57 protein-coding genes (2 of these 57 only partly in view) are annotated in these 54,512 nt (G+C 68.4%); 15 read left to right on the top strand and 42 right to left on the bottom strand.

What is annotated here, in order from left to right; translation table 11 throughout:
• Together LC039_RS00800 and LC039_RS00795 are read right to left on the bottom strand one after the other, a co-directional pair.
• Positions 1–166 carry the 5' portion of a hypothetical protein gene (locus LC039_RS00800; RefSeq protein ID WP_226621160.1) on the bottom strand. It extends 476 nt beyond the left edge of the window, so only the first 166 of its 642 coding nucleotides appear in the window; it begins with the start codon at positions 164–166; the stop codon falls past the left edge of the window.
• Positions 167–295: 129 nt separating this feature from the next.
• The gene (locus tag LC039_RS00795) at positions 296–1,009 is read right to left on the bottom strand and encodes a hypothetical protein (RefSeq protein WP_226621159.1); all 714 of its coding nucleotides are present in this window, start codon (positions 1,007–1,009) and stop codon (positions 296–298) included.
• A gap of 219 nt (positions 1,010–1,228) precedes the next feature.
• On the opposite strand from LC039_RS00795, the gene infC reads away from it, so the two are divergent.
• Entirely contained in the window at positions 1,229–1,774 is a 546-nt protein-coding gene (gene infC / locus LC039_RS00790) for a translation initiation factor IF-3 (protein ID WP_226621172.1), read from the top strand.
• Positions 1,775–1,946: 172 nt separating this feature from the next.
• On the opposite strand, the gene LC039_RS00785 is transcribed toward infC, so the two are convergent.
• The 4 genes from LC039_RS00785 to LC039_RS00770 all read right to left on the bottom strand — a co-directional run bounded on the left by LC039_RS00785 (position 1,947) and on the right by LC039_RS00770 (position 6,131).
• The gene (locus tag LC039_RS00785; RefSeq protein ID WP_226621158.1) at positions 1,947–2,939 is read right to left on the bottom strand and encodes a molybdopterin-binding protein; all 993 of its coding nucleotides are present in this window, start codon (positions 2,937–2,939) and stop codon (positions 1,947–1,949) included.
• Complete coding sequence (locus tag LC039_RS00780) at positions 2,936–3,940, bottom strand: XdhC family protein (protein ID WP_226621157.1); 1,005 nt, start codon at positions 3,938–3,940, stop codon at positions 2,936–2,938. The genes LC039_RS00785 and LC039_RS00780 overlap by 4 nt, the downstream gene beginning before the upstream one ends.
• Positions 3,941–4,009: 69 nt before the next feature.
• Entirely contained in the window at positions 4,010–5,221 is a 1,212-nt protein-coding gene (locus tag LC039_RS00775) for a DegT/DnrJ/EryC1/StrS family aminotransferase (protein ID WP_226621156.1), read from the bottom strand.
• 61 nt (positions 5,222–5,282) lie between these two features.
• Entirely contained in the window at positions 5,283–6,131 is an 849-nt protein-coding gene (locus LC039_RS00770; protein ID WP_226621155.1) for a LysR family transcriptional regulator, read from the bottom strand.
• A gap of 104 nt (positions 6,132–6,235) precedes the next feature.
• Between LC039_RS00770 and LC039_RS00765 the strand changes: the two genes are divergently transcribed.
• Positions 6,236–6,439 carry a hypothetical protein gene (locus tag LC039_RS00765; protein WP_226621154.1) on the top strand — a complete coding sequence of 68 codons (204 nt, stop codon included), beginning with the start codon at positions 6,236–6,238 and terminating at the stop codon, positions 6,437–6,439.
• Here the strand turns inward: LC039_RS00765 and LC039_RS00760 are convergent.
• Positions 6,429–7,091 carry an HAD-IA family hydrolase gene (locus tag LC039_RS00760; protein WP_226621153.1) on the bottom strand — a complete coding sequence of 221 codons (663 nt, stop codon included), beginning with the start codon at positions 7,089–7,091 and terminating at the stop codon, positions 6,429–6,431. The genes LC039_RS00765 and LC039_RS00760 overlap by 11 nt on opposite strands.
• Before the next feature lie 120 nt (positions 7,092–7,211).
• Here LC039_RS00760 and glmU point away from each other — a divergent pair, with 120 nt between their 5' ends.
• Positions 7,212–8,573, top strand: coding sequence for a bifunctional UDP-N-acetylglucosamine diphosphorylase/glucosamine-1-phosphate N-acetyltransferase GlmU (glmU, locus tag LC039_RS00755; protein ID WP_226621152.1), 1,362 nt, complete (start codon positions 7,212–7,214; stop codon positions 8,571–8,573).
• Positions 8,574–8,577: 4 nt separating this feature from the next.
• Entirely contained in the window at positions 8,578–10,395 is a 1,818-nt protein-coding gene (gene glmS / locus LC039_RS00750; protein ID WP_226621151.1) for a glutamine--fructose-6-phosphate transaminase (isomerizing), read from the top strand.
• Between the two features lie 177 nt (positions 10,396–10,572).
• Here the strand turns inward: glmS and LC039_RS00745 are convergent, their stop codons facing one another.
• From LC039_RS00745 to LC039_RS00695, 11 genes are all read right to left on the bottom strand, one after another.
• Positions 10,573–11,793, bottom strand: a complete 1,221-nt coding sequence (locus LC039_RS00745; protein ID WP_226621150.1) for a cysteine desulfurase — start codon at positions 11,791–11,793, stop codon at positions 10,573–10,575.
• Positions 11,786–12,370, bottom strand: a complete 585-nt coding sequence (locus LC039_RS00740) for a YIP1 family protein (RefSeq protein WP_226621149.1) — start codon at positions 12,368–12,370, stop codon at positions 11,786–11,788. Before LC039_RS00740 ends, LC039_RS00745 begins: the two co-directional genes overlap by 8 nt.
• Entirely contained in the window at positions 12,367–12,876 is a 510-nt protein-coding gene (locus LC039_RS00735) for a YIP1 family protein (protein WP_226621148.1), read from the bottom strand. Before LC039_RS00735 ends, LC039_RS00740 begins: the two co-directional genes overlap by 4 nt.
• Positions 12,876–14,156, bottom strand: a complete 1,281-nt coding sequence (locus tag LC039_RS00730; protein WP_226621147.1) for a SufB/SufD family protein — start codon at positions 14,154–14,156, stop codon at positions 12,876–12,878. The genes LC039_RS00735 and LC039_RS00730 overlap by 1 nt, the downstream gene beginning before the upstream one ends.
• Positions 14,156–14,911: a Fe-S cluster assembly ATPase SufC gene (gene sufC, locus LC039_RS00725; RefSeq protein ID WP_226621146.1), complete on the bottom strand. Its 756-nt coding sequence runs from the start codon at positions 14,909–14,911 to the stop codon at positions 14,156–14,158. The genes LC039_RS00730 and sufC overlap by 1 nt, the downstream gene beginning before the upstream one ends.
• Before the next feature lie 24 nt (positions 14,912–14,935).
• Complete coding sequence (locus LC039_RS00720) at positions 14,936–15,532, bottom strand: hypothetical protein (RefSeq protein ID WP_226621145.1); 597 nt, start codon at positions 15,530–15,532, stop codon at positions 14,936–14,938.
• Positions 15,529–15,846: a heavy metal-binding domain-containing protein gene (locus LC039_RS00715; RefSeq protein WP_226621144.1), complete on the bottom strand. Its 318-nt coding sequence runs from the start codon at positions 15,844–15,846 to the stop codon at positions 15,529–15,531. Before LC039_RS00715 ends, LC039_RS00720 begins: the two co-directional genes overlap by 4 nt.
• Before the next feature lie 10 nt (positions 15,847–15,856).
• On the bottom strand, positions 15,857–16,051 hold the full coding sequence (locus tag LC039_RS00710; RefSeq protein WP_226621143.1) for a hypothetical protein: 195 nt from the start codon (positions 16,049–16,051) through the stop codon (positions 15,857–15,859).
• A 24-nt stretch (positions 16,052–16,075) separates the two neighbouring features.
• Positions 16,076–17,644: a Fe-S cluster assembly protein SufB gene (sufB, locus tag LC039_RS00705; protein ID WP_226621142.1), complete on the bottom strand. Its 1,569-nt coding sequence runs from the start codon at positions 17,642–17,644 to the stop codon at positions 16,076–16,078.
• A 69-nt stretch (positions 17,645–17,713) separates the two neighbouring features.
• Positions 17,714–18,757 (bottom strand): cysteine desulfurase family protein, encoded by a 1,044-nt coding sequence (locus LC039_RS00700; RefSeq protein ID WP_226621141.1) that lies wholly within the window; start codon positions 18,755–18,757, stop codon positions 17,714–17,716.
• Positions 18,758–18,809: 52 nt separating this feature from the next.
• Positions 18,810–19,313, bottom strand: coding sequence for an Rrf2 family transcriptional regulator (locus LC039_RS00695; RefSeq protein WP_226621140.1), 504 nt, complete (start codon positions 19,311–19,313; stop codon positions 18,810–18,812).
• Between the two features lie 168 nt (positions 19,314–19,481).
• Here LC039_RS00695 and LC039_RS00690 point away from each other — a divergent pair, with 168 nt between their 5' ends.
• The 3 genes from LC039_RS00690 (at position 19,482) to LC039_RS00680 (ending at position 21,116) form a co-directional block, all read left to right on the top strand.
• On the top strand, positions 19,482–20,135 hold the full coding sequence (locus LC039_RS00690) for an alpha/beta hydrolase (protein WP_226621139.1): 654 nt from the start codon (positions 19,482–19,484) through the stop codon (positions 20,133–20,135).
• A gap of 133 nt (positions 20,136–20,268) precedes the next feature.
• A complete protein-coding gene (locus LC039_RS00685) occupies positions 20,269–20,520 on the top strand; it encodes a hypothetical protein (protein WP_226621138.1) in 252 nt (83 codons plus the stop codon).
• The gene (locus tag LC039_RS00680; protein ID WP_226621137.1) at positions 20,517–21,116 is read left to right on the top strand and encodes an HD domain-containing protein; all 600 of its coding nucleotides are present in this window, start codon (positions 20,517–20,519) and stop codon (positions 21,114–21,116) included. The genes LC039_RS00685 and LC039_RS00680 overlap by 4 nt, the downstream gene beginning before the upstream one ends.
• A gap of 238 nt (positions 21,117–21,354) precedes the next feature.
• Here LC039_RS00680 and lpdA read toward each other — a convergent pair whose 3' ends face one another.
• From lpdA to LC039_RS00655, 5 genes are all read right to left on the bottom strand, one after another.
• A complete protein-coding gene (lpdA, locus tag LC039_RS00675) occupies positions 21,355–22,749 on the bottom strand; it encodes a dihydrolipoyl dehydrogenase (protein ID WP_226621136.1) in 1,395 nt (464 codons plus the stop codon).
• Between the two features lie 250 nt (positions 22,750–22,999).
• Positions 23,000–23,584 (bottom strand): DUF924 family protein, encoded by a 585-nt coding sequence (locus LC039_RS00670; RefSeq protein WP_226621135.1) that lies wholly within the window; start codon positions 23,582–23,584, stop codon positions 23,000–23,002.
• A 100-nt stretch (positions 23,585–23,684) separates the two neighbouring features.
• Entirely contained in the window at positions 23,685–25,016 is a 1,332-nt protein-coding gene (locus LC039_RS00665; protein ID WP_226621134.1) for an MFS transporter, read from the bottom strand.
• 204 nt (positions 25,017–25,220) lie between these two features.
• On the bottom strand, positions 25,221–26,270 hold the full coding sequence (queA, locus tag LC039_RS00660) for a tRNA preQ1(34) S-adenosylmethionine ribosyltransferase-isomerase QueA (protein WP_226621133.1): 1,050 nt from the start codon (positions 26,268–26,270) through the stop codon (positions 25,221–25,223).
• 43 nt (positions 26,271–26,313) lie between these two features.
• Positions 26,314–29,538 (bottom strand): DUF3971 domain-containing protein, encoded by a 3,225-nt coding sequence (locus LC039_RS00655; protein WP_226621132.1) that lies wholly within the window; start codon positions 29,536–29,538, stop codon positions 26,314–26,316.
• 138 nt (positions 29,539–29,676) lie between these two features.
• Between LC039_RS00655 and LC039_RS00650 the strand changes: the two genes are divergently transcribed.
• From LC039_RS00650 to LC039_RS00640, 3 genes are all read left to right on the top strand, one after another.
• Positions 29,677–30,129 (top strand): peroxiredoxin, encoded by a 453-nt coding sequence (locus LC039_RS00650; RefSeq protein WP_226621131.1) that lies wholly within the window; start codon positions 29,677–29,679, stop codon positions 30,127–30,129.
• Between the two features lie 326 nt (positions 30,130–30,455).
• Entirely contained in the window at positions 30,456–31,769 is a 1,314-nt protein-coding gene (locus LC039_RS00645; protein WP_226621130.1) for a DUF5930 domain-containing protein, read from the top strand.
• A complete protein-coding gene (locus tag LC039_RS00640; protein ID WP_226621129.1) occupies positions 31,759–32,250 on the top strand; it encodes a bactofilin family protein in 492 nt (163 codons plus the stop codon). The genes LC039_RS00645 and LC039_RS00640 overlap by 11 nt, the downstream gene beginning before the upstream one ends.
• An 81-nt stretch (positions 32,251–32,331) precedes the next feature.
• Here the strand turns inward: LC039_RS00640 and LC039_RS00635 are convergent, their stop codons facing one another.
• Positions 32,332–32,916 (bottom strand): HNH endonuclease, encoded by a 585-nt coding sequence (locus LC039_RS00635; protein ID WP_226621128.1) that lies wholly within the window; start codon positions 32,914–32,916, stop codon positions 32,332–32,334.
• Between the two features lie 190 nt (positions 32,917–33,106).
• Between LC039_RS00635 and LC039_RS00630 the strand changes: the two genes are divergently transcribed.
• Positions 33,107–33,538, top strand: a complete 432-nt coding sequence (locus LC039_RS00630) for a VOC family protein (RefSeq protein WP_226621127.1) — start codon at positions 33,107–33,109, stop codon at positions 33,536–33,538.
• Between the two features lie 116 nt (positions 33,539–33,654).
• Here LC039_RS00630 and LC039_RS00625 read toward each other — a convergent pair whose 3' ends face one another.
• Both LC039_RS00625 and LC039_RS00620 read right to left on the bottom strand, forming a co-directional pair.
• Positions 33,655–34,320: an alpha/beta hydrolase gene (locus tag LC039_RS00625; protein WP_226621126.1), complete on the bottom strand. Its 666-nt coding sequence runs from the start codon at positions 34,318–34,320 to the stop codon at positions 33,655–33,657.
• Entirely contained in the window at positions 34,317–34,964 is a 648-nt protein-coding gene (locus tag LC039_RS00620; RefSeq protein WP_226621125.1) for a DNA-3-methyladenine glycosylase family protein, read from the bottom strand. The genes LC039_RS00625 and LC039_RS00620 overlap by 4 nt, the downstream gene beginning before the upstream one ends.
• A gap of 147 nt (positions 34,965–35,111) precedes the next feature.
• Between LC039_RS00620 and LC039_RS00615 the strand changes: the two genes are divergently transcribed.
• Positions 35,112–36,326: an MFS transporter gene (locus tag LC039_RS00615; RefSeq protein ID WP_226621124.1), complete on the top strand. Its 1,215-nt coding sequence runs from the start codon at positions 35,112–35,114 to the stop codon at positions 36,324–36,326.
• A 48-nt stretch (positions 36,327–36,374) separates the two neighbouring features.
• On the opposite strand, the gene LC039_RS00610 is transcribed toward LC039_RS00615, so the two are convergent.
• From LC039_RS00610 to LC039_RS00560, 11 genes are all read right to left on the bottom strand, one after another.
• Positions 36,375–37,151, bottom strand: a complete 777-nt coding sequence (locus tag LC039_RS00610; RefSeq protein WP_226621123.1) for a squalene/phytoene synthase family protein — start codon at positions 37,149–37,151, stop codon at positions 36,375–36,377.
• The gene (cimA, locus tag LC039_RS00605; RefSeq protein WP_226621122.1) at positions 37,138–38,769 is read right to left on the bottom strand and encodes a citramalate synthase; all 1,632 of its coding nucleotides are present in this window, start codon (positions 38,767–38,769) and stop codon (positions 37,138–37,140) included. Before cimA ends, LC039_RS00610 begins: the two co-directional genes overlap by 14 nt.
• A gap of 103 nt (positions 38,770–38,872) precedes the next feature.
• On the bottom strand, positions 38,873–40,291 hold the full coding sequence (gene cysS, locus LC039_RS00600; protein ID WP_226621121.1) for a cysteine--tRNA ligase: 1,419 nt from the start codon (positions 40,289–40,291) through the stop codon (positions 38,873–38,875).
• A 135-nt stretch (positions 40,292–40,426) separates the two neighbouring features.
• The gene (locus tag LC039_RS00595) at positions 40,427–40,963 is read right to left on the bottom strand and encodes a DUF1697 domain-containing protein (protein WP_226621120.1); all 537 of its coding nucleotides are present in this window, start codon (positions 40,961–40,963) and stop codon (positions 40,427–40,429) included.
• A gap of 105 nt (positions 40,964–41,068) precedes the next feature.
• Positions 41,069–41,839: a DUF4167 domain-containing protein gene (locus LC039_RS00590; protein WP_226621119.1), complete on the bottom strand. Its 771-nt coding sequence runs from the start codon at positions 41,837–41,839 to the stop codon at positions 41,069–41,071.
• Between the two features lie 226 nt (positions 41,840–42,065).
• Positions 42,066–42,911 carry a peptide chain release factor N(5)-glutamine methyltransferase gene (gene prmC, locus LC039_RS00585; protein ID WP_226621171.1) on the bottom strand — a complete coding sequence of 282 codons (846 nt, stop codon included), beginning with the start codon at positions 42,909–42,911 and terminating at the stop codon, positions 42,066–42,068.
• 5 nt (positions 42,912–42,916) lie between these two features.
• Positions 42,917–43,963 (bottom strand): peptide chain release factor 1, encoded by a 1,047-nt coding sequence (gene prfA, locus LC039_RS00580; protein WP_226621118.1) that lies wholly within the window; start codon positions 43,961–43,963, stop codon positions 42,917–42,919.
• Between the two features lie 102 nt (positions 43,964–44,065).
• Positions 44,066–44,473, bottom strand: a complete 408-nt coding sequence (locus LC039_RS00575) for a DUF1499 domain-containing protein (RefSeq protein ID WP_226621170.1) — start codon at positions 44,471–44,473, stop codon at positions 44,066–44,068.
• 128 nt (positions 44,474–44,601) lie between these two features.
• The gene (gene speB / locus LC039_RS00570) at positions 44,602–45,561 is read right to left on the bottom strand and encodes an agmatinase (RefSeq protein WP_226621117.1); all 960 of its coding nucleotides are present in this window, start codon (positions 45,559–45,561) and stop codon (positions 44,602–44,604) included.
• A 4-nt stretch (positions 45,562–45,565) separates the two neighbouring features.
• Positions 45,566–46,732: a M20 aminoacylase family protein gene (locus LC039_RS00565; RefSeq protein ID WP_226621116.1), complete on the bottom strand. Its 1,167-nt coding sequence runs from the start codon at positions 46,730–46,732 to the stop codon at positions 45,566–45,568.
• 78 nt (positions 46,733–46,810) lie between these two features.
• A complete protein-coding gene (locus LC039_RS00560; protein WP_226621115.1) occupies positions 46,811–47,971 on the bottom strand; it encodes a M20 aminoacylase family protein in 1,161 nt (386 codons plus the stop codon).
• 63 nt (positions 47,972–48,034) lie between these two features.
• Between LC039_RS00560 and mazG the strand changes: the two genes are divergently transcribed.
• Positions 48,035–48,907, top strand: a complete 873-nt coding sequence (gene mazG / locus LC039_RS00555; protein ID WP_226621114.1) for a nucleoside triphosphate pyrophosphohydrolase — start codon at positions 48,035–48,037, stop codon at positions 48,905–48,907.
• Positions 48,908–48,999: 92 nt separating this feature from the next.
• Positions 49,000–50,010: a Fe(3+) ABC transporter substrate-binding protein gene (locus tag LC039_RS00550; RefSeq protein ID WP_226621113.1), complete on the top strand. Its 1,011-nt coding sequence runs from the start codon at positions 49,000–49,002 to the stop codon at positions 50,008–50,010.
• Between the two features lie 197 nt (positions 50,011–50,207).
• On the opposite strand, the gene LC039_RS00545 is transcribed toward LC039_RS00550, so the two are convergent.
• Complete coding sequence (locus tag LC039_RS00545; RefSeq protein ID WP_226621112.1) at positions 50,208–51,350, bottom strand: alpha-D-ribose 1-methylphosphonate 5-triphosphate diphosphatase; 1,143 nt, start codon at positions 51,348–51,350, stop codon at positions 50,208–50,210.
• 73 nt (positions 51,351–51,423) lie between these two features.
• Between LC039_RS00545 and LC039_RS00540 the strand changes: the two genes are divergently transcribed.
• On the top strand, positions 51,424–52,107 hold the full coding sequence (locus tag LC039_RS00540; protein WP_226621111.1) for a DUF1045 domain-containing protein: 684 nt from the start codon (positions 51,424–51,426) through the stop codon (positions 52,105–52,107).
• Here the strand turns inward: LC039_RS00540 and phnN are convergent.
• The 4 genes from phnN to LC039_RS00520 all read right to left on the bottom strand — a co-directional run.
• Positions 52,089–52,658, bottom strand: a complete 570-nt coding sequence (gene phnN, locus LC039_RS00535) for a phosphonate metabolism protein/1,5-bisphosphokinase (PRPP-forming) PhnN (protein ID WP_226621110.1) — start codon at positions 52,656–52,658, stop codon at positions 52,089–52,091. The genes LC039_RS00540 and phnN overlap by 19 nt on opposite strands.
• Positions 52,655–53,338: a phosphonate C-P lyase system protein PhnL gene (phnL, locus tag LC039_RS00530; RefSeq protein WP_226621109.1), complete on the bottom strand. Its 684-nt coding sequence runs from the start codon at positions 53,336–53,338 to the stop codon at positions 52,655–52,657. Before phnL ends, phnN begins: the two co-directional genes overlap by 4 nt.
• Positions 53,339–53,402: 64 nt before the next feature.
• Positions 53,403–54,173, bottom strand: a complete 771-nt coding sequence (gene phnK, locus LC039_RS00525; RefSeq protein ID WP_226621108.1) for a phosphonate C-P lyase system protein PhnK — start codon at positions 54,171–54,173, stop codon at positions 53,403–53,405.
• Positions 54,170–54,512, bottom strand: partial view of an alpha-D-ribose 1-methylphosphonate 5-phosphate C-P-lyase PhnJ gene (locus LC039_RS00520; protein WP_226621107.1) — the final stretch only. It continues 527 nt past the right edge of the window; only the last 343 of its 870 coding nucleotides appear in the window; the start codon falls outside the window, past its right edge; the stop codon is at positions 54,170–54,172. The genes phnK and LC039_RS00520 overlap by 4 nt, the downstream gene beginning before the upstream one ends.

Here is a 54,512-nt window from a genome sequence, read left to right as displayed (position 1 = left end):
TGATCGCCGTGCTCGGCACCATGGCGGCGCGATCGGCGGCGCCCCGGACAAGGACTTCAATCTCGAACAGCCAGCCTGTCAGAACCGAGCCGGCAAAGCAGAGCGCCACGATAGAAAGAAGGATGGGAACCCAGCGATGGGCCAGATCGGTCTTAATGCGTGCCATGGTCGTCGATGTCCCGGAATGTCGGCCTCAGCTTGAAAAGATACGCGATCTTAGACCAAGCAGATCATCCCCGCGCCAGAAAAATCCTTGCGCGGGGGCAGATTCTTCCGGTTTCAGCGTGGCCGGCGCTCAGAGCCCGAGCCGCTCGCGGGCCTCCTCGAGCACCGCTGCAAGCTGATCCGGGGCATCCTTCACCGAAGCGAGCGCCGATTTCGTCGCCTCCTTGGCAGCGAACCCGAGGTCGGACTGCTCTATGTAGGCCACGGCCTTGTCGTAGTCGAAGCCCTCGATGGTGAAGAGCTCGCGCAGCTCCTCGTCGGTCATCCGGGCCACCTCGGCCCCGGTGTCGGCGGCACCGCCCATCGCGTCCTGCGCGGCGGTTCCGGCGCTGTCCAGCGCGCCCTCGGTCGAGGCCATGGCATCGTCGGTCGCGCCGCGAACGCTTTCCATCGCGCCAGCGGCGACCTCGGAAGTGGCGTCCATCGCGTCCTGCGCCGCCTCCGACACGGCCTCCGCCGCGCCCGCGACGGTCTCGCCGGCTGCATCCGCGGCATCGGAAATCGCATCCGAGGCGGCTCCCGCGGCCTCGCCCGCCTCGTCCATCGCCTCGCGACCGGCGGCCGCGGCCTCGTCTGCGGCCTGGTCGAGCGCCTGTTCGGCGTCATCCGCCGCCGCTTCCGCCTCGGCCCCCGCCTGGTCCATCGGCTCGTCCGTCGGCTCGAGCACTGGCTCGGATACAGCCGCATCGCTCTCGACCGGAATGCCCTCGTCGGCGCCCCGCATGCCGAATACCAAAAAGCCAATCAGCACGATCGCCCCGACGATCAGAATCGCTTGTCTCATCTCAAATGTCTCCAATCTCGCATGAGTGTCGCGTCGGTGTGAGATAGGTATCCAGAATGCCACGATCATCCATGCGGCGGGCCATCGGCGGCGCAACGCGCGGCCGATGAGCGGGTTGAGGCTCGACTTGCCCCGGTTTCGGCCAATTGTCGCTTGAAACACCCCGCCCGCAGCACTACTTTGCGCGCCTACGAGACACGGCAACAAAGGACGAAAACCATAGCTCGCAGACCTCACAACGCGCCCCCGACGCGCGACACCGGCCCCCGCGTCAACGATCGCATCCGGGCTCCCGAAATCCGCCTGATCGGCGCCGAAGGTGAAAACCTCGGTGTGCAGACCCCTGCGCGCGCGATGGAGATGGCCGAGGAAGCCGGTCTCGACCTCGTCGAGATCTCGCCCAACGCCAAGCCGCCCGTCTGCAAGATCATGGACTTCGGCAAGTTCAAGTACGAACAGCAGAAGCGTGAGAGCGAAGCGCGGAAGAAGCAGAAGACTATCGAGGTTAAGGAAGTCAAATTCCGCCCCGGCACCGACACGCACGACTACGACGTCAAGATGCGCAACGTGCTGAAGTTCCTCGAAGGCGGCGACAAGGTGAAGATCACCCTGCGCTTCCGTGGCCGCGAGATGGCGCACCAGAACCTCGGCCGCGAGCTGCTCGAGCGCGTCTCCGAGGACGTCAAGGAAGTGGGCAAGGTCGAGAACATGCCCAAGATGGAAGGCCGCCAGATGGTCATGATGATCGGTCCGATCGTCAAGTAAGCCATCCGCTTTCCGGCCATCCGCTTTCCGAATGTGTAAACCCGCCGCGCTGCCGCCGGCGGGTTTTGCTTTTTTGGTGGAGGCTAGAGGGGGCGCTGCCCCCGGCCGCCTGCGGCGGCCTCCCCCGGGAAATTTCCGTCTAGACGAAAAGCCGGAGCCCCGCTCGGCCCGTTCAACCCTCGCGCGGGCGCGGGCGCGACGGCGGCTCCTTCAGCAGCCCGCCGACCCCCATGCCGGCGATTTCCGCCGGGCTGACCTGCCGGCCGCAGATCAACCGTTCGAGCACCCAGTCCGCGCCGTTGAGCGCCGGCGAGCGGGCGCAGCCCGGCAGGCCGATCACCGGGCGCGTGCCGAGGCTGCCGTAGAACAGCAGGTTGCCGGGATCGACCGGCATGCCGAAATGGCTGACCTCGCCGCCCGCCGAGCGCAGCGCCTCGGGGGCGACGTCGTGCAGGTCGGAGGTGGCCGAGCCGGTGAGGATCAGGATTATGTCACCCGCCGCCGCGCGGATCGCCTCGGCGAGCGGGCCGGTCCGGTGCGGCACCAGCACCCGCGGGCCCAGCGTGGTGCCGAAGCGCTCCAGCCGGGCACGGGTGGCGCGGCGACCCTTGTCGCCGGGATCGCTGCCCACCTCGGTCTCGATCAGGGTGGCGGTCCTTGCCACCGGCCCGTGCAGATGCAGTGCCCCGCCGCGGGCCGCGGCGCAGGCGGCGTCAAGGGCGGCCTCCGGCACGGCGTAGGAGATGATCTTCACCGTGGCCACCATCGCCCGCGCCGCGCAGCGCTGCCAGGGGCGCAGGGTGGCGACGGTGATCATCGGGTGCACCGCGTTCACCGCGTTGATCCGCGCGGCATCGACCTCCAGCACCCCGGGGCCAAGCGCGTGCAGGTTGACGCGCCCGGTCGTGGCCGGGCCGATGCGCAGCTGCGCGGCAGCGGGATCGGGCAGCAGCGCCTCGGCCAGCCTCTGCGCCGCCGCATCCTCTGCCACGTCGCCCGGCTCCAGCCGCGCGACGATCACCTCGAGAAGGCCCGCCCGCCGCATTTCCGCAAGGTCACCAGAGGCCAGCACGTGGCCCTTCTTCAGCTTCGCGCCCGGCAGCGCGACGGAATGGGCCAGCACCGCGCCCTCGGCCTCGGCCAGCGGAACCGGGCCGAATTTCATGCGCCCTTCCTCAGCACCCGGGTCATCTCGGCGAGAATGGACACGGCGATCTCGGCAGGGCCCGAGGCGCCGATGTCGAGCCCGATGGGGCCGTGGATCAGCGCGATCTCGGCCTCGGTGAACCCCGCCTCGGTCAGCCGCGCCACGCGCTTGGCGTGGGTGCGGCTGGAGCCGAGCGCGCCGATGTAGAAGACCTTGGAGCGCAGCGCCGCCTCGATCGCCGGATCGTCGAGCTTGGGGTCATGGGTCAGCAGCACCAGCGCGGTGCGCGTATCGAGGCCGAGCTTCGTCACCGCCTCGTCGGGCCAGTCATCGAGAATGGTCTCGCCGGGAAAGCGCGCCTCGGATCCGAAGGCGCCGCGGGGGTCGATCAGCACCGGGTCGTAGCCGGCGATGCGGGCCATGGGCAGCAGCGCCTGCGCAATATGCACGGCGCCGACCACCAGCAGCCGCAGCGGCGGGTTGTGGATGGCGACGAAAGTCCGGCTGTCCTCGACAAAGCTGGAGCGGTCCATGCGGAAGGCGGTCTCGTGCCCGTCGTAGGCCAGCGCCCGCGCCTGGCTGTCAAGGTCGACCACATAGGCCACCGGGGTGCGCGCGGCGCGGGCCGCGCAGAGCTCGGCGAGCAGCGCCTCGGGCAGCGCCGAGCCCACCGGCTCGACCAGCACGCGGATCGTACCGCCGCAGGCCAGGCCGACGGCGAAGGCATCATCGTCCGAGACGCCGAATTCCAGCTCGCGGGCCTTGCCCTCCTCGAGCGCCTCCAGCGCCTCGACGATCACCGCCCCCTCGACGCAGCCGCCGGAGACCGAGCCCTCGATCTCGCCGTCACCGGAGATGGCGAGCTGCGCGCCGGTGCGGCGCGGCGCCGAACCCCAGGTCTGGATCACCGTGGCGAGCGCGGCCTTGCGCCCCGCGCGGTGCCAGGCGAGCGCGGTTTCGGGGATGGCGTCGAAGTCGCGGATTGTCGCCGCCTTCGGGTCGGTACTGTCGTGGGTCATGACAAACGCTCCTTCGCGTCTGGGTCGTGTGCCGGGAACGGCCGAAGGCACCGGAAATGCACCGGGCGCTCAGGCCGCCTGCTGGTAGACCGCCGAAACCTCGGCGCGGATGATGCGGGCGATGAGCGCGCAATCCTCGAGGCTGAAGGTCAGCGGCAGCCGCATGTCGAGAATGCCGGTCAGGATGCGGTCGGTGGCGGGAATCGGCTCGGAGGGGGCATAGCGCCAGCTGTCGTAGCGCGAGGTGAAGGCCACCGGCGCGCGCCCGCCGAACCACTTCAGCTCGACCCCGCGCGCGGCACAGCGGGCGAGCACCTCCTGGATCGCCTCGGGCGTCCAGTCCAGCAGCAGCGCCTGGATCGAGGAGCCGACGAAGCGCTCCGCCGCGGGGCGCGCGATCACCGTCAGCCCGGGGGTGCCACGCAGCCCGTCCTCGACCACTCGGTAACGGTCATTCCAGCGCGCGATCTGCGTTGGCAGATCGGCAAGCTGCGGGCGCAGCAGCGCGGCGCGCAGGTTGTCCATCCGGCCCGAGACATTGGGGGTGACGTATTTCACCCGCTCGAAGACCTCCGGGCCCGGCGCAGCGAGGTGGCGCTCGTAGAGCATGTAGCTGCCCGAGAGCATCACCGCGCGGGCGGCCAGATCCTCGTCGTCGGTGACCAGAAAGCCGCCCTCGCCCGAGTTCATGTGCTTGTAGGTCTGCGTCGAATAGCAGCCGATGGCCCCGTGCCGGCCAGAGGGCGTGCCGTTCCAGGACGCCCCCATGGTGTGGGCGCAATCCTCGATCACCTGCACCCCGGCGGCGTCGCAGAGCGCCATCAGCCGATCCATGTCGCACAGGTGTCCGCGCATGTGGCTGAGCATCAGCACCCGCGCCTGCGGCAGCTTGGCGGCGAGATCGTCGAGGTCGATCACCAGGTCCTCGGTCACCCCGACAAAGACCGGCACCGCCCCCACCGCGGCGATCGCACCCGGCACCGGCGCGAGGGTGAAGGCATTGGTCAGCACCTTCTCGCCGGGCTGCACCTCGAGCGCGCGCAGGGCGCAGCCGAGCGCGTAGCCCCCCGAGGCCACGGCGACGCAGTAGCGCGCGCCGGTGAAGGCGGCGAACTCCTGTTCGAGCAGCGCGGTCTCGGCGGTCTCTCCGGCGGCGGTGTTGTAGCGGTGCAACCGGCCGTGGCGCAGCACCTCCAGCGCGGCTTCGATCCCCACCTCGGGGATCGGCTCCTGCTGGGTGAAACTGCCGGTGAAACGTTCGGCGGCGAGGGTGTCTGTCATGCGCGGCTCGGTCATGGGGCATTGATGCGCCTGCGCTGCGCCGCGGTCAATGCGGAAGGGATCACGCGGATGTGCCCGCCCGGTCCGGCGCCGCCAGCAGCGCGTGGACGGCGTCGAGCGCGGCGCGCACCGGCGGGTCGTGGCGCGCCTCGTGATGGGCGACGAGCCATTCGTCGTGAGACAGCGCCTCGATCGGGTCCGAGAGGCGCAGCAGCCCCGGCTCGGCATCGCCGGCGAAGCAAGGCATGACGATCCGCGCCACGCCCGCCAGCGCAAGATCGAGCGCCAGCCGGGCGTCCGAGGCATGGGTGACGATCTCATCCGAATGGGTCGCGCGCAGCCAGCGCTCCGAGGGCGTGGTGGCGGCGCCCGGCGGCAGGGTCACGTAGCCCTGCACCTGCGCGTCGCGGCCATAGGCGGCGTAGCTGAGCCGCCGGGTGCGGCGACCCGCCAGCCAGGGCTGATCGGGCCGGCGGTTGCGCACGCCGATGTCGGCGGCGCGGCGGGCAATGTCGAGATCGGCATTGGAGGCGGTGAACTCGGGCAGCCACGGTGCCTCCGGCGACCACACCCCCACCAGCCCGCGTGCGAGGAAGCGCGAGGTCCAGAGCCCGGCGGTGATCCGCACCCGCACCGGCCCCGTGCCGCCCTGCTGCCAGCGTTCGAGCCGGGCCGTGACCTCGCGCAGCCCGCGCATTTCCTCGGCCAACTGCCGGCCCTCGGCGGTGAGCGCGTAGCGCCGCGCGCCGCGTTGGAAGAGCGGCGCGCCGAGCTGTCGCTCGAGCTCGGTCATCCGGCGGCTGAGGGTGGGCATGCTGGCGCCGCTGCGCTTCGCGGCGCCCGCGAGCGTGCCCGCATCGGCCACGGCGAGGAAGAGAGCGATGTCGTCGAGGCTGGGCAGCATTTTCATTTCTGAAAGTCCCCTTCGCATCTTCGCGGCTGATATCGCGCCGATCAGGCAGGCATGATGGCACCAAGCCAGGCACGTCTTTCAATATCAGAAGGAGAGCCCCTATGCAGGTTCTTTTACAGCCACTGCGCGAAGCGCCACAGGCAAACAGCGAATACGCCCGCGAGCGGGCCGCCGCCGAAGCAGAGGTCGCGGCGCTCAAACGCGCGCGCCGCCGTCATGTGCTGGGAACCCCGCTGCGGGCACTGCGAAAACTGGCGCTGCGTTTCGGAAAGACCCCGATCCGCGCGCTCCGATTCAACCGATGAGCCGCGTCACCGCCCCGGCCAGCTCGTCGAAATGGGCGATCATCGCCTCGGGGTCCAATGCCGAGACCGCCTCGCCATCAGGGCCGAAGCCCACGAGGATGCAGGGCACGCCCGCCGCCTTTGCCGTGTTGCGGTCGGTCGCCGTGTCGCCGACCAGCAGGCTCTGCGCCACCTGCCCGCCCGCGCGCTCCACCGCCGCCACGTAGGGCGCGGGGTCGGGCTTGCGCACGGGCAGCGTGTCCGCGCCGATCAGCGCATCGAAATGTCCCCGCGCGCCCATGCGCCGCATCAGCGTCTCGGCCAGCCCCTCGGGCTTGTTGGTGCAGATGCTGACCTTGTACCCGGCCTCGCGCAGACCCGAGACCGCCTCAAGTGCGCCGGGATAGAAGCGGGTGTAGCGGTCGATGGCCGCGCCGTAGACCGTCAGCAGCTCGGGATACCAGCGGGCAATGAGTTCCTCCGAGAACGCCCCGGCGCGGTCGAGGCCGGCGGTGAGCATCGCCCGCCCGCCCTTCACCGCGATGCCGGCGTCGGCCCGCGGATCGAGCCTGACCTCGAGCCCCATACCCTCGAAACAGGCATTGGCGGCGGCGATCAGGTCGCCGCTGGTGTCGGCAAGCGTGCCGTCGAGATCGAAGACCACCGTGCGCATTCTGCTTGTCCCTTCCGCCCCGCCCTGTCACAGGCTGAAATCCAACGTGACATGGGGCACCTTGCCCCCCTGCCCCAAGCGGATAAAACGGACGCAGGCAGAAGACAAACAGGAAACCGCATGAGCATCGCGCTGATCCTCCTTGCCGCGGGCAAGGGCACCCGGATGGAATCCGACCTCCCCAAGGTCCTGCACCGTCTCGGCCAGGCGCCGCTGCTGTGGCACGCGCTGCGCGCCGGGCAGGCGCTGGAGCCCGCCCGCGAGGTGGTCGTGGCCGGCCATGGCGCCGAAGAGGTCACCGCATCCACCGCCGACTTTGCGCCCGAAGCGCAGGTGGTGATCCAGAAAGAGCAACTCGGCACCGCGCATGCGGTGGCGCAGGCCAAGCCCGTTCTGGACGGTTTCGACGGCGATGCGCTGGTCCTCTACGGTGACACGCCCTTCATCTCCGAGGCGACGCTGCAGGCAATGCGCGAGGCTCGCGCGCAGCACGACGTCGTGGTGCTGGGGTTCGAGGCCGCCGATCCGGGCCGCTACGGCCGACTGGTGACGCAGGGCGACACGCTGGAGCGGATCGTCGAGTTCAAGGATGCCTCCGAGGCCGAGCGCGCCATCACCCTGTGCAACTCGGGCGTGGTCTGCGCGGCCAGCCAGACGCTCTTCGAACTGATCGACGCGGTGGGCAACGACAATGCCGCGGGCGAGTATTACCTCACCGACATCGTCGAGATCGCCCGGTCGCGGGGCCTCTCGGCGGGTGTCGTGCGCTGCGACGAGGCCGAGACGCTGGGCATCAACTCCCGCGCCGAGCTGCGCGCCGCCGAGGCCGCCTTCCAGGCCCGCAAGCGCACGGAACTGCTCGACGAGGGCGTGCTGATGAGCGCGCCCGAGACGGTCTTCCTCGCCTGGGACACCTACGTGGGCCGCGATGCCGAGATAGAGCCCAACGTGGTCTTCGGCCCCGGCGTCACCGTCGAAACCGGCGCCCGCATCCGGGCGTTCAGCCACCTCGAGGGCTGCCACGTCAGCCGCGGCGCCATCGTCGGCCCCTATGCCCGCCTGCGCCCCGGCGCCGAACTGGCCGAGGAGGTGCATGTGGGGAACTTCGTCGAGGTGAAGAACGCCTATCTGGCGGAGGGCGTGAAGGCCAACCACCTCACCTACATCGGCGATGCCGACATCGGCGAACGCACCAACATCGGCGCGGGCACCATCACCTGCAACTACGACGGCTTCTTCAAGCACCGCACCACCATCGGCAAGGACGCCTTCATCGGCTCCGACACCATGCTGGTCGCCCCGGTCACCGTTGGCGACGGCGCGATGACCGGCTCGGGCTCGGTGGTGACCGAGGATGTGCCCGCCGGCGCGCTGGCGCTGGGGCGCACGAAACAGGTGACCAAGCCCGGTTTTGCCACCAGGCTGCGCGACATGCTGAAGGCCAAGAAAGCGGCGCTCAAGACCGCCGCCAAGGGAGACTAACATCATGTGCGGAATCGTCGGCGTCCTGGGCAAGCACGAGGTTGCCCCCATGCTGGTCGAGGCGCTGAAGCGCCTCGAATACCGCGGCTACGACAGCGCTGGCATCGCCACGGTCAACGCCGGTCGGCTCGACCGCCGCCGCGCCGTCGGCAAGCTGGTGAACCTGCAGGACCTGCTGGTGCACGAGCCGCTGGCGGGCAAGGCGGGCATCGGCCACACCCGCTGGGCCACCCATGGCGCACCCACCGAGCGCAACGCGCACCCGCATCGCGCCGGCAAGGTCTCGGTCGTGCACAACGGCATCATCGAGAACTTCCGCGAGCTGCGCGCCGAGCTGGCGGAATGCGGGCTGAGCCCCGAGACAGAGACCGACACCGAGACCGTCGCCATGCTGGTCTCGCACTACCTCGAAAGCGGCCTGCCCCCGATCGAGGCCGCCTCCAAGGCGCTTGGTCGTCTCGAGGGCGCCTTTGCCCTCGCCTTCCTCTTCGACGGCGAGGAGAACCTCATCGTCGCCGCCCGCAAGGGCTCGCCGCTGGCCATCGGCCACGGCACGGGCGAGATGTTCGTGGGCTCCGACGCGATCGCGCTGGCGCCGATGACCGACCGCATCACCTACCTCGAGGAAGGCGACTGGGCCGTGGTCACCCGCGCCGGGGCCGAGATCTTCGACGAGACCGGCGCGCCGGTGACACGCGAGGAAAAGCGCGTGCGGCTCGACCAGGCGCAGGTCGACAAGGCCGGCTACAAGCACTTCATGGCCAAGGAAATCGCCCAGCAGCCCACCGTGCTGGCCGAGGCGCTCGGTGCCTATCTCAAGGGCGACGAGATCGTCCTGCCCGCGCCGGGGCTGGATTTTTCCGAGGTCGACCGGCTGGTGCTGGTCGCCTGCGGCACCGCCTATTACGCCTGCCTGACGGCGAAATACTGGTTCGAGAAGCTCGCCCGCATCCCGGTCGAGGTCGATATCGCCTCGGAGTTCCGCTACCGCGAGCCCCCCGTCACCAAGGGCACCGTGGCGCTCTTCGTCAGCCAGTCGGGCGAGACCGCCGACACGCTCGCCGCGCTGCGCTACTGCGCCGGGCGGGCCGACCGGATCGTCTCGGTGGTCAACGTCGAGACCTCGACCATCGCGCGCGAGAGCGATCTCGCGCTGCCGATCCACGCCGGGGTCGAAGTGGGCGTCGCCTCGACCAAGGCCTTCACCTGCCAGCTCAACGTGCTGCTGCTGCTCGCCATCAAGGCCGCCGAGGCCCGCGAGCGCATGGACGCCGCCGAGAAGGCCGATCTGCTGGCGCAGCTGCGCGCCCTGCCCGGCCTGTTCAATGCCGCGCTCGACCGCGACGGCGCCATCGCCGAGGCCGCGCGCAAGATCTCCGAGGCGCGCGACGTGCTCTTCCTCGGCCGCGGCATGATGTACCCGCTGGCGCTTGAAGGCGCGCTGAAGCTCAAGGAGATCAGCTACATCCACGCCGAGGCCTATGCCTCCGGCGAGCTGAAGCACGGGCCGATCGCGCTGATCGACAAGACGGTGCCGGTGATCGTCATGGCGCCGCGCGACGGGCTCTTCGACAAGACCGTGTCGAACATGCAGGAGGTCATGGCCCGCGGCGGCAAGGTCTGCCTGATCTCCTGCGCGCGCGGCATCGAGGAGGCCGGGGACGGCATCTGGCAGAGCATCACCCTGCCCGAGGTGGACGACCGCCTCGCGCCGCTGCTCTACGCCCTGCCCGCGCAGCTGCTCGCCTATCACGCCGCCATCGCCAAGGGCACCGACGTGGATCAGCCGCGCAACCTCGCGAAATCGGTGACGGTGGAGTAGACCTCTCCTGCGGAGAGAGAGGGGGCTCTGCCCCCGGCCGCTGCGCGGGCTCCCCCGGGATATTTGGATCTAGACGAAGCAAAAGAAGCCCCGGCGATCCGCGCGATCCCCGGGGCTTCTTCTCTTTTCAAATACGCATATCCGGCGGCACCGTCTCGCGCGACACCCGGCAAAGGCTCAGGCGAAGAGCTCGTGCGCCAGTTCCAACGCCTCGACCAGCGTGTCGACCTCGGCCTCGGTGTTGTAGAGCCCGAAGGACGCCCGGCAGGTGGCCGAGACGCCGAGGTGATCCATCAGCGGGCCGGCGCAATGGTGGCCCGCGCGCACCGCGACGCCCTTCTTGTCGAGGATCGTCGAGATGTCATGGGCATGCGCCGCGCCGTCGAGGGTGAAGGAAAAGATCGCCGCCTTGTCCGGCGTGGTGCCCTGCACGTTGAGCCAGTTCAGCCCCTGCAGCTTCGAGGCGGCATAGCTGGCGAGCTTGGCCTCATGCGCGGCGATGTTCTCCATGCCGAGGTCCATCATGTATTCGAGCGCCACGCCGAGGCCGATCTGCTGCACGATGCCGGGGGTGCCGGCCTCGAACTTCATCGGCGGCTCGGCATAGGTGATGCTGTCCTTGTGGACCTCGCGGATCATGTCGCCGCCGCCGAGGAAGGGCTGCATCTCGGCCTGACGGTCCTTTCGGATCCAGATCGCGCCCGAGCCCGAGGGGCCGTAGAGCTTGTGGCCGGTGATGGCGTAGAAGTCGCAGCCGAGATCCTCGACATCCACCGGCATGTGCACGGCGCCCTGCGAGCCGTCGACCAGCACCGGCACGCCCTTCTCGCGCGCGCCCGCGGCGATGGTCTTGATGTCGACCACGGTGCCCAGCACGTTCGACACCTGCGTGACGGCGATCAGCTTGGTCTTCGGCGTGATCGCATCCAGCACCGCCTGCGGGTCGAGCGCGCCGGTGGCGTCCACGTCGACCCATTTGATCACCACGCCCTGCCGCTCGCGCAGGAAGTGCCAGGGCACGATATTGGCGTGGTGCTCCATGACCGAAAGGATGATCTCGTCCCCGGCCTCCATGCGCGGCATGGCCCAGCCGTAGGCGACGAGATTGATGCCCATGGTCGAGCCGTTGGTGAAGACCACCTCCTCCTCGTCCTTCGCGCCGAGGAAGCGCGCGATGGTGCCGCGCACGCCCTCGTATTTCTCGGTGGCGAGGTTCGACAGGTAGTGCAGCCCGCGGTGGACGTTGGAATATTCCTCGGCGTAGCCGCGGGTCACCGCGTCGATCACCACCTGCGGCTTCTGCGCCGAGGCACCGTTGTCGAGATAGGTCAGCGGCTTGCCGTTCACCTCGCGGGCGAGGATCGGAAAGTCTTCGCGGATTTTTTTCACGTCATACATAGCTCGCCATCCCGTTCGGGCCCGCTCCCAGCAGGGAGAGGATCATCATCAGCGCCACGGCCAGCGCCATGGTCGCGAGTATCAGCACCAGCAGCGCCTTTAAAGGGCTGCCGAAGCCATGCGCCACATCGAGGAAATTCACCAGGATCCACAGCCCGGCGAGCAGCGCCGCCAGCACCAGCAGCACCGCCAGCCCGCCCGAGACCAGCCCGACCAGCGCCACGCCGAGCTGCGCCAGCGCGCGCAGGCCCTGCAGCCAGATCAGCAGCACGGCGATCTCCTCGACCCGCGCTGTGCCGCCGAAACTGCGCCCGGCCCAGGTCAGCGCGGCGATGGTGCCCGCCAGCATTCCCGCCAGCAGCAGCCCCATGGGCACCGGCATCATCAGCCCGCCCATGGCGCCAAGCTCGCCGCCGAGCTGCATCAGCCCGACGAGCAGCGCGTTCAGCACCACCACCAGCCCGAAGCCGGTCAGCAGCGCCTCGCGCGACAGGCGCAGGTCCAGCAGCACCCGCGCCACCTCGCGCGGGGCAACCACGGTCTGCCAGGCCAGAGACAGGAAACCCGCCACGGTCATGCGGCGGGCCGTCCGGCAATCTGCGCCCCGGGCCATTCGGCGACCCGCAGGCCGCTGATCCAGAACCAGAGAAACACCAGGAACCACAGCAGGCCCACCAGCGAAAGCTGCACGCCCTCGCCGACAAACCCCGCGACCAGACCGTTGAGCAGCACCAGCGGGCTCGCCGCCAGCAGCGCCCAGAACAGCGCCAGCCGCGCGCCGTAGCCGGTGCCCCGGCCCCGGAAGAGCTTCGCCACCAGGTGGCTCAGCGCCGCCAGCACGTAGAGCGCAAGCGGCAGGATCACCATGCAGGCCAGCAGCGAGGCGCCCATGAGCGGATTGAGCTCGGTGGCCTCGAGATGCGCCTGCCGCGCGAGCGCTGGCATCTGCGCGACGAAGAACATCGCGCAGGCTGCCATGACGAACATCAGCGCCCGGTCCTCGCGGGGGCCCTGCGACAGCAGGCGGCGCAGCACCGCGCCCGGCCCCCGGTAGGTGGCGACGATCTCGCGCGAGAGCGACATCAGTCGCGGCGACGGCCCAGCCAGGCCGCGACCAGCTCGTTGATCTCTTCCTGGATGCTCTCGTCCTCGACCTCCTGCACCGCCTCGGCGATGAAGGCGATGGTCAGCAGGTCCTCGGCGATGCCGCGCGGCACGCCGCGGGCGCGCAGGTAAAAGAGACCCTCCTCGTCGATCGCGCCCGAGGTCGAACCGTGCGAGCAGGCCACGTCGTCGGCGTAGATCTCGAGCTCCGGCTTGGCGAGGAACTGGCTGTCCTCGTCGAGCAGCAGCGACTGGCTGATCTGGTAGCCGTCGGTCTTCTGTGCGTCCGGCTTGACCAGGATCTTGCCCTGGAACACGCCGGTCGCGCCGTTGCGCAGCACCTTCTTGAAGATCTGCCGGCTTTCGCAGTTCACGGCGTCATGGGTGATGAAGACCGTGTCGTCGTGGTGGAAATCGCCGTCCCCCATGCAGGCGCCCGCGACATGCACCGCGGCATCGTCGCCGGTCAGCTCGATCACCGCCTCGTTGCGGGTCAGCACGCCGTTCACCGTGAGAGTGAAGGTCTTCAGCGTGCTCTCGGTGCCGAGACGGCCGAAGATATGCGTCGCGGCGCGGCGCTCGTGGTCGCGGCCCTGGACGCGCACGTGGTGGAAGCCCGCGCCGTCGGCGACGTCGACTTCCATCACCTTGTTGAAGCGCGCGGCGGCGGGACCGGATTCGAGCAGCGTGACGTCGCCGCCCTCCTCGACCTTCACCACGTGATGCAGGATCGCGTCGGAGCTGTCGCTCTCGTGGCGATAGAGCAGGTGCACGGGCTTGGCGACCTTGCCGGTCACGCGGATCAGCAGGCCGTCGGTCGCGAAGGCGGTGTTGAGCGCGGCGAGCGGGCGCTCGACCGGGGTCTGGCCGTTGGCTTCCAGCGTGCCGTAGAGGTCCTTGGCCCAGTGGATGTCCGAGGCCTCGGCGAGACGCTCGATGGTCAGCCCCTCGAGGGCGAGGTCATCGGACTCCTCGGCGCTGAACACGCCGTCGACGAAAACCACCTTGAGGCGGTCGCGCGCGCCGAAGACCGGCGCTTCGTCACCGACCTCGAGCACGGCGGCAGAGGTCGGCTCGACCGCGGTCAGCGTGTCGGGGCGGGTGTATTTCCAGTACTCGTCGCGGGCACCGGGCAGGCCCATGGCCTGCACCCGCGCCAGCGCCGCCTCGCGGGCCGGGCGCGACCAGCCGCCCTCGGGCAGGCTGAGCGCGGCCAGCCGCGCGTCGGTCGCGGTCTGCTTGACTTGGGGAAGTGCCATTACGCCTGCTCCTCGATCAGGTCTGCGTAGCCGTTGTGCTCGACCTCGAGCGCCAGCTCCGGGCCGCCGGTCTTGATGATGCGGCCGTTCGACATGATGTGCACCACGTCCGGTTTGATGTGGTCGAGCAGGCGCTGGTAGTGGGTGATCACCAGGAAGGAGCGGCCCTCGCCGCGCAGCGCGTTCACGCCGTCGGCGACGAGCTTCATGGCGTCGACGTCGAGGCCGGAGTCGGTCTCGTCGAGGATGCACATCTTCGGCTCGAGCATCGCCATCTGCAGGATCTCGTTGCGCTTCTTCTCACCGCCGGAGAAGCCGACGTTGACCGGGCGCTTGAGCATCTCGGCGTCGATCTTCAGCGACTTGGCCTTCTCGCGCACGACCTTGAGGAACTCCGTCGAGGACATCTCTTCCTGGCCGCGCGCCTTGCGCTGTGCGTTCACCGCGGTGCGCAGGAAGGTCATGTTGCCGACGCCGGGGATTTCCACCGGGTACTGGAACGCCAGGAAGAGGCCCGCCGCGGCGCGCTCTTCGGGCTCCATCTCGAGGATGTCCTCGCCTTCGAGGGTGGCTTCGCCGCCGGTCACCTCGTAGCCGTCCTTGCCCGACAGGACATAGGACAGGGTCGACTTGCCCGAACCGTTCGGGCCCATGATCGCGTGCACCTTGCCCGGCTCCACGGTCAGGTCCACACCCTTGAGGATCTGCTTGTCCTCTTCTTCCAGCTTCACCTGAAGGTTCTTGATTTCCAGCATAGGTTTCCCTCCTTGGGGGTGCGGTCAGGGCCGCACGGTCAGTTTCATGATCCGCAGCAGATCCTTCACCGGGAAGGCCTGAGGGACGATCTCGAACCGGGCCATGCGGCCGGTCATTTGCGGTCGGCCGAGCCAGTGCTCGACCTTGTGATAGTGGTGCCGCGGCGCGTAGTCGTCGAAGAGCAGCACCAGTGGTTTCTCGGTCAGGAAGGCGGCGGCAAGCGCGCAGCCCTCGCGAAAACGGCCATCCACCAGCACCACGCCCGGCTGGCGGAACTCGGGCAGCTCCCAGACCTTCAGCGGGTACTCCGGGAAGCTGCGCCACTCGATCTCGTCGACCGGGTGGCCCCATTGCTTGGTCGGCCCGATGTCGGACCAGATGACGTCCACCTCGGTCCCCGCTGCGGGCGGGGTTTCGGCGAACCAGCGGCGCATCATCTGCGCCCAGTCCCTGTCCGACTCGACCGAGAACACGGTCTTGCCGAGCATCTCGCCGGCCAGAACGGTCGAGCCGCCCGAGCCGTACTCGAGGATCACCTCGGCCCGCGCGTATTCGGCGCGCAACAGCGACGCCTCCGCCTCGGGCAGGGTCAGCTCGGGCCGGGTCAGCAGCGCGGTCATGGCGTGATCACCACCGCCGTTCCCGACACCGAGACCATGAGCATCGAGTCCCCCACCACCTCGTAGTCGAGGTCGACACCGACCACCGCGTTCGCCCCGAGCGCGATGGCACGCTCCTTGAGCTCGCGGAACGCCACGTCGCGGGCATCCTGCAGCTTGGCCTCGTAGGCGCCGGAGCGCCCGCCGATGACATCGGTGACCCGGGCGAAGAGATCGCGCACCACGTTGGCCCCCATGATCGCCTCGCCCACGACCACGCCCTTGTAGGACGTGATGCGGTGGCCTTCGACGTTTGGCGTGGTGGTGACGATCATCGGCCGGACCTCAGTACAGGAAGTAGCGGAAGGCCATCATGACAACGAGCGCGAGCCCGGCGGCGGCGCTTGCGGTGAGCAGCACCGAGTCGGCCAGAAGCCCCTCGGTGTTGCCCTTGCGCTTGCGCATGCCGAGCCCGATCAGCACGCCGAGAAAGACGCCGACCGCCGCCCCGGCAGAGTCCATGACCAGCTGTTGCAGCATCGGACGTCTCCTTCGCGGCGGGCCTTAGCCCACCGAGCCTTCGAGCGAGATGGCAACAAGCTGCTGGGCTTCCATGGCGAACTCCATGGGCAGCGCCTGCAGCACTTCCTTGCAGAAGCCGTTGACCACCAGGGCCACCGCCTCTTCCTCGTCCATACCGCGCTGGCGGCAGTAGAAGAGCTGCTCGTCGTCCACCTTCGAGGTGGTCGCCTCGTGCTCGCAGCGCGAGGAATTGTTCTTCACCTCGATGTAGGGAACCGTGTGGGCCCCGCACTTGTCGCCGATCAGAAGCGAGTCGCACTGCGTGTAGTTGCGCGAGTTCTTCGCCTTCGGGTGCATCGACACCAGACCGCGATAGGTGTTCTGCGCCACGCCCGCCGAGATGCCCTTCGAGACGATCCGGCTCTTGGTGTCCTTGCCAAGGTGGATCATCTTGGTGCCGGTGTCGGCCTGCTGGTGGTTGTTGGCGATGGCGATCGAGTAGAACTCGCCCTGGCTTTCGTTGCCGCGCAGGATGCACGACGGGTATTTCCAGGTCACGGCCGAGCCGGTTTCCACCTGCGTCCACATCACCTTGGCACGGTCGCCGCGGCAATCGGCCCGCTTGGTGACGAAGTTGTAGATGCCGCCCTTGCCTTCCTCGTCGCCGGGGAACCAGTTCTGGACCGTCGAGTATTTCACCTCGGCGTCTTCCTCGACGATGATCTCGACCACGGCCGCGTGCAGTTGCGCGGTGTCACGCTTCGGCGCGGTGCAGCCCTCGAGGTAGGACACGTAGGAGCCCTTGTCCGCGATGATCAGCGTCCGCTCGAACTGGCCGGTGTTCTCGGCGTTGATCCGGAAGTAGGTCGACAGTTCCATCGGGCAGCGCACGCCCGGCGGCACGTAGACGAAGGAGCCATCCGAGAAGACCGCCGAGTTCAGCGTGGCGTAGAAGTTGTCCGACACCGGCACGACCGAGCCGAGGTACTTCTTGACCAGTTCGGGGTGCTTCTTGATCGCCTCGGAGATCGAGCAGAAGATCACGCCCGCCTTCTCCAGTTCCTTCTGGAAGGTGGTGCCCACCGAGACCGAGTCGAAGACCGCGTCGACGGCGACCTTGCGGCCCGAGCTGGCGGTCTCGGACAGCTCGGAGACGGCGTCCTTGCCCACGTCGGCGGGGGCGGCGTTCTCGGCGCCCTCGACACCGGCGAGGATCATCTGCTCCTTGAGCGGGATGCCGAGCTTTTCATAGGTGGCGAGCAGCTTCGGATCGACCTCGTCCAGCGACTTGGGCTTGGTCTCCATGCTCTTGGGACGCGCGTAGTAGTACTGCTTCTGGAAGTCGATCTTGGGATAGTCGACCATCGCCCAGGTCGGCTCTTCCTTCTGCAGCCAGCGGCGGAAGGCCTCGAGACGCCAGTCGGTCATCCACTCGGGCTCTTCGTTCTTTTCCGAGATCAGACGCACGATGTCCTCGTTGAGGCCCATCGGCGCGTATTCCATCTCGATGTCGGTGTCCCAGCCGTATTTGTAGGTCGAGACGGCCTCGACCGCATCCACGGTCTCCTTCTCGACACCCTCTTTCACGGTGATGTTGTCAAAAGCTGCCATCAGCCTTTATCTCCTGTCGTCCCGGGGCACGCGCCATGCGCCGCCCTGCGTTTCCGGTTGCCGCCTGGCTCAGAGCCCCGGCGCGTATTTCTTCCGATACTGACGTGCCCAGGCTTCGGCGAAGCGCAGCACGTCCTCTTCCCGTGTCGTCGGGCCAAGGCTCACGCGGATCGCGCTGCCGGCCACATCGTCGTCAAATCCCATTGCCCGCAGCACGCGGGAGGCGCGGACCTTGCCGCTGGAACAGGCCGACCCCGCCGAGATCGCGAAGCCGGCGAGATCCATCTGCATCACCTGCGTCTCGCCCTTCCAGCCCGGCAGAGCGAAGCAAGAGGTGTTCGGCAGGCGCGGCGCACCATTCCCGACAAAAATAGTCTCTGGAGCGGCAGCCGCAATAGCGTTCTCTAGAATAGTTCTAAGTTTTTCGATTCCTGTCCATACGTCATCGGCCAGATCGCGCGCGGCAGCCTCTGCGGCTGCGCCAAAACCCGCTATGCCGATCAGGTTCTCGGTGCCGGCCCGCCGACCCATCTCCTGGCCGCCGCCCTTCATCTGCGGTGGAAGGTCGGTGCCGCGCTTCATCACCAGCGCACCGATTCCCTTTGGCCCGCCCAGCTTGTGCGCCGAGACGATGGCCATCTGCGCGCCGGACCAGTTGAAGGCGAAGGGGAGCTTGCCGAAGACCTGCGTGGCATCGACCACGGCCAGCCCCTGCGGCAGCTCCTGCAAGACGCCGGTCTCGGAGTTCGCCGCCTGCAGCGCGGTCATCGCCGGCTCGGCGACCGTGACGCGCCCCTGCCCGTCCACCGGCAGATCGCAGGTCAGCCAGGCCGCCATGGCGTCGTGCTCGATGTCCGCACCGTGCAGCCCGCGCCCGGCACAGGCCAGCGCCGCCGCCTCGGTGGCGCCGGAGACGAAGACCACGTCGGCCCCGTCCGCCCCCAGCGCCGAGGCCACCTGCGCCCGCGCGGCTTCCATCAGCCCCTTCGCCGCGCGCCCCTCGGCATGGACCGAAGAGGGGTTTCCCACCACGTCCATCGCCGCGATCATCGCGTCCTTCGCCTCGGGGCGGAGCGGCGCCGTGGCATTCCAGTCGAGATAGGCCCGCGTCACGCCGCCCCCTCTTTTATCTTCCAAAAGTTTCGTACCGCGCTGTGCGCCGGGCTCACGCCTCGTCGGAGAAGACGTCCTCGCACTCCTCCTCGGACACCGGCTCGTCGACGATGGCGAAGAGCGAGGGCACCGCCGGACAGGGCGCCAGCGCGTTGCTCACCACGTCCGAGAGCCGCGCCTGGTGCAGGTAGACGTAGACATGCGCCGAGAGCGACTGCCAGAGCCGGTTCGACAGCGACTGCGCGCGGCTGCCCGAGGCGCCGCCCGAGGCGCCCGCGCCCTTATGCATCGCGTCCACCGTCTCGTCGACGGCGCCGAGAATATCGACCACGCGGATCTCGTCGGGGGTGCGCGCCAGCCGGTAACCGCCGCCGGGGCCGCGCACCGAGGCCACCAGGCCCGCGCGCCGCAGCTTGACGAAAAGCTGCTCGAGATAGGGCAGCGAGATGTCCTGGCGCTTGGAGATATCCCCCAGCGTCACCAAGTCCCCCTCGGGCTGCAGGGCGATGTCGACCAGCGCGACCATCGCATATCGTCCCTTCGTGCTCAGCTTCACGCTTGCCTCCCGGGCGCGATCGCGCCCAACCGATTGACCTTGACCGGGCAATTGCATATCTGCAATCAAGCCCTCTCCCGTGCCTGCACGGGATTTAGAAACGTTCTAAAGTGCCGCAGAAATTTCGTCAACAATTTCGCGCACACCGATCAGGAGCACTTCCGCCCGATGCCCGAGGTCATTTTTCCCGGACCCGAAGGCCGCCTCGAAGGCCGCTATCATCCGCAGAAAGACAACGACGCCCCCATTGCCATCATCCTGCACCCGCATCCGCAGTTTGGCGGGACGATGAACAACAAGGTCGTCTATAACCTTCACTACGCCTTCTACAACATGGGATTCACCGTGCTGCGGTTCAACTTCCGTGGCGTGGGGCGCAGCCAGGGGGAATACGACCAGGGCATCGGCGAGCTGAGCGACGCCGCCTCGGCGCTCGACTACCTGCAGTCGATGAACAACAACTCCAAGCATTGCTGGGTCGCGGGCTTCTCCTTCGGCGCCTGGATCGGCATGCAGCTGTTGATGCGCCGCCCCGAGATCACCGGCTTCGTCTCGGTCTCGCCGCCGGCCAACATGTACGACTTCTCCTTCCTCGCGCCCTGCCCCTCCTCGGGGCTGATCATCAACGGCACGAGCGACCGCGTGGCGCCGCCCGCGGACACCACGACGCTGGTGAACAAGCTCAAGGAGCAGAAGGGCATCACCATCACCCACGAGCAGGTGGAAGGGGCCGGGCACTTCTTCGAAGAGCCGCACATGGAGACGATGATCGACAGCGTCACCGGCTACGTGAAGCGCCGCCTCACGGAAACCACCCGCTGACAGACAGCTTCGAGGCCGGCCCCGCGCCGGCCTCTGCATTTCCGCCGCCCCGCCGGGGCAGGCCGTGACCCCGCGAAGACCCCATACGGAACCCCGCGACATCCAGAATCCCGCGACATCGAGAGGAGCGCCCATGAGCCTGACCAATGAGCTTGCCGACAAGCTGGCCGAGGACACGTTCAAGGTGATGAAGCTCACCGGCGACGATCGCTTCTTCATGGAGGTGGCCAAGGTCATCGGCGCCTCCTCCACCACGCTCGAGGAAGCCTATCTCACCTCGATCCGCGTCCGCCTCGCCGAGCGCCGGGCCCGGGCCTTCCTCGTCGAACGCCTGAACGCCGCCAAGGCCGGCGGCACCGGCACACCGGGGGAGCCGCAGGAATGAGCCTCGACGGTCAGACCAGCCGCCTCGATGCGCAAATGGCCTTTCTGCTCGAGGCGGGCCGCCTCTCGGCGGTCACCCGCGCCACCAAGACCTCGGACGGCGCCCGCTTCGAGAACTCCGCCGAGCACAGCTGGCACCTGGCGCTCTTCGCGCTGGTGTTGGGCGAGCATGCCCCCGAGGGGGTGACCATCGAGCGGGTCATCAAGATGCTGCTGCTGCACGACCTCGTGGAGATCGACGCCGGCGACAACCCGTTCTTCGGCGAGGTCGACGAGGCCGCCAAGGAGGCCGAGGAAGCCGCCGCCGCCGACCGGCTCTTCGGCCTGCTGCCCGCCGACCAGTGCGCCACGCTGCGCGCGCTCTGGGACGAGTTCGAGGCCAACGAGACCCCCGATGCGCGCTTCGCCAAGTCGGTCGACCGCTTCCAGCCGCCCAATATGAACCTCGTCACCCAAGGCGGCTCCTGGGTCGACTACAAGGTCACCTGGCCGGTCTTCGAGCGCAAGATGGCCCCCAAGATCAAGAGCGGCGCGCCCAAGCTCTGGGACTGGCTGGCGCCGAAGGTCGAGGCCTTCCTCGCGCGCCTCTCGCACTGACTGCACGACCGGGGGGGGGCGCTGCCCCCTCTTCGCCTGCGGCGAATTCACCCCCGGGATATTTCCGCCTAGAAGAAGCGCGGACCGCCCCCATTCTTCTAGGTCCAAATATCCCGGGGGAGTCCGCGGCAGTGGACGGGGGCAGCGCCCCTGGACGCCCCCCCCCCGACAAACGCCGCCCCATTAAAAAGGGCGCCTCTCGCGGGCGCCCTTTCGAGTTCCGGAGCCTGCGGCGATCTCAGAAGTGGATCGCGCGATCCCAGGCGTCGAGCACGCTTTCGTGCATCATCTCGGACAGGGTCGGGTGCGGGAAGACGGTGTTCATCAGGTCTTCCTCGGTGGTTTCGAGCTGGCGGCCCACCACGTAGCCCTGAATCAGCTCGGTGACTTCCGCGCCGACCATGTGGGCGCCGAGCAGCTCGCCGGTCTTCTCGTCGAAGATCGTCTTGATCATGCCCTCGGGCTCACCGAGCGCGATCGCCTTGCCGTTGCCGATGAAAGGGAAACGGCCGACCTTGATCTTGTAGCCGGCATCCTTGGCCTTGGCCTCGGTCAGGCCGACCGAGGCGACCTGCGGGTGGCAGTAGGTGCAGCCGGCGATCGACGACGGCTCGACCGCATGCGGATGCCCGCCCGCGATGAGCTCGGCCACCATGACGCCCTCGTGGCTCGCCTTGTGCGCCAGCCAGGGCGCGCCGGCGATGTCGCCGATGGCATAGACGCCCTCGATGCCGGTGCGACAATGCTTGTCGACCACCACGTGGGTGCGCTCGACCTTCACGCCGAGCGCCTCGAGGCCCAGCCCCTCGGTGTTGCCGACGATGCCGACCGCCGAGATCACCGTGTCGAACTCTTCCTTGGTGGTCTTGCCGTTCTGCTCGATATGCGCGGTGACCTTGCCCTTGGCGCGGTCGAGCTGCTTGACCATGGTCTTCTCGCGGATGGTCATGCCCTGCTTCTCGAACTGCTTCTTGGCGAACTTCGAGATCTCCTCGTCCTCCACCGGCAGGATGCGATCCATGACCTCGACCACCGTCGTGTCGGCGCCGAGCGTGTTGTAGAAGCTGGCGAACTCGATGCCGATGGCGCCGGAGCCGATGACCAGCAGCTTCTTGGGCATGCGCGCGGGCACCAGCGCGTGCTTGTAGGTCCAGACGCAGTCGCCATCGGCCTCGAGCCCGGGCAGCTCGCGGGCGCGCGCACCGGTCGCGATGACGATGTTCTTCGCGGTCAGCTCCTCGGTGCCCTTGTCGGTCTTGACGGTGACCTTGCCCTTGGCGGGGATCGTCGCCTCGCCCATGATCGCGGTGATCTTGTTCTTCTTCAGCAGGTGGGTGACGCCGGAGTTCAGCTGCTTGGCCACGCCGCGCGAGCGCTTGACCACGGCGTCGAGGTCGTAGCCGATCTTCTCGGCGGTCAGCCCGTACTCCTTGGCGCGTGCCATGTAGTGGTAGATCTCCGAGCTGCGCAGCAGCGCCTTGGTCGGAATGCAGCCCCAGTTGAGGCAGATGCCGCCCATGTGCTCGCGTTCCACCACGGCCACCTTCAGGCCGAGCTGCGCGCCGCGGATGGCGGCGACATAGCCCCCGGGTCCTGCACCGATGACGATCATGTCGAAGCTTTGCGAAGCCATGGCTCTCTCCCGCCGAGTCAAATTAGTTTGATATTAAACCATCTCCCAAGGGGCTTCAACGGCACCCGCGAAAGATCGCCTTCCCTCCGGTCAGCTAGGGCATGGCCGGGCTGAGAGCAAGGTGGCGGGCCGAAGCCGGATGCGCAACCCGTTGCGGGACGCCGGGCGTCGGGCTGCGAAAAGGCCCGCGCGATCGCATCGCGCGGGCCCTGGAAGCAAATCCCGGAGGACTGCTCGGAAGACTGTGGCCTCAGGCCGCCTCGACCGCCTGCAGCTTGCGCAGAACCTCGCCGTAGCCGCCACCCTGCAGGTAGCCGTGCTCGGGCGTGGTGGTGGCACGCGACAGCGCTTCGTTGCGGGTGGGGAACCGGCCATACTCGCGGATCACCTCGCGGTGCGCGCGGGCGTGCAGCAGGTTGCTGGCGCCGCCCTCGGGCAGCCGCTCCTTCATCAGGCGGATGCAGCGTTCCTGGTCGCAGAGGTTCTCGGAGTGCATCAGCGGCAGGTAGAAGAACTGCCGGGCGGGCTCGTCGATCTTGAGATCCCAGCCGCGCCAGATCGCCTGTTTGGCCGCCGCCAGCGCGATCTCGTCGGCGACGAAGGCCTTGGCCGTGCCACGGAACATGTTGCGCGAGAACTGGTCGAGCAGCAGGATGTAGGCTAGGGCGCCGCTGGGATAGGTCAGCCAGAGGCCGAACCGCCCTTCCATCGCGCCCTCCCAGGTCTCCTCGAACCGGGAGCGGATCTCGGCGTCCAGCGCCTCATCCGCCTTGTACCATTGCTCGGGCCCGGTTTCGTCGAGCCAGAATGCCAGAATGTCTTCGGGGGCTTTCATCGTTCCATCCTTACGTGCCGCTCCGTTGTCACTGAAAGGTTACATGCGCCCCTGCCGCAAGAAGAAGTCACAAATTCTGTCAATTGCGACAATCCTTGCTTCATTTGCGCAACGACCAAAATTTAGGCATTCGCCGCGCGATGGGATCGCTATCAACGTCGAGCTTCGCAGCTTCCACGGCTTCGGCCTCGGCGGCCTCCTGCGCCTCGATGGCCACTTCCTGCGCCACTTCGACCGCGACCGGCGAGGACACCGGACCCACGGCGGTGACGCTGGCGGCATCGTCCGACTCCGGCGCCGGGCGCCGCGTCATGCGCCAGCCGGCATAGGCGGTCAGCCCCAGCATCAGCGCCGCGATGAGCACGAAGAAGCCGCCCGGCCCCATGGTCTCCATCGCGTAGCCCGAGATCAGCGGGCCGGCGATGGCGCCGAGGCCGTTGATGAACAGCAGCCCCGCCGAGCCTGCCGCCATCCGGTCGGTGCCGAGGTAGTCGTTGGTGTGCGCGATGAGGATCGAGTAGAGTGGGTTCGACGCGCCGCCGACCAGGAAGGCCGCGGCCAGAAGCACGGTGAAATGCCCCGACAGGCTGACCGCCGCCGCCGCCGCGAGCCCGCCGACCAGCGCCACGATCACCACCAGCACGCGCCGGTCCATCCGGTCAGACAGCCAGCCCAGCGGGTACTGGGTAACCAGCGCGCCGACGTAGAACGCCGCGACGAAGGTCGAAATCTGGCCAAGGCTCAGCCCCGCCTCGGAGCCGTAGACCGCCGCCATGCCGAACTGCGAGGCAAAAACCCCGCCCAGCAGGAACATGCCCACCATGCCCAGCGGCGAGACGGTGTAGAGCTCGCGCAGGCTCATCGGGCGTGTGGTGTCGAAGGCCGGGGTCGGCGTAATCGACAGCAGAATGGGCGCGAAGGCGATGGAGACCAGCACCGAGGGGATCACGAAGAGCAGGAAGCCCGAGGGGTCGGGCACCAGCAGCAGCATCTGCGCCGCGATAATGCCGAACATCTGCACGATCATGTAGGCCGAGAGCGCCTGGCCGCGGTTCTCGTTGGACGAGGCGTTGTTCAGCCAGCTCTCGGCGGTGACGTAGACGCCGCAGTAGCAGAAGCCGATGATCATCCGCTCGACTGTCCAGATAATCGGATGCGGGAAGGCCGGGTAGAGGATAAGCACCGCCGAGATGAACGAGCCGAGCGCGGCGAAGACCCGCACGTGACCGACGCGGCGAATCATCCCCGGCGTCATGCGCGAGGCCAGCAGGAAGCCGGCGAAGTAGCCGGACATGACCACCGACATGGAAAAGGCCGAGAAGCCCGCGCTGCCGCCGCGCACGCCGAGCAGCGAGCCCTGCAGGCCGTTGCCGACCATCAGCAGCATGACCCCGAGCAGCAGCGCCCAGGAGTGTTTCAGAACCTCGGTCATACCTCAGATCCCTTGTTCGAATGTCCGTCCGATAGACGCAGTGTCACGCAGCGTCGATTCCGCCGTTTGCCCTGCCCTGCCTGCCCCGCGCGTTCGGCGCAAGAGGATTCACAAGACGGCGCGAAAACATGCACAGTTCCCCCTCCGGCATAGGCCGCGAGGGTTAAGCAGTCACGAACCGTCGGCGGGTCAGCCGCCCTCCGCTCAGGGGATCAGCAGCGAGGCGTCGCCGTAGGAGAAGAAGCGGTAGCGCTCGGCCAGCGCGTGGGCGTAGACGCGGTCCATCCGATCCTTGCCCATGAAGGCCGCGACCAGCATCATCAGCGTCGATTTCGGCAGGTGGAAGTTGGTCATCAGCGCATCCGCCACGTGGAATTCGAAGCCGGGGTAGATGAAGATATCGGTCACGCCGGTCCAGGGCGCGATGGCCCCGGTCTCGCGCGCGGCGGTCTCGATCAGCCGCAGCGCCGTGGTGCCGACCGGGATGACCCGCCCGCCCGCCGCCTTGGTGGCGGCGAGCTCGGCGGCGGCGCTGTCGGTCACCTCGCCCCATTCGCCGTGCATCTTGTGGGTGGTCACGTCATCGACCTTCACCGGCAGGAAGGTGCCCGCGCCGACGTGCAGCGTCACATGGGTGAAGTCGACGCCCCTGTCCTTCAGCGCTGCCAGCAGCGGCGCGTCGAAATGCAGCGAGGCGGTGGGCGCCGCGACCGCGCCCGAGGTCCGCGCCCAGACGGTCTGGTAGTCTTCCTTGTCCCGATCGTCGGCGGCGCGCTTGGCGGCAATATAGGGCGGCAGCGGCATTGCCCCGGCCTCGGCCAGCGCCGCGTCGAAATCCTCGCCGGTCAGGTTGAAGCGGAACAGGCCCTGCCCTTCCTCGCGCGCCTCCAGCGTGGCCGAAAGCCGCTCGGACAGCACCACCGTCTCGCCCTCGCGCAGCTTCTTCAGCGGCTTGACCAGCGCCGCCCAGAGCCCGCCCGGGCGCGGCTCGAGCAGGGTGATCTCGATCCGTGCCTCGGTCTCGCCCTGCGCGCTCGAGCGGTGGCGCAGGCCGGAGAGCCGCGCCGGGATCACCTTGGTGTCATTCAGCACCAGCCGGTCGCCGGGACGCAGCCAGTCCGTGAGGTCGCGCACGACGGCATCGGTGATGCGCTCGCCCTCGGCCACCAGCAGCCGCGCCGAGGAGCGCGGATGCGCCGGGCGCGTGGCGATGAGATCCTCGGGCAGAGGGAAATCGAAATCGGAAAGCTGCATGGGGTCTTCGGAACTCTTGGGGGTCTTTTCGGGGGTGCGGGCGCTACTGACTCACCTGCGGGGGCGGGCGGCGGAAAATGTCACGGAACATGCCCGGAGTGAAGACCGAAAGCGGGTTCACGCTCACCGCCGGATCCGCCACCGGGCCACGCAGGTTGAAGTTGAAGCCGATCAGCCCCTCGCCCTTGCGCGAGAAGAGCTGGCCGATGCCGTTAATCACGTAGATCGGCGAAAGCACCCCTTGCATGTCCATCTGGCCGGTGGCGAGGTTGGCATAGCCGTCCATCGAGATCCCCATCGAGGGACCGGTGGCGCTGGAGCGGGTGAGGATGATCTGCTGCGGCGTCATGCGGAAGCGCGCGTCGACCTCGGAAAAGAAGATGCCCGGCCCGTTGAGCTGGTCGAGGATGCCGACCACGCTGATGCCGTCGAGCAGCTGCACCACGGCGGGGTTCTTCTGCATCCGGGTGCCCTCGATCTTCAGGGCGCCGTCATATTCGCCGCTGCGCCCCTGCACCGGCACCAGCGTTAGATCGAAGGTGCCGTCCTCGATGTTCTGCATGACGCCTGCGCCCTTGAGGACGTCTCCGGCGTCGCGCGCGCGGATGCGGATCGCCGTGCCGCCGTTCTGCGGCACCACGTCGCCCTGGATCGGAGCCCGCCCGCCGACCGCCCCGGTGAAACTGCCGTTCATACCACGCTTCGTGCTGAACGTTCCCTGGAAATTGCTGATGGCGATCTTGTCGGTCACTTGCAGCCGGTTCACCGCGACCTCGATCGGCCCGCCTCCGCCGCCGCCGGACCCGCCGAGCGGCGCGCCGCGCATGTCGAGCGCATTGCCGGTGATGCGGATCGCCGGGGCGACATTGGCCCCGCGCCCGGTCAGCACCGCCGCCCCGTCAAGCCAGCCGCCCGTGCGCAGCACCGGCAGCGACAGCCGCCGCAGGCTGCCATTGCCGTTGAGCGCAACGCTGCCCTGCGCGGTCAGCCCCGGCGCGGAGAGCGCCAGCCGTTCGACCGAAACCGGCGCGCCCAGCGTGGCCTCGACCTCGAGCGATCCGGTCCCGCCCTGAGACAGCCGCCAGCCAAGCTGCGGCAGCGAAACCCCCAGCCCCGCCATGTCCGAGGTCAGCACGAAACGCGGCGGCGCGCCCTTCTCCAGCGTGATGTCGATCTTGCCGCGGCCCTCGCCCGAGAAGGTGCCCTTGGGCAGACCGACGCCCAAGGCCTGGGAGACCGCCTCGGAAAGCACCACCTCGCCCTCGACCTTGCCCGGCGTACCGGGGGTGAAGGACTGCGTCCAGGCGCCATCGAAGGGCGCGCCCGACAGGTCTCCCTCGCCGCTGACGCTCACCCCGGTGTCGTCCACAGCAACGTAGAACTCCTCGGCGCTCAGCACCTTGCCCGGCACCACCTCGGCGCTTTCGACCCCGGTGACAGTGCCGTCGGCGATCACCGTGATCTCCTCGCGCTTCACCCCGCGCTTGAGCGGGGTGACGATGCGCACGTCGGCCGAGACCTCGCCGCTGCCGAGCGCAACGGGCTTGTTGGCCTTCTTCATCACCTCGAGCGGCGGCTCATCGAGATAGGAGAGCGCCGCCTCGAGGCTGCCGGTCGCGCGCACCATCACCTCTCCGGTCATCGGCCGTTCGGTCAGATCCGGGATGACAAAGCTCGAGCCCCTGCCCTCCAGCACCCCGCCCTGCCGCGGCCGAACCTCACCGCTGTCCAGCGCCACGGCCAGGCGGTTGCGCAGGAAGGTGAGCTGACCCACCCCCTCGTAGAGCCGCGGCAGCGTGCGCGAATAGGTCAGCTCGACGCCGGTGAACCGGCTCTGCAGGTAAGGCACCAGGCGGCCGCCCGGATCGAGCCGCAGCGCCAGGTTCACATCGTGGAAGGTGCCCGCGTAGATGTTCTTCTCGACCCAATCGCGCGCCTTTTCGGCGGCGGAGGGCGGCCAGTAGGCCAGCAGCGTCTCGGGTGTCAGCGTGTCGAGCTGCGCATCCAGCGCCATGTGCCAGCCGCCCTCTTCCGCCGAGAGCCTGCCGCTGGCGCGCAGCGGCAGTGCCGGGTCGGTGACCCGCAGCCGGCCAAGCTCGAAACGGAAGGGATCGAAGCTGAGCCGCCAGTCGGTCTCGGCCCCCGAGAGCTTGAGCCGGTCCTCGAAGACGCCTTCGGGATCGGCCTCGAGCCGGGAGAAGCGGAACTGGCCCACCATCGCGTCGGGCATGCCCTGCGAGAGCCCTTCGAGCTCCGCCGTCCCGTCCGAGACCAGGGTGCCAAGCGCGCTCTTCACCGAGATCTCGTCGAAGCTCAGCGTGCCGCTCGCCGGGTCGAAGGAGAAATAGGTGCGGGCCTCCTCGAAGGGAATCGGCTGCGTGTCAGCGCGCGGCTGCAGCACGCCCTCGCCGATCTGCAACGTCGCCGACATCTCGCCCAGATCGCTCGCATCGGTGAGCGAGCCGCGCAGCGCCCCCGAGATCGGCGCCCGCAGCCCGTTGAGCCAGGCCAGCGCCGGGGATTGGGTCGCGATGTCCTGGGCCGCGAGGCTGCTGAGGCTCACGCCGAACTCGGCGCTGCCGCGGCCGATCGGGCTCTCGGCGTTGAAGGAGAGCGTTGCCGGCACGTCGCCACGCCCGAGCAGCGCCACATCCCCCGACAGCGCCAGCGCGGCGCCGTCGCGGCGCAGGCCGATGCGCCCGCCATCGGCGGTCCAGGCGCGGCCCGCGCGGGCGTCCTCGTAGCGCAGGGTCAGCGCATCCGCCTCGAGCGCGCGCAGGCCGGACAGGCGCGGGTCCGCGGCCAGCTTGTCGATCTGCGCCATGATCGTCGGGATATCCGGCGCCGGCGCCCCCGAGCCGAAAAGCTCGTCGAAGCCCATGGTCAGCCGCCCCTCGGCATCGCGGCGCGCGGTGAGCTGCACCCCCGAGACCCGCGCCACGCGCAGCTCGTATTCCCCTTGCAGCAGCTTGGTCGGCGCGAGCCCAGCCTCGAGCAGGCCGAGCGTCAGCATCGGCGTGCCGTCGGTGCTGCGCAGCTCGACGTCGGTAAGCGCGATCCGCGCCAGCCAGTCCGGCTGCAGCCGCAGCCGCAGGTCGCCGAAATCGACCTCGGTGCCCGGCAGCGCCTCGGCCAGCCGCGCCTCGATGGCCGAGCGCAGCCAGTCCGGCGCCGAGACCGAACGGCCCATCGCGTACCAGATGCCGCCGCCCAGCAGCAGCGCCACAAGCAGCACCGCCCCCATGCCGCAGCCGCAACCCCAGATCACGACGCGGCGGCGTCTCGAGCGACGTTTCTTGCGGGTCGGGCCTTCTGTCACTGGCGGCGCGCTCTCATCTGGCTATTGTCCTATCCCGGGTTCTAGCCCAAGAACCCGGCAAAGCGAACCGCCCAAAGGAGATGCGCAATGACCGACATGGCCCCCGATTTCACCCTTCCCGTCACCGGCGGCGGAGAGATCACCCTGTCCGCGCTGCGCCCCGAGAAGGTGGTGCTGTTCTTTTATCCGCGCGACGACACCTCTGGCTGCACCGTGGAAAACCAGGACTTCACCCGCCTGCTGCCCGAGTTCGAGGCGCTTGGCGTGAAGGTCTTCGGCATTTCCGCCGACTCTCTGGACAGCCACGAGAAGTTCATGCGCAAGAAGGCCCTGACCGTGCCGCTGCTGTCGGACGAGACCGCGCAGACCTGCACCGCCTTCGGCGCGTGGAAGGAAAAGAAGATGTACGGCAAGACCTTCATGGGCATCGAGCGCAGCACCTTCCTGATCGACGGCGAGGGCCGTATCGTGCGCGAATGGCGCAAGGTGAAGGTGCCCGGCCACGCCGACGAGGTGCTGGCCGCCGCCAAGGAGCTCTGAGCTAGACCAACGCCCCTCGGAGGGCGTTGCAACCTCCTTCGTAGAACGTCGAACCGCGCCGAAAATCTGCGCAATGGGGCCGCCGCGAGGCGGCCTTTCTACCGTGGCGTCACCCGTTGACACAAAAACGGCGCAAAACCGGGCAGACCCTATCCGAAAGAAGTACCTGAGATCGGCGGGTTTTCGCCACATGCGCGCGCTTTCGCTTTCCGTTACGAATCGCAAGCCCAAAATTGTTGCGATTTCGGGGGGGTCTGTTAGTCCCTTCGGGGACGCGGGAATTAGGGGACCCGGGTCGGAATTGGGACGGAACGAGGGACAGACACGTGCGCACGCGGCTCGCGATACAATGGCACGCGCTTCTTGAGCGCTATTTTCCGGAACGTCGGCTTTTTCTGAGATCTGACACCGATACGCGGTTCATCCGCCTCCGATCCGGCACCCAGGCCATCGCGACGCTCGGCATCGCCCTCACCGTCGGCTGGACCATCGTCGCCACCTCGATCCTGCTGATGGACAGCATCAGCGCCGGCAACTTTCGCGAGCAGTCCCGCCGCGACCAGACCACCTACCAGCAGCGCCTGAACGAATTGTCCCGCGAGCGCGACGTCCGCGCCGCCGAGGCCAAGGCCGCGCAGGAACGGTTCAACACCGCCCTCGCCCAGGTCTCCGAGATGCAGTCCCAGCTTCTCGACAGCGAGACCCGCCGCCGCGAACTCGAAACCGGCATCGACGTGATCCAGGCCACCCTCGGCACCACCATGAAACAGCGCGAAGAGGCCAGCACCCGCCTTGCCGCGCTGCAGGAGCAGATTGCCGAAGGCGGGACCGCCCTGGCCTCCGCCGCCGGCGAAGGCGACGGCACGCTCGACCTGCTCTCGGATATGCTGGCCCGCACCGCCGCCGAACGGGATCAGGTGGTCGCCGACGCGCAGGACGCGCTGGTCCGCGCCGACGAGATCGCCACCGAACTGCGCCTGCGCGAAGAGCAGAACGACATCATCTTCCGCCAGCTCGAGGACGCGATGACCATCTCGGTCGAGCCGCTGGACAAGATGTTCAAGGCCGCCGGCATGAACCCCGACAGCCTCATCAAGCAGGTCCGCAAGGGCTATTCCGGCCAGGGCGGCCCGCTTACCCCGCTGACCTTCAGCACCCGCGGCGAGGAACCCTCGCTCGACGCCGAGCGCGCCAACCGCATCCTCGGCGAGATGGACAAGCTGAACCTCTACCGCATCGCCGCCGAGAAGGCCCCCTTCTCGGTGCCGCTGAAGGATCCGTTCCGCTTTACCTCGGGCTTCGGCCGCCGCTGGGGCCGCCTGCACGCGGGCACCGATTTCGCCGCGCCGCACGGCACGCCGATCTATGCCACCGCCGACGGCGTCGTCACCCACGCCGGCTGGATGTCGGGTTACGGACGTCTGGTGAAGGTGCAGCACGAGTTCGGGATCGAGACGCGCTATGCGCACATGTCCAAAATCAACGTGAAGGTCGGCCAAAGGGTCTCGCGCGGGCAGCAGGTTGGTGCTATGGGAAATACAGGACGGTCGACCGGCACGCACCTTCACTACGAGGTCCGCGTTGGTGGGGAGCCCGTCAATCCCATGATCTACATCAAGGCTGCTAACGATGTTTTCTAAGAGCAAGATCAATGAACCCGGGCCCAAGGCCGAGGATACCGCGGCAAAGCCCGCTGTTTCCGATGCGCCCCGGTCGACCGAGTTCAAACCGACCGCACCGAAAGCCAAGCCGCCGGCTTCGGTCCTGTCGAGCGATCTGCACATCACGGGCAACATCAAGACCACCGGCGACATCCAGGTCGAGGGTACGATCGAGGGCGACATCCGCGCCCACCTGCTGACCGTCGGCGAGAGCGCCACGATCAAGGGCGAGATCGTCGCCGATGACGTGGTGATCAACGGCCGCATCGTGGGCCGTGTGCGCGGCCTCAAGGTCCGCCTGACCGCCACCGCCCGCGTCGAGGGCGACATCATCCACAAGACCATCGCCATCGAGTCCGGCGCCCATTTCGAGGGCTCGGTGCAGCGCGCCGACGACCCGCTCTCGACCGGCAAGGGCAAGGTCGCAGCGGCGCCCGCCGCGGAGCCGACCGCCGGCTGAGCCTTACGGCCAGACCAGAAATGCGAACGCCGGGCCCCTGCCCGGCGTTTCTCGTTTCGGCGCCCCGCTGTCGCGCTCGCGTCAGGCCTCCAGCTCGGCATCCCAGTAGAGGAAGTCCAGCCAGCTGTCGTGCAGGTGGTTGGGCGGGAACTTGCGGCCGACGTTGAGCAGCTCCCCGGCGGTGGGCTGGCGCGGCGCGCGGTAGAGCGACATGCCGGCGCGGCGCAGGCTCTTCGAGCCCTTGCGCAGGTTGCACGGCGAGCAGGCGGCCACCACGTTCTCCCAACTGGTGATCCCGCCCGAGGCACGCGGCACCACGTGGTCGAAGGTCAGGTCGCCCTTGCTGCCGCAGTACTGGCAGCGGAATTCATCCCTCAAGAAAAGATTAAAGCGCGTGAAGGCCACGCGCTTTCTCGGTTTTACGTAATCTTTGAGGACGACGACACTCGGTATCTTCAGCACCATCGAGGGGCTTCGGACCTCTTCGTCGTATTCGGCGATGATATCCACCCTGTCGAGGAAGGCCGCCTTCACCGCTTCCTGCCATGGCCAGAGCGACAATGGGTAGTAGGAGAGCGGGCGGTAGTCCGCGTTCAGCACCAGCGCCGGGTGTTGGCGGAGCGCCGAGGGCTCTCGTACGAAATGTGTCCTGAAGTCGCCGTCCATGAGTGAGTCGTCCCCCGCTCTGTCTGCTCGTAAGGGCACCAGAGCGGGACCACCCGCCCCAGCTTCTAAACCACTATATATCGCGGAAAGGCTCTGACAAGCCTCGCTATATGCCCTGATGCCCCTGTGGATAGGTGATGCTCATGACATGAGCATGACACCAAGGCGCGGCATCGGCTAGTCTTCTCGCATGAGTGATTTGCCCCTGCCCGACGCCGCCCCGCCACCCTTTGTTCTCGAAGCCGCGCTCTATTGCCCCGACCTCGATGCCGCCGAGACCTTCTACGGCGAGGTGATGGGGCTCGAGAAGATATCGCGCGTCGACAGCCGCCACGTCTTCTTCCGGGTCGGCACCGGGGTGCTGCTGATCTTCAACCCCGACGAAACCGAGAAGCCGCCGCGCAACCCCGCCCTGCCGGTCCCGAGCCACGGCGCGCGCGGGCCGGGGCACGTGTGCCTTGCCATGCCCGGCGAGGCGCTGGAACGCTGGCGCAAGCGGCTGCAGGAGGCAGGCGTCGCGATCGAGGCGGATTTCACCTGGCCGAACGGCGCGCGCTCGATCTACGTCCGCGACCCGGCGGGCAATTCGCTGGAACTGGCCGAGCCGAGGCTCTGGGGCTAGCGAGCCTGCATGGCCGCGAAAGGCCCCGAACCGCCTCGGGCCAGCACGCCTTGGCCCCGCGCGGCCGCAGGTCCGCTACAGGCACTGCGCGTCACGCGGGCAGGCCCGCCGACGCGCTAGAACCCGCACTTGTCGCGCAGGAAGGCCAGCGCCACGCCCAGCCCCTCGGGGTCGATGCCGTGGCCGGTGCCCTTCATCACGTGGGCATAGACCTCTTTCCACCCGGCGCCCTGCAGCGCCTCGGCGGCGGCGGGCAGCGATTCCGGCGGCACCACCTCGTCCTGATCGCCATGCACCAGCAGCACCGGCGGCCGGCTCACCACCTCGTCGGCGAGCAGCTCGGGCGAGACCAGCCGTCCGGAGAATGCCACGACCCCCGCGACCTCGTCCTCGCGCCGCGGCGCCACGTGCAGCGACATCATCGAGCCCTGCGAGAAGCCGAAGAGCGCCACCTGCTCGGGCAGCAGGTCCTCGTCGACCATCAGCGCATCGAGAAAGGCGTTCAGATCCTCGACCGCCCGCGCCATGCCTTGCATGGATTCCTCTTCCGAGGAACCGTCGATCCAGGGGATCGGGAACCACTGGAAGCCCATGGGCGCGCCCGCGCAGTCCTCGGGGGCGTCGGGGGCGACGAACATCGTGTCGGGCAGGTGCTCGGCGAGCGGATCGGCGAGGCCCAGCAGATCGGCGCCATTGGCGCCATAGCCGTGCAGGAAGACGACGCAGGAACGGGTCTCGCCCGATGCGGGGCCCTTGCGGCCGGCCTGAAGAACGCGGGTCATGCAATACCTTCTCTTTGCTTGCGCACATGGTAGTAGGCCCAGAGCGCGCGCGCCGCAACAGCCCGCCAGGGGCTCCAGGCCTCGGCCATCTGCCGCAGCGCCCGCTCCTTGGGCCGTTCGTCGAGTTCGAAGAGCAGCCGTGCCGCCTCCTGCAGCGCCAGATCGCCCGGCGCGAAGACATCCGCATGGCCGAGCGAGAACATGGCGTAGATCTCGGCGGTCCAGACCCCGATCCCCTTCACCGCTGTCAGCCTCTCAACCACCACGGGTGTCGGAGCCTCGCGCAGCGCGTCGAAGTCGATGCCCTCGGCCGCCAGCGCCTGCGCATAGGTGGCCTTCTGCCGCGACAGGCCAAGCGCGCGCAGCCCCTCGAGGTCGGTGCTCAGGATCGCCTCGGGGGTGGTCATCCCCGCCGCCTCCAGCCGCGCCCAGATCGCCCGCGCCGAGGCCACGCTGACCTGCTGGCTGACGATCGCCGACAGCAACTGCCCGAAGCCGGCGTCGCGCCGCCGGAGCGGCAGCGGGCCGGTGAGCTCCAGCGCATGGGCAAAGCGCGGCTCAGCGGCCGCCAGCCATTCGCAGCCCTCGGTCACGCAGGCATCCGAGTGGATGATCCGTCCGACCTGCAGCATCTCGTCGCTCATCTCGGCCCTTTCGTCTTTCTTCACGGTCTCAACGTCCCGGCGGCGCAATGCCCCGAAGCGCGCGGCGGACGCAAAGCGGCGTCAGGCCGCAGCCATACCCGCGTGTGCCCCCTTGTGCTTCGCCGGCACGCGCCCTACCGATTTGCCATGCACAGCACATCAGACTCCCGCGCCCGGCGCAATGTCACCGTTCTGGTTCTCGCGCAGGCGTTCCTCGGCGCGCAGATGCCGATGATCTTCACCATCGGCGGGCTGGCCGGGCAGTCGCTGGCGCCGAACCCCTGTTTCGCCACGTTGCCGATCTCGCTGATCGTGCTGGGGTCGATGCTTTCCGCCACCCCGGTCTCGGCCTTCATGCAGCGCTTCGGACGCCGCGCCGGCTTCGTGCTGGGCACTGCGGGCGGCACGCTCGGGGGCATCGTGGGCGCAACGGGGCTCTACCTGCAGTCTTTCCCGATCTTCCTGCTCGGCAGCCTGCTCACCGGGCTCTACATGTCGGCGCAGGGCTTCTACCGCTTCGCCGCCGCCGACACCGCCAGCCCCGCCTTCCGCCCCAAGGCGATCTCCTACGTGATGGCGGGGGGGCTGGTCTCGGCGCTGATCGGACCGCAGCTGGTGAAGCTGACCGCCAACGCCTACGTGATCCCCTTCTTCGGCACCTATGCCGCGGTGATCGCGGTGAACCTCATAGGTGCGCTGCTCTTCCTCTTCCTCGACATCCCCAAGCCCCCGGCCCCGGCCCCCGGCAGCGACTACGGCCGCACCCGCTGGCAGCTGCTCACCACCCCGCGCATCGCCGTGGCGGTGATCTGCGGCATGGTGAGCTATGCGCTGATGAACCTGGTGATGACCTCCACCCCGCTGGCGGTGGTGGGCTGCGGCTACGAGACCTCTGACGCCGCCAACGTGGTCAGCGCCCACGTTCTGGCGATGTTCGCGCCGTCGTTCTTCACCGGCCAGATCATCAACCGCTTCGGGGTCGAGAAGGTCATGGGCCTCGGGCTCTTCATCCTCGCCGGCGCGGGCGCCGTGGCGATGACCGGGGTCGAGCTGGAGAATTTCTTCGTCGCGCTGGTGCTGCTGGGGATCGGCTGGAACTTCGGCTTCATCGGGGCGACCACCATGCTGGCCGGCGCGCATACGGCGGAAGAGCGCGGCCGCATGCAGGGGCTGAACGACCTGCTGGTTTTCGGCGGGGTGACCTTCGCCTCACTGGCCTCGGGCGGGCTGATGAACTGCTCGGGCGGCACGCCGCAGGAGGGCTGGAGCGCCGTGGTCATGGCGATGGCGCCCTTCCTGGTGCTGGCCGGCGGCGCGCTGATCTGGCTGGTGCTGCGGCCCGTCGAGCAGCCGGCAGAGTGAGCCAACTTCCTTCGAAGGGCGTAGCACCTCGCCTCGAAGAGAGGTGCGTTAGACCCGCCCGGTGAAGCCGGCCTTGACCAGCCGCGCGCGCTTCGAGAACTCGGAAAGCTCCAGCGTTCCCTCGGCCACCCGCTGCGGCGCCTTCGCCGCCAGCGCCAGCAGCGGCCCTGCCTGCCATCCGGCGAGCAGCGCCGGGCGCGACGCCTTGGGCACTGCCCCAAACCCCCGGTGCGCCCGCCGCAGCCGCTCGAGCCCGCCACGTGCCAGCGCCGCCACGCCCTCGGGCCGACCGTCGAGCAGTGGCACCCGGCCCTTGCTCTCCAGCTCCGGCACCGCGCGCAGGAAGGCGGCGAGGCCGAAGGCATAGCCCGCGTCCAGCGCCACCGCCTCGTCCATCCCGCCAAGCGCCCGCCCCGCCGCAAGCAGCAGCAGCCCCGAGGTTTCCTCGAGATAGCGCGTCAGATGCGCCTCGTCCTCGAAGGGATCGCGGTAGATGTCCCAGCGCCGCGCGCCGACCAGCGGGTCGAGCCGGGCCGCGGTGTCGCGGTCCAGAACCTGCGAAAGCGGCGTCACCACCTCGTGCCGCCGCACCTCGCCACCCTGCGCGATCTCTTCGAGCGCGTCGCGCCACCATTGCAGGCGCATCTCGGCGATCATCGTCTCCTGCGTCACCCAGGGCGCGCGGGCGACCTCGAGATTGAACGCATAGAGCGGGAAGAGCACCCGCCGCGCCTCGGGCGGCGCGGCCATGGCGGCGGTGAACCGGTCGGGGTCGCCGCGCTCGATCAGCCCGGCGCAGGCGATCAGGTCGTCACTGAGCTGCACGCGCCACCCCGCAGTCGCGGATCAGCTTCCAGCGCACGGCATCCAGCAGCGCCTCGAAGGACGCATCGACTATGTTGGCGCTGACGCCCACGGTCTGCCAGCGCCGGCCCGAGCCATCCTCGCTGTCAATGATGACCCGGGTCACGGCTTCGGTGCCGCCCTGGGTGATGCGCACCTTGAAGTCGACCAGCCGCATGTCGTCGATCACCGACTGGTAGCGACCGAGATCCTTGGCCAGCGCCTTCGACAGCGCGTTGACCGGGCCGCGGTCATGGCCCTCGGTGTCGAGGCTGTCGGAGACCGAGAGCTTCTTCTCACCGTCCACCTTGACCACCACCACGGCCTCGGAGAGCGAGACCATCTGGTCGTACTTGTTCTTGCGGCGCTCGATGGTCACCCGGTAGCGCTTCACCTCGAAGAACTCGGGCAGCAGCCCCAGCTCGTCGCGCGCCAGAAGCTCGAAGCTCGCCTGTGCGGTGTCGTAGGTGTAGCCCTCGGCCTCCTTGGCCTTGATCCGCTCGAGGATGCGCCCGAGCGCCGGATCGCCCTTCTCGACCTCCAGCCCCGCCTCGGCGAGGCGGCGGCGCAGGTTCGACTGGCCGGCCTGGTTCGACATCGGGATGACCCGGCGGTTGCCCACCACGCCCGGCTCGATGTGCTCGTAAGTCGTTGGATCCTTGAGGATCGCGCTGGCGTGCAGCCCCGCCTTGTGGGCAAAGGCCGAGCTGCCCACGTAGGGCGCCTGGCGCATCGGCACGCGGTTGAGGATCTCGTCGAGCATCCGGCTCACCTGCGTGATGCCCTCGACCGCCTCGGGGCTCACCCCGGTCTCGTAGCGGCTGGCATAGGGCGCCTTCAGCAGCAGCGTCGGGATCAGCGTGGTGAGATTGGCATTGCCACAGCGTTCGCCGAGTCCGTTCAAGGTGCCCTGAAGCTGCCGCACGCCCGCGTCGATCGCCGCCAGCGTGCAGCCCACGGCGTTCTCGGTGTCGTTGTGGGTGTGGATGCCGAGCTTGTCTCCGGGCACGCCCGCCGCGATCACCTCGCGCACGATGCGCCCGACCTCGTCGGGCAGCGTGCCGCCATTGGTGTCGCAGAGCACGACCCAGCGCGCACCGTTCTCCAGCGCCGCCTTCACGCAGTCCAGCGCGTAGCCGGGGTTGGCCTTGTAGCCGTCGAAGAAGTGTTCCGCATCGAACAGCGTCTCGCGCTGCTGCGAGACGCAATGGGCAATCGACGAGGAAATCGCCTCGAGGTTCTCCTCCAGCGTGATGCCGAGCGCGGTGGTGACGTGGAACTCATGGGTCTTGCCGACGAGGCAGACCGAGGGCGTGCCCGCATTGAGCACCGCCGCCAGCACGTCGTCATTGGCCGCAGAGCGCCCTGCCCGCTTGGTCATGCCGAAGGCGGTCACCGTGGCGCGGGTCTGGCCGACCTCGTCGAAGAAGGCGCTGTCGGTGGGGTTGGCGCCGGGCCAGCCGCCCTCGATGTAGTCGACCCCCAGCGCGTCCAGCGCCGCGACGATGCGGTGCTTCTCGGCAGTGGAGAACTGCACGCCCTGCGTTTGCTGCCCGTCGCGCAGGGTGGTGTCGTAGATGTAGAGACGCTCCTTCCCCATCACGCCCCTCCTTTCCGTGTCTTGGCGTTGCGGTTCCCGCACGAGCCTTGGTCCGGGCGACCAGCCCGGGCCGCGCCCGACCCTCCGCTCTGCATGAGATAGGTCACACCAGCCCCTCCAACTTGGCCGCATCGAAGCCCGCACCGGGCAGAAGCTCGACGCCCGCCTTGGACATGCGCACCTCAACCCCCGCCTCGATCAGCGCGGCCTTGAGCCGGTCGACCTCGGAGAAATCCTTGGTTTCCATGGCCTTGACACGGACACCCGCGAGATGCTCGGCAAGGGCCGAGAGGTCCGGCCCGGCACTGACCCAACCGCCCAAGTCGTCGGTCAGCAGGCCCAGCAGCTGCGCCGAGGCGAGCAGCACGCCCGCCGCAGCCGGGTTGCCCGCGGCGTCCTTGGCCAGCTTGTGCAGCCGGGTCAGCGCGCCCGCGGTATTCAGATCATCCGACAGCAGCGTCACCAGCTCGGCATCCGCCTCACCAGGCTCGGCGCCCTCGGTCACCGCGTGCCAGCTCCGCAGGGTCGCCTCGGCCTGCGCCGCCTTCTCGGCGGTCCAGTCCATCGGCTTGCGGTAATGGGTCGAGAGCATGACGAAGCGGATCACCTCGCCCGGCACGGCGGGCATGCCGTCGTGCCCATCCAGCAGATCGCGCACGGTGAAGAAGTTGCCCAAGGATTTGGACATCTTCTTGCCCTCGACCTGCAGCATCTCGTTGTGCAGCCAGACCTTGGCGAAGTCGCCATGCGGGTGCGCGCAGCAGCTCTGGGCGATCTCGTTCTCGTGGTGCGGGAACATCAGGTCGTTGCCGCCGCCGTGGATGTCGAAGCTCTCGCCCAGCAGCTCATAGGCCATGGCCGAGCATTCGATGTGCCAGCCCGGACGGCCCCGGCCCCACGGGCTGTCCCAGCCCGGCAGGTCATCCGCCGAGGGCTTCCACAGCACGAAATCCATCGGGTTGCGCTTGTAGGGCGCCACCTCGACCCGCGCCCCAGCGATCATGTCATCGACCGAGCGGCCCGAGAGAGCGCCATAACTCTTGTAGCTCTCGACGGCGAAGAGCACGTGCCCCTCGGCCTCGTAGGCGTGGCCGTCGGCGATCAGCCCCTCGATCATCGCGATCATCTGTCCGATGAACTGCGTGGCGCGCGGCATGTGATCGGGCTCCGCGACCCCGACCGCGCCCATGTCTTGCAGGTACCAGCCGATGGTTTCCTCGGTGCGCTCGGCGATCAGCTCTTCGAGGCTGCGCGGATCTCCCGCCGCCTTGCGCGCCTGCGCGGTGGCGTTGATCTTGTCGTCGACGTCGGTGAAGTTGCGCACGTAGGTCACGTGCTCCGGCCCGTAGACGTGGCGCAGCAGCCGGGCGAGCACGTCGAAGACGATGGCCGGGCGGGCGTTGCCGAGGTGCGCGCGGTCGTAGACGGTCGGCCCACAGACGTACATCCGGACATTGTCGGGGTCGATCGGCGTGAAGACCTCCTTGCGGCGGGTCTTCGTGTTGGTCAGCGAGATGGTCATGTCGCGCTCCTTCGCGGCGGTCGCGGCGGGATTAGCAACTTCGTCTCTCGATTGGAATAGAAGACCGGCCCGCCGAAGAAATCAGCGGGTAATGCAGCAAATCAGGGTGGTGATGCGCAGGGTCATGTGGCGGTTCTAACGCGTCTCTTCCCCTGCGTCCAGAAGCTCGATGAGCTTGCCGAGCGACGAGAGGTTGCGGGCGGTGAGCGGCGCCCCTCCGATGGCCTCGAGCCGCGGCGCCAGCTTGGAGCGCCCGAAGCCGCCGGGAGTGTGCAGCCAGAGCAGGTGCTCCTCGGCGGCCACCTCGTCTCCCGGCGCGGCGAAGCGCTCGAACAGCGCGCGGTCGAGGCGCAATGGCCCGAAGGCAAAACAGGCGTGCACCAGTTTCGGTGCGGCGGGCGCAAAGGGACAGGCGGCGACCGCCCGGCGGATCCGCGCGGGCGGCAGGACCAGCACCGGCACGTCGAGGCCCCGTTCCGCCAAGGCCTCGCGCAGTGCGTCCGCCAATGCGCCGCGGCCCCCTTCCGCCTCAAAGACCAGGTTGCCCGAGGCGAGATGGCTCTGCACCTCCCGCCAGCCCAGCCCCGCGCAAAGGGCGCGCAGATCGGCCATGGGCAGCGCGTTCGCCCCGCCGACGTTGAGACCGCGCAGCAGTGCCACGTGCAGGCTCATTGGCCCTGCCCTCCGCCGCATCCGGCCGCAAGGCGCGCAGGAAAAAGGCCCCGTCCTTGCGGCGGGGCCTTTTCGAGAACTGTCACAGAGGCCATGCGCCCCGGGTCATTCGACCGCGTTCGGCGCGGCGCCGCCGTCGCTGGCGGCATCCTCGGGCTTCTTGCGCGGCTTGCGCGGGCGCTTGGGCTTCTCGGCGGGCTGCGCCTCGGCGCTGCCCTCGGTCGAGGCCTCGCCGCCTTCGGTCTTCTTGCTGCGGCGCGCGCGCGGCTTCGGCGCGGCCTTGGGCTTGCTCTCGGCGCGGCTTTCCGGCGTCTCGACGAGACCGCTGTCGCTCTCGTCGTCGCTGCCACCCCCCAGAACATCCGGCTGATCGCCGAGGCCCGGCACGCCCGACTGCTCCGGCTCGGGCTGCTTGGGCTGCGGTTGCGGCTCGTAGCTGGCCTCGGGCTGCTGGCTGCTACCCTGCTGACCGACACCCTGCTGACTACCGCCGTGCTGTCCGCCGCCCTGCTGGCCACCGTCGCTGCGGTTCTGATCGCGGTTCTGGTCACGGTCCGAGCGGTCGCGGTCGCGCTGCGCCTGGCGCTCGCGGTTCTCGCGCTCCTGCTGCTCGCGGCGCTGGTCGGCCTCTTTCTGCGCTTCCGAGAGCAGGCGCATGTAGTGTTCGGCGTGCTGCTGGAAGTTCTCGGCGGCGACGCGGTCGTTGCCAAGAGCTGCATCGCGGGCAAGCTGGTTGTATTTGTCGATGATCTGCTGCGGCGTGCCGCGCACCTTGCCCTCCGGGCCCGAACTGTCGAACACGCGGTTGACGACGTTCCCAAGAGTGTTGCGGTTGCGGTTGTTCTTCGACCGCGAGCGGGATTTCGAGGATCGCATCTTGTCTGCTATCAGCCTTGTGTCTGACTGTCCCTGTGATCTCGGCGCTGCACCTTGTCGGCGCGGTCTTGACCGTGATCACTCCAATGTCGGGTTAACGTCGAGCGGGACCGCTGTGAGGCATCCACCGCTCCGACCCCTCCTGCTAATCATTTGTGGCCCCGCGTGACAAGAGAAAATCGCCCGATTTCCGACGATTTCCCCGAAAGCGCGGCAAACGCGGAGGTCAAAGCGCTTCAAGTCGCCCGCTGACCACCCTGTCGCGCCCGTCGAGATCGGTGATTGCCGCAACGTCACGCAGCCCCGCCGCGGCGAAGAGCGCCGCGACATCAGCGCCCTGCGCCGGGCCGATCTCGACCAGCAGCCGCCCGCCCGGAAGCAGGTGCCGCGCGGCCTCGGAGGCAATGGCCCGATAGGCGGCGAGCCCGTCGCCCTCGTCGGTCAGCGCCATACGCGGCTCGTGCTCGCGCACCTCCGGCGAAAGGCCGGCCATCTCCGACAGCGCGATATAGGGCGGGTTCGACACGATCAGGTCGAAGCGCTCGGGCGCCTGCGCCAGCGCGCCCCACCAGTTGCCCTGCGCCAGCGCGGCGCGCGGCTCGAGTTGCAGCGCGTTGCGGTTCCAGAAGGCCACCTCGAGCGCCGTGTCGCTGAGGTCGGTGCCGATGCCCGTCGCTCCCTCGCGCTCGGCCAGCAGGGTCAGCAGGATGCAACCCGAGCCGGTGCCGAGGTCGAGCACCCGGGTGAACGGGCCCGAGAGCGCCGCCTCGATCAGGATTTCCGTTTCGGGGCGGGGGTCGAGCACCTCGGGGGTCACGAGAAACTCGCGGCCGTAGAATTGCCGCCGCCCGATCAGATGCGAGACCGGCACGCGCGCGGCGCGGCGGTCGATCAGCGCATCGAAGATCACCGCGTGCTCGGGCGAGACCGGCTCGGGCAGGAACAGCGTCAGCCGCCCGGGCGGCACCTTCAGCACATGCGCCAGCAGCCGCCGCGCGTCGCGCCCGGGATCGGCCACCCCGGCCTCGACGAGACGCGCCGTGGCGCGGGCAAGCAGGGCGGAGCCGGTCATCGCGGTCATGCCAGTTCCGCCAGCATCGCGGCCTGCGCGTCGGCGGTCAGCGCGTCGATGATCTCGTCGAGATCGCCGCCGAGGATGGCCTCGAGCCGGTAGAGCGTCAGCCCGATGCGGTGATCGGTCATCCGGCCCTGCGGGAAGTTGTAGGTGCGGATACGCTCCGACCGATCGCCCGAGCCGACCTGCGCCTTGCGGTCCGAGGCACGGCTGTCGGCGGCCTTCTGCCGCTCCATGTCGTAGAGCCGGGCGCGCAGCACGTTCATCGCGATCTCGCGGTTGCGGTGCTGGGACTTCTCGGAGGAGGTCACGACGAGCCCGGTCGGGATGTGGGTGATGCGTACGGCGGAATCCGTGGTGTTGACGTGCTGCCCACCCGCCCCCGAGCTGCGCATGGTGTCGATGCGGAGGTCGCTTGCGTTGATCTCGATGTCCACCGCCTCGGCCTCGGGCAGCACCGCCACCGTCGCCGCCGAAGTATGGATGCGCCCGCCGCTCTCGGTTTCCGGCACGCGCTGGACCCGGTGCACGCCGCTTTCGAACTTCAGCCGGGCAAAGACGTTCTCGCCCTCGATCCGCACCACCAGTTCCTTGATGCCGCCAAGCTCGGACATCTGCTCCTCGATCACCTCCCAGCGCCAGCCGCGGGTCTCGGCGTAGCGCTGGTACATGCGGGCGAGATCGCCGGCGAAGAGCGCCGCCTCGTCGCCGCCGGTGCCGGGGCGGATCTCGAGGATCGCCGGGCGGGCGTCGGCGGCGTCGCGCGGCAGCAACGCCAGTTGCAGCGCGTGCTCGGCCTCGGGCAGGCGGGCACGGAGCTGCGGCAGCTCCTCCTCGGCCAGCGCCTTCATCTCGGGGTCGGCGAGCATTTCCTCGGCCTCGGCGAGATCGGCCTGCAGGGTTTCCCATTCGGTGATCTGGTCGACCACGGGCTTGAGCTCGGCATATTCCCGTCCGAGCGCGGCGATATCGCCGCGGCCCTCGGCCATGCAGGCCTGGACATATTCGAAACGGTCACGGATCTGGTGAAGGCGGTCTGCGGGGATCATGCCGACCTCCTTTCCCGATTGCCGCGCGGCGGTCAAGTCCGCGCGCAACGGGAACAAATCCCTTCGAAGGGATTTACCGGCGACGCCGACGCCGCCTGCGACTCAGTTCTGCCGGGCTTCCAGCTCCGACAGCCAGCCATCGACGCGGGCCTTGTTCACCCCCATGTCCGACTGCCCGAAGCGTTGGCGGGCATAGAGCCCGAGCTGGCCGTCGTCCTGCTGCACGGTGGTGTAGTCGGGAAAGCCCATCCACTTCGAGCGCGAGACATAAGTCACGCGGCCCTCGCCCGGATTGCCGGCAAGCACCTCGGTGCGCGGGCTCTCGAGGATGATCCGATGCAGCGTCTCGAAAGTCTCTTCCCCGCCCGGGATACGCCGGCGCACGCCGCTGGCAAGATCCTGGTCGGCGCTCACCTGCGGGTCGACGTTCCAGACCGCGGGGTCCGACGGCGCGAGCCGAATCCAGGCCAGCCCAGCGACCACCAGCAGCAGCAAACCCCAGAATATCATCCGCACCACGCGTTCCTTTCGTCTCTTTGCACCCGCGGCGACGGAGGCCGCGGATGACTCCTGATTTCACAAATCCGCTGCCCGATCAAAGCGCCTCACGCGCCACTCGCGGGATTGTGCCCATCGCGTCAGCGCCGGGTCCAGCCCCAGAGGCAGAGCAGCTCGGTCGCCACATGCGCCCCGGCGATGGCCGTGGCGCCGGTGGTGTCGAAGGGCGGCGAGACCTCGACCACGTCGCCTCCGACAAGATTGATCCCCGCCAGCTCGCGCAGGCAGACCGCCGCCTGATGGCTCGACAGCCCGCCCCAGACCGGCGTGCCGGTTCCCGGCGCGAAGGCCGGATCGAGCGCGTCGATGTCGAAACTCAGGTAGACCGGGTGGCCGCGCACGATCTCGCGCGCCTTGGCCGCGACCGCCTCCGGACCGATGCGATGCAGCTCGCGCGCATCGATGATGTTGAAGCCCAGCGTGTCAGGATTGTCGGTCCGGATGCCGATCTGCACCGAGCGCGCCGGGTCCACCAGCCCCAGCTTCACCGCCTTGTACATGAAGGTGCCGTGGTCGATCCGGCTGAAATCGTCGTCCGCCCAGGTGTCGGTATGGGCATCGAACTGGATCACCGACATGGGGCCATACTTTGCGGCATGGGCCTTCAGGATCGGCAGGGTGATCGAATGGTCGCCGCCCAGGGTTACCGTTGCCGTGTCCGTCGCGAGGATGCCCGCGATATGCGTCTCGAGCGTGTCGGGGAAGGCCGGGACATTGGCGTAGTCGAAAGCCAGGTCGCCGTAGTCGGCGATGGCGAATTCCGACAGCACGTCAAAGCCCCAGCCATAGGGCGCATCGCAGGGCTGCAGCAACGAGGCCTCGCGGATCGCCCGCGGGCCGAAGCGCGTGCCGGTGCGGTTGGTCACCGCCTGGTCGAAGGGCACGCCGGTCACCGCGATATCGGCGCCCGAGAGATCCTTGGTGTAGCGCCGCCGCAGGAAGGAGGTCGCGCCCCCGAAGACATTCTCGAAACTCGGCCCCTTCAGCGCGGCGCGGGTGAAGGCGTGGTCGATCTGGGATTTCGCGTCCTCGAGGGCCATGGGGTCACTCCTGCAGCGGCAGCGCGGTCTCGATCAGCCGCGCGAAGAAGCTGGCGCCGATCGGCGCGATCTCGTCGTTGAAGTCGTACTTGGGGTGGTGGCAACCGAAGGTGTCGCCCTGCCCGAGGAAGAGGTAGGCGCCGGGCCGCGCCTCGAGCATATAGGAGAAATCCTCGGCGGGCATGATCGGATCGCAATCATCCACCACCTTGTCCGCGCCCACCACCTCGCGCGCCACCTGCGCGGCGAAGGCCGCCTGCTCGGGGTGGTTCACCGTCACCGGGTAGCCGCGGTGATAGGTCAGCTCGGCGGTGCAGCCGTAGACCTGCGCCTGCGCCTCGACGATCTCGCGGATGCGGCGCTCGGCCAGATCGCGCGTCTCGGTCGAGAAGCAGCGCACGGTGCCGGTGAGGTAGGCGGTGCCGGGAATGATGTTGAAGGTGGTGCCGGCGTGGAATTCGGTGACCGAGACCACCAGACGATCGAGCGCATTGACGTTGCGGCTGACAATCGTCTGCATCGCCTGCACGATGGCCGCCCCCGCCGGGATCGGGTCGATGCACTCCTGCGGCGAGGCGCCGTGGCCGCCCTTGCCGATGATGTCGATGCGAAATTCGTCGGCCGAGGCCTGCAGCGCCCCGGCGGTGGTCAGGAAATGCCCCTGCGCATCGCCCGGCGCATTGTGCATGCCGTAGACCTCCGAGACGTCGAACCGGTCCATGATGCCCTCGTCGAGCATCGCCTTGGCCCCGGCGCCGCCCTCTTCGGCGGGCTGGAAGATCAGCGCCACGCGGCCCGCGAAATTGCGCGTCTCGGCAAGGTACTTGGCGGCGGCGAGCAGCATGGTGGTGTGGCCGTCATGGCCGCAGGTATGCGCCATGCCCGGCACGGTCGAGGCGTAGTCGGCGCCCGACAGATCCTCCATCGGAAGCGCGTCCATGTCGGCGCGCAGCGCGATGGTGCGGCCCGTGCCGCGCCCCTCGATGATCGCCACCACGCCCGATTGCGCGATGCCCTCGTGGATCTCGGTGATGCCGAAGCTCTTGAGCTTGCCCACCACGAACTTCGCCGTCTCGTGGCAGTCGTAGAGCAGCTCGGGGTTCTGGTGCAGGTGACGGCGCCAGGCCTTCAGCGTCTCGGCATCGGCGGCGATGGAATTGATCACGGGCATGCGGGCTCTTTTCTCGGGTCTTTCCCCGGCCGGGATGGCCGGGGGGCGTGTCTTGCCCGCAATGAAGACCGAAAAGCCTTACGCCCGCAAGGGTTGCCGCGTTTCGATCAGCTTCACGAAATAGGAGGCGCCAAGCGGTGCCGCCTCGTCGTTGAAGTCGAACTTCGGGTGGTGCACCGACGGGCCGATCCCCTGCCCCAGGTAGACGAAGGACCCGGGCCGCGACTCGAGCATGTAGGAGAAATCCTCCGCCCCCATCGAGGGCGCGACCTCGTCCAGCACCTCGGGCACCACGCCCTGCGCCACCTTCACCGCGAACGCGGTCTGCGCGGCGTGGTTGACGGTCGGCGGGTAGTTCGGCTGGAAATCCAGCGCCGCGGCGACGCCGTAGGCCATGGCCTGACCATCCACGATCTCGCGCAGGCGGCGCTCGGCCATGGCACGGATCTCGGGGTCGAAGCTGCGGATCGTGCCGGCCATGCGCACGGTCTCGGGGATCACGTTGGTGGCCGAGCCGCCCTGCACCGTGGTCAGCGAGACCACCAGCGATTTCAGCGGGTCGGCATTCCGCGACGGAACCGACAGGAGTGCCTGCCCGATCGCCAGCGCGCAGGGCACCGGGTCGATGCAGAGGTCGGGATGCGCCGCGTGGCCACCCTTGCCGGTCAGCACCAGTTCGAAGTCATCCACCGCCGCCATGATCGGCCCCTTGGTGGTCGCCATGGTGCCCAGTGGCAGCGAGGGGTCGGTGTGGATGGCGTAGACCTCGGAAATCCCGAAGCGGTCCATGATGCCCTCCTCGACCATGATCCGCCCGCCGCCGATGGTCTCTTCGGCGGGTTGGAAGATCAGCGCCACCTTGCCCGCGAAGTTGCGCGTCTCCGACAGGTATTTCGCCGCGCCGAGCAGCATGGTGGTGTGGCCGTCGTGGCCGCAGGCGTGCATCTTGCCGGGCACGAGGCTGGCGTGCTCCGCGCCGGTCTCCTCCTCCATCGGCAGCGCGTCCATGTCGGCGCGCAGCCCTGTCACCGGGCCCTCGCCCTGCCCCTCGATGATCGCGACGACGCCGGATTGGGCGATGCCCTCGTGAATCTCCGTGATCCCGAACTCGCGCAGCCGCGCCACGACGAAGGCCGCCGTCTCGTGGCAATCGAGGCTCAGCTCGGGGTTCTGGTGCAGATGACGGCGCCAGCCGCGCATCTCGTCGGCGTAATCCGCGATCCGGTTCACGATGGGCATGGGTGGACTCCTGAAGGTCTTTGAAGCAGGAAAAGGTCAAATACCGATATAGCGGAGATGTCCATGACCAGCGATCCGAACGGCGATCTGATCCACGCTTCACGTGGCGGCATGCCCCGCCTGCTGGAGATCATGCGCCGCCTGCGCGACCCCCAGACCGGCTGTCCTTGGGACCTCGAGCAGGACTTCGCGACCATCGCCCCCTACACCATCGAGGAAGCCTACGAGGTCGCCGACGCCATCGAGCGCGAGGCCTGGGGCGAGCTGAAGGGCGAACTGGGCGATCTGCTGTTCCAGTCGGTGTTTCACGCGCAGATGGCCGAAGAGCGCGGGCTGTTCAGCTTCGACGAGGTGGCCGACACCATGTCCGACAAGATGGTCGCCCGCCATCCGCATGTCTTCGGCGACGAGAGCAACGAGAAATCCCCCGAACAGCAGGTTGCCGACTGGGAGAAGATCAAGGCCGCCGAACGCGCCGCCAAGGCGGAGAAGGGCGTTCTGGATGGCGTCGCCATGGGGCTGCCGGCGCTGTTGCGCGCGGTGAAGCTGCAGAACCGCGCGGCGCGCGTCGGTTTCGACTGGCCCTCCACGGATGAGGTCATCGACAAGCTGATCGAGGAGACGCAGGAGCTGCGCGAGGCCACCGATCCCGACCACGCCGAAGAGGAATTCGGCGATCTGCTCTTCGTCATGGCCAACCTCGCGCGGCACATGAAGATCGACCCCGAGCAGGCGCTGCGCCGCGCCAACGCCAAGTTCACCCGCCGGTTCAAGTCGATCGAGGCGGCGCTCGAGGCCCAGGGCAAACGCCCCGAGGACAGCGATCTTGCCGAGATGGACGCGCTCTGGGACGAGGCCAAGGCCGCCGAGAAGGCGGAAAAGGCCGCGCGTGCCCGCGCCCATGCCACCCAGACGCAGCCGGAGCGCAATTCCTGATCTTTCCCATAGGGCATTGATCTGATAATTTCTCTCGGGTAATTGGCCCCCTGCGACTAGCCAATCCCGACTTGCACAACCGGAGGACTTTGATGCTGCGTCTCGGAACCGCCCTCGCCCTGATTGCCCCCACGCTCGCGGCGACCCCCGCGCTGGCCGAAGAGGTGAACCTCTACTCCTACCGTCAGCCCGAGCTGCTGCAGCCGCTGACCGACGCCTTCACCGAAGCCACCGGCATCGACGTGAACGTCGCCTATATCGACAAGGGCCTCGAAGAGCGCCTTGTGGCCGAGGGCGACCGTTCGCCCGCGGACCTGATCTTCACCGTCGACATCTCGCGCCTCGCCGCCGCCGTGCAGGCGGGCGTGACCCAGCCGGTCGAGAGCGACATCCTCGAAGAGAACGTCCCGGCGCAATACCGCGACCCCGACGGGCAATGGTTCGGCCTGACGACGCGCGCGCGCATCGTCTATGCCTCGAAGGACCGGGTGGACCCGTCGGAGATCACCACCTACGAGGACCTCGCCGACCCCAAGTGGAAGGGGCGCATCTGCACCCGTTCGGGCACCCATGACTACAACGTGGCGCTGGTTGCGGCGATGATCCATCACCACGGCGAAGAGTATGCCAAGGAATGGCTGACGGGGCTGAAGGACAACCTCGCCCGCCGTCCGCAGGGCAACGACCGCGCGCAGGTCAAGGCGATCTGGGCTGGCGAATGCGACATCAGCCTCGGCAACACCTACTACATGGGCCAGATGCTGAACGACCCCGAACAGGTCGAATGGGCCGACTCGGTCAACGTGCTCTTCCCCGAGTTCGAAAACGGCGGCACCCATGTGAACATCTCGGGCGTCGCGATGACCAAATCCGCGCCGAACCGCGACAACGCCCTGAAGATGATGGAATACCTGACCTCGCCCGAGGCGCAGGAGATCTACGCCCACGCCAACTTCGAATATCCGATCGCGCCGGGCTCCGAGGCCGACGCACTGGTCAAGGGCTGGGGCAGCTTCACCGCCGACGACACCAACCTGATGACCCTCGCCGAGCAGCGCGGCGCGGCGCTGCGTCTGGTCGAAGAGGTCGATTACGACGGCTGATCCCGGCCGCACCGTAGCTGAACAAGAAGGGGCCCTGCGGGGCCCCTTCTTCATGCGCTACGCCACCGGCAAGGGCGTTGAGGGGGCGCTGCCCCCTCGCCGCTTCGCGCCTCACCCCGGCGTATTTTCCCAAGAGAAGAAGGACGTGGCGCGTAGCCCCGTGCTTCTTCTCTTTCCAAATACGCACATCCCGCGCCTCACGCCACGCGGCGCCCGTGGCTCCAGACGCCGCGCAGGCAGGGCTGGCCCTCGATGCGCTTCACCCGCACCACGTCGGCGAGCAGCCCGGGCGCAAGCCGGCCCCGGTCGTCGAGACCGGAGGCGGCGGCGGGCGCCGCGCTCACCGTGGCGACGCCGCGCGGCAGGTCGTCCCAGAGATCGGCGAGCAGGAAGGCCGCACCGATCAGCGCCGCCGGCACGTAGTCCGACGAGAGGATGTCCAGCAGGTCCAGCCGCGCCAGTTCCTCCGCCGCGACATTGCCCGAGTGCGAGCCGCCGCGGATGAGGTTCGGCGCGCCCATCATCACCGCGATGCCCGCCGCCTTGCAGGCCCGCGCCGCGTCGACCGTGGTCGGGAACTCGGCCAGCCGCACGCCGTAACCGCGGCTCACCTCGACATGCTCGGCGGTGGTGTCGTCATGGCTCGCCAGCACCGCCCCGAGCCGCCGCGCCGCCGCAACCGCACCCGCCTCATGCGCCGCGCCGAGCTCGCTGCGCAGCCGCGTGAGGTTGTCCACATGCGCGTCGAAATCATCCGACGACAGCCCGTGCTTGCCGCACATGTAGTCGCGGTATTTCTCGATGTCGCGGAACTGCCGCTGCCCCGGCGTGTGGTCCATCAGCGACAGGATCCCGACCCGGTCGGCGGCGCCGAACTCGGCCAGTTCGTCGAGCAGCGTCTCCGAGCAGGTCTCGGCGCGCAGGTGCAGGAAATGGCTGATCTTCAGCATCTCGCGGCCCCGCGCCTCGAGCAGCTCCCCCGCCAGCGCCCGCGCGTACTTGCCGTATTTCGACTTGCCGTCGGTCACCACCGAGCCGACGCGCATGGCGTCGAACACCGTGGTGATGCCGCAGGACGCCAGCTCGGCATCATGCGCGAGGATCGCCGCCGCATGCGGCCAGTTCACCTTGGGGCGCGGCTGCATGTGGCGTTCGAGGTTGTCGGTGTGCAGCTCGATCAGCCCGGGGATCAGCAGATCGCCCGCGCAGTCCTCGGCTCCCGCCACGGTGGTATTGCCGGCATCGACCGCCTCGATCCGCCCGCCCTGCATCACCAGCGTGCCGGCGATCACCTCGTTCTCGAGCACGATCCGCGCATTGCTCAGGATGGTCCGTGCCATGTCTCTACCTCTTTCTCTCGGCGCTCTTTGCGCCGTCATGCAACTGTGACATGACGCTGTCATGACGCGCGCCATGCAAGATTATTCCCGTTACGCCATCTACTACGCCCCGCAACCGGGGCCGCTGGCCGATTTCGCCGCCGCCTGGCTGGGCTGGGACCCGGCAAGCGGCCTTTCCGTTCCGCATCCGGCGCTGCCCGGCCTGCCGCGCCCGGTCGCCGAGATCACCGAGACTCCGCGCAAATACGGTTTTCACGGCACCTTGAAGCCGCCGATGCGGCTGACCGGCAGTGCCGAGGCGCTGCACGCCGACCTTGGCGCGCTGGCGACGCGGCTGGCGCCGGTAACGCTACCCGGCCTCGCGCTCACGCGCATCGGCAGCTTTCTCGCGCTGACCACCGAGGGCGATGCCACGCCACTCGCCCGGCTCGCCGCCAATGTCGTCGAGGGATTGGACCCTCACCGCGCACCGCCCTCCGACGCAGAGCTGGAGCGCCGCCGCCGGATCCGGCTGAGCCCGGCGCAGGAAGAGAACCTCGCGCGCTGGGGCTACCCCTACGTGATGGAGGAGTTCAAATTCCACCTCACGCTCACCGGCAAGCTGGCCTTCGGCGAGGCCGAGCAGGTGGCCGAGGCGCTGGAGCCGGTTCTCGCGCCGCTGCTGCCGCAGCCCTTCGAGGTCCGCGACCTGTGCCTTTTCGGCGAGGCCGTGGACGGGCGCTTCCACCTGCTTCACCGCTACGCCCTCACCGGCTGAAGCAGGGCCACCAGCCGGGCCGCGGCGATCTCCAGCGGCCCGGAGTTGTCGATCTCGTGCACCCTCTGACCCCGTCCTGTTTCCTGCGGCAGCGGCAGCGCCGCGCGCGCGAGCCGCGCCTCGATCTGCGCCGCGCTCTCGCGTCCCCGCGCCGCCAGCCGCTCGGCGAGCACCTCGGGGCGCGCGGTGACATGCAGCACCTCCAGCTCGGGCAAGACCCGCGCCGCCTGCTCCAGTGCCCCGCGCGAGCCGTTGAACACCACCGGGCGGCCCACGTCGCGCGGCGCCAGCTCGGACCAGCGGATGCCGTAGCGCAGCCCATGCGCGCCCCAGTGCAGGGCGAAGGCGCCCTCGTCCAGCATGCCCGCAAACACCTCTTCGGAGACCGCGAGACAGGGCTCACCCCCCGCCTCCGGCGCGCGGGTGACGACGCGCTGCACCACGTGCAGCCCGGGAACCTGCGCCGCCGCCGCGGCCAGCAGGCTGTCCTTGCCGACCCCGGAGGGGCCGACGAGGGCGAAGACCGGAGCCCTGCTTTCGGGGCCGCTCATGCCGCCCGCGCCGGGGTGAAGCCGCTGACGTCGATCTCGCGGTCGCAGACCGCCTCGCGCGCCTCGGCGTCGTGGAAAATGCCGATGATCGCCGCCCCGCGCGCCTTGGCCTCCGCGATCAGTTCCAGCACGACCGCGCGGTTGGTGGCGTCCAGCGAAGCGGTCGGCTCGTCGAGCAGCAGCGCCGGGAAGCCATGGGCAAAGCCGCGCGCGATATTGACCCGCTGCTGCTCGCCGCCCGAGAAGGTGGTGGGCGAGAGGCTCCAGAGCCGTTCGGGGATGTTGAGCCGCGCCAGCAGCTCGCGCGCCCGCGCCTCGCCTGCCTCTGCACTGCCGCCCGCGGCCAGCACCGGCTCGGCCACCACCTCCAGCGTCGGCACCCGCGGCACCACGCGCAGGAACTGGCTGACATAGCCCAGCACCTCGCGGCGCAGCGTCAGGATCTCGCGCGGTTCGGCCCGCGCCACATCCACATCGCCGACCATGATGAGCCCGGCCCCGGCAAGGTAATTGCCGTAGATCATCCGCATCAGCGTGGACTTGCCCGCGCCGGAATTGCCCACCAGCGCCACGCATTCCCCGGGCGCCACCGAGAGCGACGCGCCCTCCATCACCGGGATCACCGCGCTGCCCTGGTTGTGCAGCACGAAGCTCTTCGACACGTCCGAGATCCGGATCATTGCCCCTGTCCTTCTTCTCTTTCCAAATACGCAAATCCCGCCCGCGCCACGGGCGCGGCGACGCTCATACCTGCAGCACGCTCGACACCAGCAGCTGGGTGTAGCCATGCTGCGGATCGTCGAGCACCTGGTCGGTGAGCCCGGTCTCAACGACGTGCCCGCCCTTCATCACCATCAGCCGGTCGGCGAGCAGGCGCACCACCGCCAGATCGTGCGTCACGATCACCGCCGAGAGGCCCATCTCGCGCACCAGCCCGCGCAGCAAGTCCAGCAGGCGCGCCTGCACCGACACGTCAAGGCCGCCGGTGGGCTCGTCCATGAACACCAGCCGCGGGCCGGTGACGAGGTTGCGGGCGATCTGCAGGCGCTGCTGCATGCCGCCCGAGAAAGCGCGCGGGCGGTCGTCGACGCGGTCCTCGGTGATCTCCACCCGGCCCAGCCAGTCGATCGCCTGCGCCCGGATATCGGCGTAGTTGCGCGCGCCCACGGCCATCAGCCGTTCGCCGACGTTGCCGCCCGCCGAGACGCCCATGCGCAGCCCGTCGCGGGCGTTCTGGTGCACGAAGGCCCAGTCGGTGCGCGCCAGCATCCGGCGCTCGGGCTCGGACATGGTGAGCACGTCGCGCGGACCTTCCGCGCGGGTGTCGAAGACCACCTTGCCCGCGTCGGGGGCCAGCTGCCCCGACAGGCAGGACAGCAGGGTCGACTTGCCCGAGCCGCTTTCGCCGACAATGCCCATGACCTCGCCGGGCCAGAGATCGAAATTCACGTTGCCGCAGCCAAGCCGCGCGCCGTAATGCTTGGTGACGCCCTGTACGGAGAGCAGCGGGGTCATGCGTATTCCTCCTGCGGGGAGAGTGCGCCGCGATGGCCCTGGGCCTGCCGCGTGGCGCAGAAATCGGTGTCGGAGCAGACGAACATCCGCCCGCCCGCGTCATCTGTGATCACCTCGTCGAGGTAGCTCGTGCCGCAGCCGCAAAGATCGCAGGCGTGGTCGGCCTTGCTGGCCTCGAAGGGGTGGTCCTCGAAATCGAGGCTGACCACCTTGGTGTGCGGCGGCAGCGCGTAGATGCGCTGTTCGCGGCCCGCGCCGAAGAGCTGGATCGCCGCGTTCTCGAGCTTGGGGTTGTCGAACTTGGGGATCGGCGAGGGATCCATCACGTAGCGCCCCTCG

The organism is Alloyangia pacifica, from assembly GCF_020524285.1.
Taxonomy (GTDB): domain Bacteria; phylum Pseudomonadota; class Alphaproteobacteria; order Rhodobacterales; family Rhodobacteraceae; genus Salipiger; species Salipiger pacificus_B.
Note: the sequence above shows the minus strand (reverse complement) of the source record. Positions and strands in the feature narration are given on the sequence as shown.

What these genes read in the sequence shown, in the direction of transcription:
- LC039_RS00685 (WP_226621138.1), top strand. Translation starts at nt 20,269, where the DNA reads ATGAGCCTGACCAATGAGCTTGCCGACAAGCTGGCCGAGGACACGTTC.
- LC039_RS00575 (WP_226621170.1), bottom strand. Translation starts at nt 44,473, where the DNA reads ATGATATTCTGGGGTTTGCTGCTGCTGGTGGTCGCTGGGCTGGCCTGG.
- glmS (WP_226621151.1), top strand. Translation starts at nt 8,578, where the DNA reads ATGTGCGGAATCGTCGGCGTCCTGGGCAAGCACGAGGTTGCCCCCATG.
- phnK (WP_226621108.1), bottom strand. Translation starts at nt 54,173, where the DNA reads ATGACCCCGCTGCTCTCCGTACAGGGCGTCACCAAGCATTACGGCGCG.
- LC039_RS00780 (WP_226621157.1), bottom strand. Translation starts at nt 3,940, where the DNA reads ATGACCCACGACAGTACCGACCCGAAGGCGGCGACAATCCGCGACTTC.
- LC039_RS00565 (WP_226621116.1), bottom strand. Translation starts at nt 46,732, where the DNA reads ATGCCCGTGATCAATTCCATCGCCGCCGATGCCGAGACGCTGAAGGCC.
- queA (WP_226621133.1), bottom strand. Translation starts at nt 26,270, where the DNA reads ATGCAGCTTTCCGATTTCGATTTCCCTCTGCCCGAGGATCTCATCGCC.
- LC039_RS00740 (WP_226621149.1), bottom strand. Translation starts at nt 12,370, where the DNA reads ATGACCGTGGCGGGTTTCCTGTCTCTGGCCTGGCAGACCGTGGTTGCC.
- LC039_RS00680 (WP_226621137.1), top strand. Translation starts at nt 20,517, where the DNA reads ATGAGCCTCGACGGTCAGACCAGCCGCCTCGATGCGCAAATGGCCTTT.
- mazG (WP_226621114.1), top strand. Translation starts at nt 48,035, where the DNA reads ATGACCAGCGATCCGAACGGCGATCTGATCCACGCTTCACGTGGCGGC.
- LC039_RS00650 (WP_226621131.1), top strand. Translation starts at nt 29,677, where the DNA reads ATGACCGACATGGCCCCCGATTTCACCCTTCCCGTCACCGGCGGCGGA.
- LC039_RS00795 (WP_226621159.1), bottom strand. Translation starts at nt 1,009, where the DNA reads ATGAGACAAGCGATTCTGATCGTCGGGGCGATCGTGCTGATTGGCTTT.
- lpdA (WP_226621136.1), bottom strand. Translation starts at nt 22,749, where the DNA reads ATGGCTTCGCAAAGCTTCGACATGATCGTCATCGGTGCAGGACCCGGG.
- cysS (WP_226621121.1), bottom strand. Translation starts at nt 40,291, where the DNA reads ATGACCATCTCGCTGACCAACACGAAGACCCGCCGCAAGGAGGTCTTC.
- LC039_RS00640 (WP_226621129.1), top strand. Translation starts at nt 31,759, where the DNA reads ATGTTTTCTAAGAGCAAGATCAATGAACCCGGGCCCAAGGCCGAGGAT.
- prfA (WP_226621118.1), bottom strand. Translation starts at nt 43,963, where the DNA reads ATGATCCCCGCAGACCGCCTTCACCAGATCCGTGACCGTTTCGAATAT.
- phnL (WP_226621109.1), bottom strand. Translation starts at nt 53,338, where the DNA reads ATGATCCGGATCTCGGACGTGTCGAAGAGCTTCGTGCTGCACAACCAG.
- LC039_RS00635 (WP_226621128.1), bottom strand. Translation starts at nt 32,916, where the DNA reads ATGGACGGCGACTTCAGGACACATTTCGTACGAGAGCCCTCGGCGCTC.
- LC039_RS00550 (WP_226621113.1), top strand. Translation starts at nt 49,000, where the DNA reads ATGCTGCGTCTCGGAACCGCCCTCGCCCTGATTGCCCCCACGCTCGCG.
- LC039_RS00620 (WP_226621125.1), bottom strand. Translation starts at nt 34,964, where the DNA reads ATGAGCGACGAGATGCTGCAGGTCGGACGGATCATCCACTCGGATGCC.
- cimA (WP_226621122.1), bottom strand. Translation starts at nt 38,769, where the DNA reads ATGGGGAAGGAGCGTCTCTACATCTACGACACCACCCTGCGCGACGGG.
- sufC (WP_226621146.1), bottom strand. Translation starts at nt 14,911, where the DNA reads ATGCTGGAAATCAAGAACCTTCAGGTGAAGCTGGAAGAAGAGGACAAG.
- LC039_RS00665 (WP_226621134.1), bottom strand. Translation starts at nt 25,016, where the DNA reads ATGACCGAGGTTCTGAAACACTCCTGGGCGCTGCTGCTCGGGGTCATG.
- LC039_RS00615 (WP_226621124.1), top strand. Translation starts at nt 35,112, where the DNA reads ATGCACAGCACATCAGACTCCCGCGCCCGGCGCAATGTCACCGTTCTG.
- LC039_RS00545 (WP_226621112.1), bottom strand. Translation starts at nt 51,350, where the DNA reads ATGGCACGGACCATCCTGAGCAATGCGCGGATCGTGCTCGAGAACGAG.
- LC039_RS00745 (WP_226621150.1), bottom strand. Translation starts at nt 11,793, where the DNA reads ATGTATGACGTGAAAAAAATCCGCGAAGACTTTCCGATCCTCGCCCGC.
- LC039_RS00560 (WP_226621115.1), bottom strand. Translation starts at nt 47,971, where the DNA reads ATGCCCATCGTGAACCGGATCGCGGATTACGCCGACGAGATGCGCGGC.
- phnN (WP_226621110.1), bottom strand. Translation starts at nt 52,658, where the DNA reads ATGAGCGGCCCCGAAAGCAGGGCTCCGGTCTTCGCCCTCGTCGGCCCC.
- LC039_RS00720 (WP_226621145.1), bottom strand. Translation starts at nt 15,532, where the DNA reads ATGACCGCGCTGCTGACCCGGCCCGAGCTGACCCTGCCCGAGGCGGAG.
- LC039_RS00760 (WP_226621153.1), bottom strand. Translation starts at nt 7,091, where the DNA reads ATGCGCACGGTGGTCTTCGATCTCGACGGCACGCTTGCCGACACCAGC.
- sufB (WP_226621142.1), bottom strand. Translation starts at nt 17,644, where the DNA reads ATGGCAGCTTTTGACAACATCACCGTGAAAGAGGGTGTCGAGAAGGAG.
- LC039_RS00770 (WP_226621155.1), bottom strand. Translation starts at nt 6,131, where the DNA reads ATGAAAATGCTGCCCAGCCTCGACGACATCGCTCTCTTCCTCGCCGTG.
- speB (WP_226621117.1), bottom strand. Translation starts at nt 45,561, where the DNA reads ATGGCCCTCGAGGACGCGAAATCCCAGATCGACCACGCCTTCACCCGC.
- LC039_RS00775 (WP_226621156.1), bottom strand. Translation starts at nt 5,221, where the DNA reads ATGACAGACACCCTCGCCGCCGAACGTTTCACCGGCAGTTTCACCCAG.
- LC039_RS00595 (WP_226621120.1), bottom strand. Translation starts at nt 40,963, where the DNA reads ATGAGCCTGCACGTGGCACTGCTGCGCGGTCTCAACGTCGGCGGGGCG.
- LC039_RS00765 (WP_226621154.1), top strand. Translation starts at nt 6,236, where the DNA reads ATGCAGGTTCTTTTACAGCCACTGCGCGAAGCGCCACAGGCAAACAGC.
- prmC (WP_226621171.1), bottom strand. Translation starts at nt 42,911, where the DNA reads ATGACCGGCTCCGCCCTGCTTGCCCGCGCCACGGCGCGTCTCGTCGAG.
- LC039_RS00735 (WP_226621148.1), bottom strand. Translation starts at nt 12,876, where the DNA reads ATGTCGCTCTCGCGCGAGATCGTCGCCACCTACCGGGGGCCGGGCGCG.
- LC039_RS00785 (WP_226621158.1), bottom strand. Translation starts at nt 2,939, where the DNA reads ATGAAATTCGGCCCGGTTCCGCTGGCCGAGGCCGAGGGCGCGGTGCTG.
- LC039_RS00710 (WP_226621143.1), bottom strand. Translation starts at nt 16,051, where the DNA reads ATGCTGCAACAGCTGGTCATGGACTCTGCCGGGGCGGCGGTCGGCGTC.
- LC039_RS00715 (WP_226621144.1), bottom strand. Translation starts at nt 15,846, where the DNA reads ATGATCGTCACCACCACGCCAAACGTCGAAGGCCACCGCATCACGTCC.
- glmU (WP_226621152.1), top strand. Translation starts at nt 7,212, where the DNA reads ATGAGCATCGCGCTGATCCTCCTTGCCGCGGGCAAGGGCACCCGGATG.
- LC039_RS00670 (WP_226621135.1), bottom strand. Translation starts at nt 23,584, where the DNA reads ATGAAAGCCCCCGAAGACATTCTGGCATTCTGGCTCGACGAAACCGGG.
- LC039_RS00690 (WP_226621139.1), top strand. Translation starts at nt 19,482, where the DNA reads ATGCCCGAGGTCATTTTTCCCGGACCCGAAGGCCGCCTCGAAGGCCGC.
- LC039_RS00625 (WP_226621126.1), bottom strand. Translation starts at nt 34,320, where the DNA reads ATGACCCGCGTTCTTCAGGCCGGCCGCAAGGGCCCCGCATCGGGCGAG.
- LC039_RS00540 (WP_226621111.1), top strand. Translation starts at nt 51,424, where the DNA reads ATGCAAGATTATTCCCGTTACGCCATCTACTACGCCCCGCAACCGGGG.
- LC039_RS00590 (WP_226621119.1), bottom strand. Translation starts at nt 41,839, where the DNA reads ATGCGATCCTCGAAATCCCGCTCGCGGTCGAAGAACAACCGCAACCGC.
- LC039_RS00730 (WP_226621147.1), bottom strand. Translation starts at nt 14,156, where the DNA reads ATGGCACTTCCCCAAGTCAAGCAGACCGCGACCGACGCGCGGCTGGCC.
- LC039_RS00630 (WP_226621127.1), top strand. Translation starts at nt 33,107, where the DNA reads ATGAGTGATTTGCCCCTGCCCGACGCCGCCCCGCCACCCTTTGTTCTC.